The 57,155-nt window shown below is 37.6% G+C and carries 58 protein-coding genes, 5 tRNA genes and 5 pseudogenes (1 of these 68 cut by a window edge); 33 read left to right on the top strand and 35 right to left on the bottom strand.

Annotated elements, in window-relative coordinates:
- The 11 genes and pseudogenes from hrpA to DV415_RS01505 form a co-directional block, all read left to right on the top strand.
- Positions 1-1,609 carry the end of an ATP-dependent RNA helicase HrpA gene (hrpA, locus tag DV415_RS01555; protein WP_118790563.1) on the top strand. It extends 2,303 nt beyond the left edge of the window, so 1,609 of the gene's 3,912 nt are visible here — the last part of the coding sequence; the start codon falls outside the window, past its left edge; the stop codon is at positions 1,607-1,609.
- Positions 1,610-1,644: 35 nt separating this feature from the next.
- Positions 1,645-2,757 carry a pentapeptide repeat-containing protein gene (locus DV415_RS01550; RefSeq protein WP_118794386.1) on the top strand — a complete coding sequence of 371 codons (1,113 nt, stop codon included), beginning with the start codon at positions 1,645-1,647 and terminating at the stop codon, positions 2,755-2,757.
- 320 nt (positions 2,758-3,077) lie between these two features.
- Positions 3,078-3,185 (top strand): annotated as a pseudogene (locus DV415_RS10460) (DUF3418 domain-containing protein); the annotation flags it as partial.
- A gap of 256 nt (positions 3,186-3,441) precedes the next feature.
- Complete coding sequence (gene nrfA, locus DV415_RS01540) at positions 3,442-4,968, top strand: ammonia-forming nitrite reductase cytochrome c552 subunit (protein ID WP_118788733.1); 1,527 nt, start codon at positions 3,442-3,444, stop codon at positions 4,966-4,968.
- A 76-nt stretch (positions 4,969-5,044) separates the two neighbouring features.
- Positions 5,045-5,695 carry a cytochrome c nitrite reductase pentaheme subunit gene (gene nrfB / locus DV415_RS01535; RefSeq protein WP_105893758.1) on the top strand — a complete coding sequence of 217 codons (651 nt, stop codon included), beginning with the start codon at positions 5,045-5,047 and terminating at the stop codon, positions 5,693-5,695.
- Positions 5,692-6,369, top strand: coding sequence for a cytochrome c nitrite reductase Fe-S protein (gene nrfC / locus DV415_RS01530; RefSeq protein WP_105893759.1), 678 nt, complete (start codon positions 5,692-5,694; stop codon positions 6,367-6,369). The genes nrfB and nrfC overlap by 4 nt, the downstream gene beginning before the upstream one ends.
- Positions 6,366-7,331, top strand: a complete 966-nt coding sequence (gene nrfD, locus DV415_RS01525) for a cytochrome c nitrite reductase subunit NrfD (RefSeq protein WP_105893760.1) — start codon at positions 6,366-6,368, stop codon at positions 7,329-7,331. The genes nrfC and nrfD overlap by 4 nt, the downstream gene beginning before the upstream one ends.
- A 100-nt stretch (positions 7,332-7,431) precedes the next feature.
- Positions 7,432-7,820: pseudogene (locus tag DV415_RS01520) on the top strand (transposase); the annotation flags it as partial.
- 187 nt (positions 7,821-8,007) lie between these two features.
- Positions 8,008-8,478 carry a hypothetical protein gene (locus tag DV415_RS10300; protein WP_005638146.1) on the top strand — a complete coding sequence of 157 codons (471 nt, stop codon included), beginning with the start codon at positions 8,008-8,010 and terminating at the stop codon, positions 8,476-8,478.
- Complete coding sequence (locus DV415_RS01510) at positions 8,471-8,794, top strand: hypothetical protein (protein ID WP_118790559.1); 324 nt, start codon at positions 8,471-8,473, stop codon at positions 8,792-8,794. The genes DV415_RS10300 and DV415_RS01510 overlap by 8 nt, the downstream gene beginning before the upstream one ends.
- Before the next feature lie 238 nt (positions 8,795-9,032).
- Positions 9,033-9,839 carry a type III toxin-antitoxin system ToxN/AbiQ family toxin gene (locus tag DV415_RS01505; protein WP_118790558.1) on the top strand — a complete coding sequence of 269 codons (807 nt, stop codon included), beginning with the start codon at positions 9,033-9,035 and terminating at the stop codon, positions 9,837-9,839.
- A 133-nt stretch (positions 9,840-9,972) separates the two neighbouring features.
- On the opposite strand, the pseudogene DV415_RS10400 reads toward DV415_RS01505, so the two are convergent.
- Positions 9,973-10,547, bottom strand: a pseudogene (locus tag DV415_RS10400) (recombinase family protein).
- On the bottom strand, positions 10,540-10,794 hold the full coding sequence (locus DV415_RS01495; RefSeq protein ID WP_153063406.1) for a hypothetical protein: 255 nt from the start codon (positions 10,792-10,794) through the stop codon (positions 10,540-10,542). Before DV415_RS01495 ends, DV415_RS10400 begins: the two are co-directional and overlap by 8 nt.
- 161 nt (positions 10,795-10,955) lie before the next feature.
- Here DV415_RS01495 and DV415_RS01490 point away from each other — a divergent pair.
- Together DV415_RS01490 and DV415_RS01485 are read left to right on the top strand one after the other, a co-directional pair.
- Positions 10,956-11,365, top strand: a pseudogene (locus tag DV415_RS01490) (transposase).
- Positions 11,366-11,629: 264 nt separating this feature from the next.
- Positions 11,630-12,454, top strand: coding sequence for a class II glutamine amidotransferase (locus tag DV415_RS01485; RefSeq protein WP_005632906.1), 825 nt, complete (start codon positions 11,630-11,632; stop codon positions 12,452-12,454).
- Positions 12,455-12,510: 56 nt separating this feature from the next.
- Here the strand turns inward: DV415_RS01485 and DV415_RS01480 are convergent, their stop codons facing one another.
- From DV415_RS01480 to bcp, 4 genes are all read right to left on the bottom strand, one after another.
- The gene (locus DV415_RS01480) at positions 12,511-13,284 is read right to left on the bottom strand and encodes an energy transducer TonB (protein ID WP_114909532.1); all 774 of its coding nucleotides are present in this window, start codon (positions 13,282-13,284) and stop codon (positions 12,511-12,513) included.
- Between the two features lie 9 nt (positions 13,285-13,293).
- Positions 13,294-13,737, bottom strand: coding sequence for a TonB system transport protein ExbD (gene exbD, locus DV415_RS01475; RefSeq protein WP_114909533.1), 444 nt, complete (start codon positions 13,735-13,737; stop codon positions 13,294-13,296).
- Positions 13,738-13,740: 3 nt separating this feature from the next.
- Positions 13,741-14,193 carry a TonB-system energizer ExbB gene (gene exbB, locus DV415_RS01470; protein WP_005627854.1) on the bottom strand — a complete coding sequence of 151 codons (453 nt, stop codon included), beginning with the start codon at positions 14,191-14,193 and terminating at the stop codon, positions 13,741-13,743.
- 167 nt (positions 14,194-14,360) lie between these two features.
- Positions 14,361-14,828 carry a thioredoxin-dependent thiol peroxidase gene (gene bcp / locus DV415_RS01465; protein WP_005632902.1) on the bottom strand — a complete coding sequence of 156 codons (468 nt, stop codon included), beginning with the start codon at positions 14,826-14,828 and terminating at the stop codon, positions 14,361-14,363.
- Between the two features lie 101 nt (positions 14,829-14,929).
- On the opposite strand from bcp, the gene dapA reads away from it, so the two are divergent.
- On the top strand, positions 14,930-15,826 hold the full coding sequence (gene dapA, locus DV415_RS01460; RefSeq protein ID WP_005632900.1) for a 4-hydroxy-tetrahydrodipicolinate synthase: 897 nt from the start codon (positions 14,930-14,932) through the stop codon (positions 15,824-15,826).
- 98 nt (positions 15,827-15,924) lie between these two features.
- Entirely contained in the window at positions 15,925-16,929 is a 1,005-nt protein-coding gene (bamC, locus tag DV415_RS01455; protein WP_118790556.1) for an outer membrane protein assembly factor BamC, read from the top strand.
- A gap of 31 nt (positions 16,930-16,960) precedes the next feature.
- Here bamC and DV415_RS01450 read toward each other — a convergent pair whose 3' ends face one another.
- Complete coding sequence (locus DV415_RS01450) at positions 16,961-18,004, bottom strand: glycosyltransferase family 9 protein (RefSeq protein ID WP_118790555.1); 1,044 nt, start codon at positions 18,002-18,004, stop codon at positions 16,961-16,963.
- 76 nt (positions 18,005-18,080) lie between these two features.
- Here DV415_RS01450 and DV415_RS01445 point away from each other — a divergent pair, with 76 nt between their 5' ends.
- Both DV415_RS01445 and rdgB read left to right on the top strand, forming a co-directional pair.
- A complete protein-coding gene (locus DV415_RS01445) occupies positions 18,081-18,806 on the top strand; it encodes a 3-deoxy-D-manno-octulosonic acid kinase (RefSeq protein WP_118790586.1) in 726 nt (241 codons plus the stop codon).
- A gap of 11 nt (positions 18,807-18,817) precedes the next feature.
- Positions 18,818-19,405 carry an RdgB/HAM1 family non-canonical purine NTP pyrophosphatase gene (rdgB, locus tag DV415_RS01440; protein WP_118790554.1) on the top strand — a complete coding sequence of 196 codons (588 nt, stop codon included), beginning with the start codon at positions 18,818-18,820 and terminating at the stop codon, positions 19,403-19,405.
- Positions 19,406-19,493: 88 nt separating this feature from the next.
- Here rdgB and DV415_RS01435 read toward each other — a convergent pair whose 3' ends face one another.
- On the bottom strand, positions 19,494-21,338 hold the full coding sequence (locus DV415_RS01435; RefSeq protein WP_118790553.1) for an ABC transporter ATP-binding protein: 1,845 nt from the start codon (positions 21,336-21,338) through the stop codon (positions 19,494-19,496).
- A 78-nt stretch (positions 21,339-21,416) separates the two neighbouring features.
- Positions 21,417-22,313 carry a cupin domain-containing protein gene (locus DV415_RS01430; RefSeq protein ID WP_118790552.1) on the bottom strand — a complete coding sequence of 299 codons (897 nt, stop codon included), beginning with the start codon at positions 22,311-22,313 and terminating at the stop codon, positions 21,417-21,419.
- A 111-nt stretch (positions 22,314-22,424) separates the two neighbouring features.
- Here DV415_RS01430 and DV415_RS01425 point away from each other — a divergent pair, with 111 nt between their 5' ends.
- Positions 22,425-22,766: a carboxymuconolactone decarboxylase family protein gene (locus tag DV415_RS01425; protein WP_005627672.1), complete on the top strand. Its 342-nt coding sequence runs from the start codon at positions 22,425-22,427 to the stop codon at positions 22,764-22,766.
- Positions 22,767-22,878: 112 nt separating this feature from the next.
- Here DV415_RS01425 and rnhB read toward each other — a convergent pair whose 3' ends face one another.
- From rnhB to DV415_RS01395, 6 genes are all read right to left on the bottom strand, one after another.
- Entirely contained in the window at positions 22,879-23,472 is a 594-nt protein-coding gene (gene rnhB / locus DV415_RS01420) for a ribonuclease HII (RefSeq protein WP_118790551.1), read from the bottom strand.
- Positions 23,465-24,637: a lipid-A-disaccharide synthase gene (gene lpxB / locus DV415_RS01415; RefSeq protein WP_118790550.1), complete on the bottom strand. Its 1,173-nt coding sequence runs from the start codon at positions 24,635-24,637 to the stop codon at positions 23,465-23,467. The genes rnhB and lpxB overlap by 8 nt, the downstream gene beginning before the upstream one ends.
- A gap of 128 nt (positions 24,638-24,765) precedes the next feature.
- Positions 24,766-26,373 (bottom strand): SIALI-17 repeat-containing surface protein, encoded by a 1,608-nt coding sequence (locus tag DV415_RS01410; protein ID WP_118791493.1) that lies wholly within the window; start codon positions 26,371-26,373, stop codon positions 24,766-24,768.
- 44 nt (positions 26,374-26,417) lie between these two features.
- Entirely contained in the window at positions 26,418-27,206 is a 789-nt protein-coding gene (lpxA, locus tag DV415_RS01405) for an acyl-ACP--UDP-N-acetylglucosamine O-acyltransferase (RefSeq protein WP_118790548.1), read from the bottom strand.
- Between the two features lie 14 nt (positions 27,207-27,220).
- Entirely contained in the window at positions 27,221-27,625 is a 405-nt protein-coding gene (gene fabZ, locus DV415_RS01400) for a 3-hydroxyacyl-ACP dehydratase FabZ (protein ID WP_044233196.1), read from the bottom strand.
- 127 nt (positions 27,626-27,752) lie between these two features.
- Positions 27,753-29,312, bottom strand: coding sequence for a phosphoethanolamine transferase (locus DV415_RS01395; protein WP_118790547.1), 1,560 nt, complete (start codon positions 29,310-29,312; stop codon positions 27,753-27,755).
- Positions 29,313-29,442: 130 nt separating this feature from the next.
- Between DV415_RS01395 and pyrH the strand changes: the two genes are divergently transcribed.
- Positions 29,443-30,156 (top strand): UMP kinase, encoded by a 714-nt coding sequence (pyrH, locus tag DV415_RS01390; protein WP_118790546.1) that lies wholly within the window; start codon positions 29,443-29,445, stop codon positions 30,154-30,156.
- A gap of 64 nt (positions 30,157-30,220) precedes the next feature.
- Here pyrH and DV415_RS01385 read toward each other — a convergent pair whose 3' ends face one another.
- The 3 genes from DV415_RS01385 to gltX form a co-directional block, all read right to left on the bottom strand.
- Positions 30,221-31,747 carry a catalase gene (locus DV415_RS01385; RefSeq protein WP_118790545.1) on the bottom strand — a complete coding sequence of 509 codons (1,527 nt, stop codon included), beginning with the start codon at positions 31,745-31,747 and terminating at the stop codon, positions 30,221-30,223.
- Positions 31,748-32,215: 468 nt separating this feature from the next.
- Positions 32,216-32,291: transfer RNA gene (locus DV415_RS01380), tRNA-Ala, on the bottom strand.
- Between the two features lie 80 nt (positions 32,292-32,371).
- A complete protein-coding gene (gene gltX, locus DV415_RS01375; protein WP_118790544.1) occupies positions 32,372-33,814 on the bottom strand; it encodes a glutamate--tRNA ligase in 1,443 nt (480 codons plus the stop codon).
- 170 nt (positions 33,815-33,984) lie between these two features.
- On the opposite strand from gltX, the gene DV415_RS01370 reads away from it, so the two are divergent.
- The 5 genes from DV415_RS01370 to lpt6 all read left to right on the top strand — a co-directional run bounded on the left by DV415_RS01370 (position 33,985) and on the right by lpt6 (position 36,218).
- A tRNA-Val gene (locus DV415_RS01370) sits at positions 33,985-34,060 on the top strand.
- Positions 34,061-34,103: 43 nt separating this feature from the next.
- A tRNA-Val gene (locus DV415_RS01365) sits at positions 34,104-34,179 on the top strand.
- Positions 34,180-34,237: 58 nt separating this feature from the next.
- Positions 34,238-34,313, top strand: a tRNA-Val gene (locus tag DV415_RS01360).
- 52 nt (positions 34,314-34,365) lie between these two features.
- Positions 34,366-34,441, top strand: a tRNA-Val gene (locus tag DV415_RS01355).
- Positions 34,442-34,562: 121 nt separating this feature from the next.
- Positions 34,563-36,218 carry a phosphoethanolamine transferase Lpt6 gene (gene lpt6 / locus DV415_RS01350; protein ID WP_118790543.1) on the top strand — a complete coding sequence of 552 codons (1,656 nt, stop codon included), beginning with the start codon at positions 34,563-34,565 and terminating at the stop codon, positions 36,216-36,218.
- Positions 36,219-36,261: 43 nt separating this feature from the next.
- On the opposite strand, the gene DV415_RS01345 is transcribed toward lpt6, so the two are convergent.
- Genes DV415_RS01345 through DV415_RS01335 form a run of 3 tightly spaced genes read right to left on the bottom strand, consistent with a single transcriptional unit; the run spans position 36,262 to position 38,203 of the window.
- Positions 36,262-37,059, bottom strand: coding sequence for a virulence factor BrkB family protein (locus tag DV415_RS01345; protein ID WP_118790542.1), 798 nt, complete (start codon positions 37,057-37,059; stop codon positions 36,262-36,264).
- A complete protein-coding gene (locus tag DV415_RS01340) occupies positions 37,056-37,538 on the bottom strand; it encodes a YchJ family protein (protein WP_118790541.1) in 483 nt (160 codons plus the stop codon). Before DV415_RS01340 ends, DV415_RS01345 begins: the two co-directional genes overlap by 4 nt.
- Positions 37,539-37,546: 8 nt before the next feature.
- A complete protein-coding gene (locus DV415_RS01335) occupies positions 37,547-38,203 on the bottom strand; it encodes an MOSC domain-containing protein (RefSeq protein WP_118790540.1) in 657 nt (218 codons plus the stop codon).
- A 237-nt stretch (positions 38,204-38,440) separates the two neighbouring features.
- Here DV415_RS01335 and udp point away from each other — a divergent pair, with 237 nt between their 5' ends.
- Both udp and DV415_RS10285 read left to right on the top strand, forming a co-directional pair.
- Positions 38,441-39,199: a uridine phosphorylase gene (gene udp / locus DV415_RS01330; RefSeq protein WP_005635080.1), complete on the top strand. Its 759-nt coding sequence runs from the start codon at positions 38,441-38,443 to the stop codon at positions 39,197-39,199.
- A 482-nt stretch (positions 39,200-39,681) separates the two neighbouring features.
- Positions 39,682-39,935, top strand: a pseudogene (locus DV415_RS10285) (IS3 family transposase); the annotation flags it as partial.
- Between the two features lie 58 nt (positions 39,936-39,993).
- Here DV415_RS10285 and DV415_RS01320 read toward each other — a convergent pair.
- The 11 genes from DV415_RS01320 to ccmA form a co-directional block, all read right to left on the bottom strand.
- On the bottom strand, positions 39,994-40,302 hold the full coding sequence (locus DV415_RS01320) for a membrane lipoprotein lipid attachment site-containing protein (protein WP_118790539.1): 309 nt from the start codon (positions 40,300-40,302) through the stop codon (positions 39,994-39,996).
- A 1-nt stretch (position 40,303) separates the two neighbouring features.
- Positions 40,304-40,834, bottom strand: a complete 531-nt coding sequence (locus DV415_RS01315) for a DUF8095 domain-containing protein (protein WP_118788662.1) — start codon at positions 40,832-40,834, stop codon at positions 40,304-40,306.
- A gap of 107 nt (positions 40,835-40,941) precedes the next feature.
- The gene (gene ccmI, locus DV415_RS01310) at positions 40,942-41,859 is read right to left on the bottom strand and encodes a c-type cytochrome biogenesis protein CcmI (RefSeq protein WP_118790538.1); all 918 of its coding nucleotides are present in this window, start codon (positions 41,857-41,859) and stop codon (positions 40,942-40,944) included.
- The gene (locus DV415_RS01305; protein ID WP_065249940.1) at positions 41,860-42,321 is read right to left on the bottom strand and encodes a cytochrome c-type biogenesis protein; all 462 of its coding nucleotides are present in this window, start codon (positions 42,319-42,321) and stop codon (positions 41,860-41,862) included.
- Positions 42,321-42,866, bottom strand: coding sequence for a DsbE family thiol:disulfide interchange protein (locus DV415_RS01300; RefSeq protein ID WP_005631165.1), 546 nt, complete (start codon positions 42,864-42,866; stop codon positions 42,321-42,323). Before DV415_RS01300 ends, DV415_RS01305 begins: the two co-directional genes overlap by 1 nt.
- Before the next feature lie 140 nt (positions 42,867-43,006).
- Positions 43,007-44,953 (bottom strand): heme lyase CcmF/NrfE family subunit, encoded by a 1,947-nt coding sequence (locus DV415_RS01295; RefSeq protein ID WP_118790537.1) that lies wholly within the window; start codon positions 44,951-44,953, stop codon positions 43,007-43,009.
- Positions 44,950-45,471 carry a cytochrome c maturation protein CcmE gene (gene ccmE / locus DV415_RS01290; RefSeq protein WP_118790536.1) on the bottom strand — a complete coding sequence of 174 codons (522 nt, stop codon included), beginning with the start codon at positions 45,469-45,471 and terminating at the stop codon, positions 44,950-44,952. Before ccmE ends, DV415_RS01295 begins: the two co-directional genes overlap by 4 nt.
- The gene (ccmD, locus tag DV415_RS01285; RefSeq protein ID WP_005634314.1) at positions 45,468-45,671 is read right to left on the bottom strand and encodes a heme exporter protein CcmD; all 204 of its coding nucleotides are present in this window, start codon (positions 45,669-45,671) and stop codon (positions 45,468-45,470) included. The genes ccmE and ccmD overlap by 4 nt, the downstream gene beginning before the upstream one ends.
- Before the next feature lie 41 nt (positions 45,672-45,712).
- Entirely contained in the window at positions 45,713-46,453 is a 741-nt protein-coding gene (locus DV415_RS01280) for a heme ABC transporter permease (RefSeq protein ID WP_005634316.1), read from the bottom strand.
- 60 nt (positions 46,454-46,513) lie between these two features.
- Entirely contained in the window at positions 46,514-47,179 is a 666-nt protein-coding gene (ccmB, locus tag DV415_RS01275; RefSeq protein ID WP_005637214.1) for a heme exporter protein CcmB, read from the bottom strand.
- Between the two features lie 4 nt (positions 47,180-47,183).
- On the bottom strand, positions 47,184-47,822 hold the full coding sequence (gene ccmA, locus DV415_RS01270; RefSeq protein ID WP_118781788.1) for a cytochrome c biogenesis heme-transporting ATPase CcmA: 639 nt from the start codon (positions 47,820-47,822) through the stop codon (positions 47,184-47,186).
- A 261-nt stretch (positions 47,823-48,083) separates the two neighbouring features.
- On the opposite strand from ccmA, the gene sodA reads away from it, so the two are divergent.
- Entirely contained in the window at positions 48,084-48,731 is a 648-nt protein-coding gene (gene sodA, locus DV415_RS01265; protein ID WP_118781787.1) for a superoxide dismutase [Mn], read from the top strand.
- A gap of 135 nt (positions 48,732-48,866) precedes the next feature.
- Here sodA and DV415_RS01260 read toward each other — a convergent pair whose 3' ends face one another.
- Positions 48,867-49,247: a helix-turn-helix domain-containing protein gene (locus DV415_RS01260; protein WP_118790535.1), complete on the bottom strand. Its 381-nt coding sequence runs from the start codon at positions 49,245-49,247 to the stop codon at positions 48,867-48,869.
- A gap of 154 nt (positions 49,248-49,401) precedes the next feature.
- Here DV415_RS01260 and DV415_RS01255 point away from each other — a divergent pair, with 154 nt between their 5' ends.
- The 5 genes from DV415_RS01255 (at position 49,402) to DV415_RS01235 (ending at position 53,971) form a co-directional block, all read left to right on the top strand.
- Entirely contained in the window at positions 49,402-50,295 is an 894-nt protein-coding gene (locus tag DV415_RS01255; protein ID WP_118790534.1) for a helix-turn-helix transcriptional regulator, read from the top strand.
- 36 nt (positions 50,296-50,331) lie between these two features.
- Positions 50,332-51,426, top strand: a complete 1,095-nt coding sequence (locus tag DV415_RS01250; protein ID WP_118790533.1) for a hypothetical protein — start codon at positions 50,332-50,334, stop codon at positions 51,424-51,426.
- Between the two features lie 50 nt (positions 51,427-51,476).
- Positions 51,477-52,970, top strand: coding sequence for a hypothetical protein (locus tag DV415_RS01245; RefSeq protein WP_118790532.1), 1,494 nt, complete (start codon positions 51,477-51,479; stop codon positions 52,968-52,970).
- The gene (locus DV415_RS01240; RefSeq protein ID WP_230598267.1) at positions 52,951-53,214 is read left to right on the top strand and encodes a YkgJ family cysteine cluster protein; all 264 of its coding nucleotides are present in this window, start codon (positions 52,951-52,953) and stop codon (positions 53,212-53,214) included. Before DV415_RS01245 ends, DV415_RS01240 begins: the two co-directional genes overlap by 20 nt.
- A gap of 100 nt (positions 53,215-53,314) precedes the next feature.
- Positions 53,315-53,971 (top strand): HEPN domain-containing protein, encoded by a 657-nt coding sequence (locus tag DV415_RS01235; RefSeq protein ID WP_118790531.1) that lies wholly within the window; start codon positions 53,315-53,317, stop codon positions 53,969-53,971.
- Positions 53,972-54,112: 141 nt separating this feature from the next.
- On the opposite strand, the gene cysK is transcribed toward DV415_RS01235, so the two are convergent.
- Positions 54,113-55,063 carry a cysteine synthase A gene (gene cysK, locus DV415_RS01230; RefSeq protein WP_118790530.1) on the bottom strand — a complete coding sequence of 317 codons (951 nt, stop codon included), beginning with the start codon at positions 55,061-55,063 and terminating at the stop codon, positions 54,113-54,115.
- Positions 55,064-55,162: 99 nt separating this feature from the next.
- Complete coding sequence (gene cysZ / locus DV415_RS01225) at positions 55,163-55,981, bottom strand: sulfate transporter CysZ (RefSeq protein ID WP_118790529.1); 819 nt, start codon at positions 55,979-55,981, stop codon at positions 55,163-55,165.
- Between the two features lie 152 nt (positions 55,982-56,133).
- On the opposite strand from cysZ, the gene zipA reads away from it, so the two are divergent.
- Positions 56,134-57,120: a cell division protein ZipA gene (gene zipA / locus DV415_RS01220; protein WP_065249929.1), complete on the top strand. Its 987-nt coding sequence runs from the start codon at positions 56,134-56,136 to the stop codon at positions 57,118-57,120.
- Positions 57,121-57,155 lie beyond the last annotated feature (35 nt).

Genomic DNA, 57,155 nt, shown 5'->3' with positions numbered 1-57,155 from the left:
TAAATTCTTCAAAGAAAATCAACGACTCGTTCGAGAAGTGGAAGAGTTGGAACACAAAAGCCGCCGACGCGATATTTTGGTGGACGACCGTACGCTTTTTGAATTTTACGATCAGCGTATTGGCACAGAAGTCGTCTCTCAAAAACATTTTGATACCTGGTGGAAAAAGGCGCAGCAAAAAGATCCTGAATTGCTTAATTTTGAACGCTCATTCTTGATTAATGATGATGCGGAACAAGTGAGCAAGCTGGATTTCCCGAATTTCTGGCATCAAGGAAATTTAAAGCTCAAACTGACCTATCAATTTGAACCAGGCACCGATGCAGATGGGGTGACCGTGCATATTCCGTTGCCATTGCTCAACCAAGTGGAAATGACAGGTTTTGACTGGCAAATTCCAGGCTTGCGTGAAGAATTGGTGATTGCGCTGATTAAATCTCTGCCGAAATCTTATCGTCGTAATTTTGTGCCTGCACCTAATTATGCCCAAGCATTTTTAAGCCGAGCCGTGCCGTTGGAAAAACCGTTATTAGATACGCTGATTTATGAATTGCGTCGTATGACGGGCGTTACCGTAGAAGCAGAACATTGGAATTGGGAACAAATTCCAAGCCATTTGAAAATGACGTTCCGCGTGGTGGATGAAAATGGCAAGAAAATTGCCGAATCCATGAATTTGGATGAGCTGAAATTTAGCTTAAAAGATCGTGTGCAAGAAAGTATTTCTGCTGTGGCAGATGATGGCATTGAGCAAAGCGGGCTACATATTTGGAGCTTTGCAGATTTACCACAATGTTACGAACAAAAACAACGTGGTTTTAGCGTCAAAGCGTTCCCAGCCATTGTAGATGAAAAAGATGCGGTTGGTATCAAACTGTTTGAAACAGAGTTTGAGCAAGCGGTGGAGATGCAGCAAGGTTTGCGCCGCTTATTGTTGCTCAATGTACCGTCACCGATTAAATATCTGCATGAAAAATTGCCGAATAAGGCTAAATTGGGGCTGTATTTTACCCCGTTCGGTCGTGTGTTGGATTTGATCGATGACTGCATCGCTTGTGCCGTGGATAAACTGATTGCCGATTTTGGCGGTTTTGTGTGGGATGAAGCTGGCTTTGAAAAATTGCGAGATTTCGTTCGAGAGAACCTTAACGAAGTGACCGTGGATATTGCGCAGAAAGTGGAGCAAATCCTATCCCTTAACCATGCCTTAAACCAACGTTTAAAAGGCAAAATGGATTTCACTATGGCCTTCGCATTATCCGACATCAAATCACAACTTGCAGGTTTGGTATATCAAGGTTTTGTGCAAAAGAGCGGTTATGATCGCCTACCAGATTTACAACGTTATCTGCAAGCCGTTGATAAACGTATTGATAAGTTGGCTCAAGATGTAAACCGTGATCGTGCAGCGATGCTACGCGTGGAACAAGTACAACAGGCTTACCAACAATTGCTCGCTAAACTGCCGAAATCTAAACCAATTTCTGATGAAATTGCGGAAATTCGCTATATGATTGAGGAATTGCGTGTGAGTTTATTTGCGCAGCAGTTGGGCACGAAGTATCAGGTATCTGATAAGCGGGTTTTGAATATAATAAATGGCTTATAGTCTAGAAATATAATTAATGAAAAAATGGGGTATGCATGAAAGATTTTTGGAATAAAATTCCTAATTGGATTAAGGTTATCTTATCATCTTTAATTTCTATTTTTATTATTTTAAATTTTAAAAAACTCTCTTTATTATTTAGTGATGAGTCTAATAATGAAATAATTAAACAAGGAGGGTTTTGGACTTTATTCTCATTAATTGTTTCATCCCCAATAGCTTTTGTGATTTGGAGTTTTAGAGATCAAAATGCTACAGATCAAATTAATAATTCTCGCAAAGATACCAATCTTAAAGAGTATCATAAGATTGTAGAGTGGATTACTAATAAGGATAGCTCTGATGAACTAAAGATTTCAGCTATATATTATTTAAGAAGATTTTATGAAGATAAATCTCTAGGTTTTCAACAGGCAGCTTTACATCTTTTATTGTCTACTTGGGAATCTATGCAAAAAAATGAACTAGAAAAATTAGAGAAAGTTAATGATAAAGCGGAAGCTAAATCTATAATTAATTCTTTAAGAGAAAATGGTAATAGCCCGTTAGGTATTGCAATAACTAAAGTTTTATTAAGCAATGAGGGAAAATGTATACTGGCTTATCCTGAAGTATTTTCTATTATTTGTCTTGCTGGCATGAATTTTTATTTGCCTGGTTTATCAAATGATATTGTAAATAATCTTTTTAATAACAAAAAAATAAAATATTCAGGAATTCAATTACAGGGGTGTCAATTTAGGTGCATTAATTTAGAAAATCTTGACTTTTCTAATTCTAATTTTCAGGGAACAGAATTAGGGAAGAGATATGACAGTTCTGAAGTCAGTGTTTGGAATAATATTAATTTTTGTAAATGCAACTTTAGCTATTCAACATTTAATGAAATTGAGCTTAAAAACTGTGATTTTTCAGATGGTAACTTTAAGAATGTAACGTTCTATAAATGTGATATTGATGATTCAACAAGGTTTTATCGTGTAAATTTATTTGGTTCTTCACTGATATTAACCCCCTTACCTAAAAATGATAAATTTCTAGCAAGTGTAGTTGGTGAGGAAGATCTGTCAAATTGGGAATATGAAGCTAACAGAACATACACTATAGAAGAGGTTAATAAGCGCCGTATAATAGTTTATGATAAATAAAAAATAGTATTACAAGTTATGTAAATTAAAACTATTAGGAAAGAAGATGCTTATACTATTTTTTTGTCATTTTTAGTATATATGATAGGGCAAGAGGCCTGAATAATGACTAGATATAGAGATTACTGATTTATAGTGATCTATTTAAAAATAGTATAGGTACATATGTTTGCGATATAGGTCCAAGTTAACAATGAATTATCGTTCTGTTATCAAGATTTTTGGATTTTTTTCTCAAGTTTTCAACTTCAAAAACAGGTTCAAAATCTACCGCACTTTTGCTTATCGAAACTCCACATAAATCTTCTTACCCAATCCTTCTGCGATACGTTATAGAAAAATTACGAGTCAGTTTATTTGCTCAACAGCTAGGAACAAAATATCAAATATCGGATAAAAGAATAGTAAATATTATTAGTCAATATTAATGATAATAATACTCAAAATTAAGGCGGTATAAACCGCCTTAATTTATTCCAAATAATGCATACCTCTTTGTAAGTATTTTAAGAAATAATGTTGATCAATCTCACATTTTTTAATTCTGCGAGTAGAAAAACTTTTTTCTTTTGGTATCTTACGCGCGAATGAATCTATATCCACATATTCTTTGTGGGATTAAGAATAATTCTCAACTTTCTATTTAACCTAACTTTTTTTATTACAACAAATGGAGTGATTATCGTGAACGCATTCAAAAAAAGCCTCATTGTGGCAGCGTCTTTCGCGAGTTTAAGCTTATTTAACTCAGCGGTAGCTGATATGGTTTATAAGCCATTAGAACAACCTGTTGAACCAGTAAAACCAGATTTGAAAATTGAATCTGTAAATGAAAAATTTGCAGAAAAATATCCAAATCAATATAACAGCTGGCGTTCAACTGCAAACGGCAACGGCGAAAAAATTATTTATGCCGATGAAGAAAACCCACGCCTAATTGTACTTTGGGGCGGTTATGCGTTTGCAAAAGAATATAACGCACCACGTGGTCACTTTTATGCGGTAACGGATGTACGTAATATTCTACGTACTGGTGCACCAAAAACTGCAAATGATGGTCCACAACCAATGGCATGTTGGACATGTAAAGGCCCAGATGTTCCACGTTTAATCGCGGAATGGGGTGAAAAAGATTATTTCAATGCGAAATGGGCAAAAGGCGGTCCAGAAATCGTGAACTCAATCGGCTGTGCTGACTGTCACGATACGACCTCTAAAGATTTTGCAGAAGGCAAACCTGCATTACGTATTGCTCGTCCACATGTGCTACGTGCATTAGATCACTTAAATAATGCAGTTCAAGTTAAAGCAAAAGCTGAAGGCAAAACCACACCTAACTTAAGTTTTAACACAGCAGAACGTACCGAAAAACGTGCAGAAATTTGTGCAAACTGCCATGTAGAATACTACTTCGCAGGCGACATTAAACAAGTGACTTTCCCTTGGGATAATGGTCAAACTGTGGATGATATTGAAAAATATTATGATGATATTGGTTTCTCTGATTGGACTCATAGCCTTTCTAAAGCGCCAATGTTAAAAGCTCAACACCCTGACTTTGAAATTTGGTCTTTAGGTATGCACGGTAAAAACGGTGTAACTTGTGTAGACTGCCACATGCCAAAAGTACAAGGTAAAGACGGTAAAGTTTATACTGATCACCAAATTCAAAATCCATTCGATGCATTTGACCGCACTTGTGCAAACTGTCACGATCAAAGCAAAGAAAAATTACGCGATATCGTCACTTCACGTAAAAAAGAAGTGAAAGATGTAATGGGTCGTTTAGAAGAGCAAGTTGTTAAAGCTCACTTTGAAGCGAAAGCGGCTTGGGATGCAGGTGCAACTAAAGAAGAAATGGAAGCGGCATTAATGGATATTCGTCATGCTCAATGGCGTTGGGATTATGCTGCAGCAAGCCACGGTGGCCATATGCACGCACCTGAAGTCATGCTTCGTGTATTAGGTTCTGGCTTAGATAAAGCAGCGGATGCTCGTACTAAACTTGCAGCAATCTTAACTAAACACGGTGTGAAAACTCCAGTTCAAATCCCAGATATTTCAACAGCTGATAAAGCATGGAAAGTAATGGGTATTGATATTGAAAAAGAACGCAAAGCTAAAGAAGAATTCTTAAAAACTGTGGTACCACAATGGGAACAACAAGCTAAAGAAAAAGGCTTATTAGTTGATCCACCAGCACAAAAATAAATGAAAAATCCACCGCACTTTTAAGTGCAAACTGCAAAGTGCGGTGATTTTCAAGGTCAAATTTGAGGTAACCCAAATGAATTTAACTTCTTTAATCAACAAATCTGCAAAAGCGTTAGCGTTAAGTGCGGCATTTGTAGCGGCGCCATTTTTGGCTCATGCCGATGATGCACAAAAACCAGCGAATCATTTTACTTATGAACCGCAATTAGATAACCAACGCGATCCAAATCAATATTGTGCTAAATGCCATAAATTCGACAAAGTAGATAAAAACCAAACTGTAGATCAGTCTGGTGGCGAACTCCACTTTGGTAAATTCCATGGTGCACATTTAGATAAGAAAAATCCAAATAATGGTAAAGCAATTACTTGTGTAAGCTGTCACGGTAACATTTCTGAAAATCACCGTCGTGGTGCTAAAGATGTTATGCGTTTTGAAGGGGATATTTTCGGTAATAAAAAACCGATGTATTCAGTTCAAGAACAAAACCAAGTTTGTTTTGCTTGTCACCAACCTGACAAACTTCGTGAAAAACTATGGGCACATGATGTACACGCAATGAAATTGCCTTGTGCAAGTTGCCATACGCTTCACCCTAAAGAAGACGCAATGAAAGGTATTCAACCAAAACAACGCGTTAAACTTTGCGTAGATTGCCATGGTGAACAACAAAAACGTAAAGCTGAACAAGATAAACTAACCGAACAAAAGGATAAACAATGACAGCCTGCTCACGCCGAAACTTTGTTTCTGGCATGGGGGCTGTGATCCTTATGACGGGAACATCTTTACCTTCTTTTGCGAAAGAAGATAAGGCGGATAAACCTAAACGTTATGCAATGATACACGATGAAAACTCGTGTATCGGCTGTACAGCCTGTATGGATGCATGCCGTGATGTAAACCAAGTGCCAGAAGGCGTTTCTCGCTTGGAAATCTTGCGCAGTGAGCCTTACGGTGAATTTCCAAATCAGGAATATGAGTTCTTCCGTCAATCTTGCCAACATTGTACAAACGCACCTTGCGTAGCAGTTTGTCCAACTGGTGCATCTTTTATTGATAAAGAGACCGGCATTGTAGATGTACATAAAGATTTATGCGTAGGCTGCCAATACTGTATAGCAGTTTGCCCATATCGTGTACGTTTTATTCATCCAGTACATCGTACCGCAGATAAATGTAACTTCTGCCGTGATACAAATTTAGCCAATGGTAAACAACCTGCTTGTGTGGAAGCTTGTCCAACCAAAGCATTAACCTTTGGCGATATGAATGATCCAATGAGTGCAGTTTCACGTAAAGCGAAAGAAAAACCGGTTTATCGCACTAAAGTGGAACTTGGTACACAACCAAACTTGTACCACATTCCATTTCAACATGGGGAGCCTAGAAGATGACGTTAGATTATCCAGTTCCATTTCATACGCCTAATCTAGTGTGGGATTCTACCATTGCGATCTACTTGTTCTTATTGGGGATCTCATCTGGTGCGGTACAGTTAGCAATTGCGTATAAACGCAGTAATAAAATAGAAAATCCAAGCCAAAACTGGATTATTCGATCTGGGGTAATTTTAGGGTCAGTACCAACATTAATTGGTTTAACGCTATTAATTTTCCACTTGGCTCGACCTTGGACATTCTGGAAATTGATGTTTAACTATCAATTTAACTCCGTAATGTCGATGGGGGTCATGCTATTCCAAATCTATATGTTGTTTTTAGTAGTTTGGGGAGTGGTGATTTTCAAAAAAGAAATCGAAGCATTAATTAATCGCTTTATGCCAAAACTGCAATTTGTGATGAAACTCATCGGTATTGCAGAACGTATTGCAAGTCCAGTCGAAGTTATTCTTTTCGTATTGGCTGCAGTGCTTGGTGCATACACAGGGTTCTTACTTTCTGCGTTGATCAGCTATCCAATGTTGAATAACCCAGTATTACCAGCATTATTCTTAGCTTCTGGTACATCATCTGGTATTGCTGCAACCTTCTTAATTATCTTGATTGCAGGAAAATTAAAAGGTGATTCTCACGAATCGCACTTCATCCACAAATTTGAAGTGCCAATTATGGTGACAGAGCTTGGTTTGCTTGTGTGTTTCTTCGTTGGCTTACATTTTGGTGGCGGCCAAAAAACAGTTGCGTTACATAATGCATTATCTGGTTTCTGGGGTGCGGTATTCTGGATTGGGGTATTCTTTATTGGTATCTTGATCCCATTAATCGCCAATATGTTTGTTAATGACCGTTTAAAATACAACCGTAACTTTATTATCTTGGTGTCAATTTTTGACTTAATTGGGGTATTCTGTTTACGTTTCTTTGTTTTATATGCGGGACAATTGACAGTAGCATAAATCAGAATTATGTGTATAAGAAAGGCGTATTAATAAATACGCCTTTTTTCTTGTTTAAATAAGGGGCTGATGTAGATTAGCAAGTGCACTAGTCTATAAAATGAAGATAACTCATTGTAAATTAAAGAAATCTATACAAAATAAGCTACTTGAATTTTTTGTATTAAAAGTTACAGCCCGAGCAACGGCTTATTTACTAGGTCTCCACGCCAATTCAGCGATTTTGTTTTTCCAAAAAATTCCTAAAGTCATTAGCTATCATTTAGCCATTGAAGCCGATGAGGTTTTTAATGTAAGCAAATTTCACCACGAACGAATCAATCATTCCGAACTATTTGCGGTGAAACAAAACCACATAAATGGAATAGAAAATTTCTGGAGTCAGGCGAAGAAAATACTCCGAAAATATAATGAAATTGACCGAAAAAACTTTCTTTATTCTTGAAGGAATGTAAATTTCGGTTTAACTTTATAGCACCAAAAGACAAAGAAAGAGCGGAATCTTTAGAGCTGCTACAACAAGCAGGTTTAAAATCTACCGTGATAGAAGAGCCTATTTTTGATCGAAAAATTTTACGCACTTCATTTAGCGAGGGCGGCTCTTGCTTTGAGGTAAAAGCCAATAAATCAGCAGATGAAATCGCCGTTGTATTACAGAAAATTTTAGGGGTATAGTATGAAAAAAATGAGTAGAGCAAGCCAAGCAATGAGCTTTATTGCAGGGGCAACAAATGGAGAGATTGCGGACAAACAAACAGAAAAAGCGAAAAAATATAATTCAGTAGGGAGTTCAACCGTAAACTTTTCGGACGCTCAAGGGAAGCTAATTAAAAAGCTATTAGAAATCACAAAAATTTCAACAACGATGACGCTTTTTAGTGCAGCAGCTCAATATATGAAAGAGGGTATTGATAATCTTGATTATATGGACTATCTCCCTTTTTTGATTGGCGATAAAAGTAATTATCGTTTTACTATGAATAAAAATAGCACTTATCTCTATTTTCGTGAAAAATATGAAGAATATAAAGATAATTGGGTTAATCTTCGATTAAGAGGCGTTATCACACTTGCATTATTGCATTATGCAAAATGTAAGCTCAATCTAGATTTAGATGAGCTTTTAAAAGGATTAAACGATGAGTAGAGAGCTTCTCACTATTTCAATAAGAATGCTTAAACCTCGTAATGATATTGAGCATTCTTTAAGTTATGAGAATGAGCCTGTTATTTATACTATGCCGACGATATGGGCAGCAATGACATTAGAGGTTTATGAAACTCGATATAAGCAATCTGATGTAGGTTTAACAGGCTATGAATGGCGACTTATTGAGGTTGAAAAAACATCAACAGGAACGGCTAAAAAGGTCGTTAAATTTGATAGTTATGAGGGCTGTTACTCAAATGCAGCGATTGCATTAAGAGACGCTCTACTATTTTGTTCTATCAATGATTTGTAGTAGTAATTTATCTAAATCTAGCTTGAATTTCGATGTTGCTTTTGCTAGAATTTCCAAAAAGAAAACGAGGTTTTCTTTCTTGTGGTGCTTCGCTGCCTTAATGCGAACCTTAAAAGTGGTGCTTCGCTGCCTTAATGCGAACCTTAAAAGTGGTGCTTCGCTGCCTTAATGCGAACCTTAAAAGAATAGCAAAAGAGAGCATAATGCTCTCTTTTGTTGTATATGGAGAACGGAAAAAGTGAAAAATAAAGATTTAGATCTATATCATATAAACGGTGATTACGTTAAATATTTAAAGTCTTTTGATAAAAATGTTCAAAATAATTATGATAATAATAAGAACAAAAAGCCTTATGTTGGTGTAGTTTTAAATATAAATGGAAAAAATTATTTTGCTCCGCTGACTTCTCCAAAAGATAAGCATTTAAAGTTAAGGGATTCTGATCCTACAACATTTAAAATAAAACATAATGGAAAGTTTATAGGGTCTGTGTTACTTAATAATATGATTCCCATTAATAGGGAGTATGTATCTAGAGTAGATATAAATTCAGTTCAAGATAAAGTATATAAAAATTTACTAAGAAAAGATTATCAGGTTATAACTAATAACGAGGATTATATTGAGAATAAAGCAAAAGTTCTTTATAAGAATGTAATTGAACAGAATAACCCTTACTTTTCTAAGGTATCTTGTAATTTTAAAAAATTAGAAGCAGCTTGTGATAATTATGCAGAATTTAAAAAAAATTATGAAAAACAGTATAAAGTTGAATTTTCCTTTAATAAAGAGCAAACTGAAAAATTAGGTCAAAAATCTTATGATGTTTTAGTAAATGGAGTAAGAGCTGACGAACTACTAAAGAAAGATAGCCAGCTTTCAAATGCTCTTGAGGGGCTGGCAACGCATAAGGATATGCAGCAAAAAAGCATAACTGCAGAAGCCTTGAAATCTGGAATAATTCAGCCGTTAATGCTGAATAATGAATTTAAGGTAAATAGACCTGAAGCAAGAACAATTAACGCCACAGGCTCCAAAATTTAGCCTAAAAAGCAAGAGCTTCAGGCTCAAAAGGCTAAGAGCTTTTCTCTATAAATGGAAATCCCCAAAGGGCAAAAACTAGCGTAGTCTGTTTTTGTTCTTTGGGGATTCAGCAACGACCGCAGGGAGGCGGTAGCTATTTTATTTTCTTTTTGTATCGGCTTATCGTTGCTCTCGACACTTCATATTTTTTTGATAATTCATTTATTGATAATTTCTTTTTTATATCTTTTACAAGTCTTTCTTCTATCTTTTCTGATAACTTTTTAGGTCGTCCGCCGATTGCTTTTAAATCTCCTGATTCTACTTTTGCCAGCTTTCCGCCTTGTGTTCTTTCTACAATAAAATTACGCTCTAATTCGGCGAATAACCCCAATAGATGAATCATAGCCATAGCCATCGGATCCTTGCGTTCCGTGCTGTCTATTGATTGATTTAATGCAATGAAGCCGATTTTATTTTCCAATAAAAAATCTAGCATTTTTAAGCATTGGCTTAGGCTACGCCCTAGCCTATCAAGTTTTGTGACAACAAGCGTATCGCCCTCTCGAATATAATTAAGCAGCTCATTGAGCTGCTCTTCGTTTTTTTCGGCTTTGCCTGAATGCTTACCTGAAAAGATTTTTTACAGCCAAATTTCTCAAGTTCGGATATTTTCTCATTTAAGTCTTGCTTTAATGTGCTAACTCTTGCGTATCCTATTTTAACCATTTTTTTTATGTTTTTTTACATTTAAAATAAATTTGTAAAATTCACCGTGAGTAATGTTTTGAGTGCTTGTTCTACCCAAAGATAATTTAGCTTCTTCCCCCCATTTTCTCAATATTTCTCTATTCTTTTCATTCTTTATCCAGCCATATTGAGACAAGATATAATCCATTTCGTGATCTTGAGAGAAATTGATGGATTCCCAATCTGATTTTCCAACCATAGTTCCTCCTGTTATTTTTGGTTGCATATAATTATCATCGTGAATAAACTCAACTTTCGATGCTTCAAAAGTTAAAACTTTTGTGCTATCTATAATATGCCTTTTCAAAACTTATGCAATATAGTTTTGTGCTAGCCAATAAATTTATTTGGGGCTGACGTAGATTATCAAGTGCACTAGTCTATAAAATGAAGATAACTCATTGTAAATTAAATAAATCTATACAAAATAAGCTACTTGAATTTTTTGTATTAGAAGTCACAGCCCGAGCAACGGCTTATTTACTTGGTATCCACGCCAATTCAGCGATTTTGTTTTTCCGAAAAATTCCTAAAGTCATTAGCTATCATTTAGCCATTGAAGCCGATGAGGTTTTTAATGTAAGCAAATTTCACCACGAACGAATCAATCATTCCGAACTATTTGCGGTGAAACAAAACCACATAAATGGAATAGAAAATTTCTGGAGTCAGGCGAAGAAAATACTCCGAAAATATAATGAAATTGACCGAAAAAACTTTCTTTATTCTTGAAGGAATGTAAATTTCGGTTTAACTTTATAGCACCAAAAGAACAGCTTAAAATATTGCGAAAATAGTTCGGTATTTAGCGGTAATCTACGTCAGCCCCATTTCTTTTTATCAATATTTATTACTTTAATTTTCAAATCCTATTTCTTTGAATAACTCTCATTAGAAATAATCGGTAATGATTTCTGGAAAATACTGTGTTAACTAAAAGAATTATTTCGGAGAGATCTAATATCTACATGACATGAAAAATCCATAGAATCTCTCTTGATATTCCTTTCGTAATGGTGTTAAATCACTCACATATTGTGAGGTTATATCTTATTTAAATTATGTGTCAATTACTCGGAATGAATTGTAATACGCCAACGGATATTGTCTTTTCTTTTGAAGGTTTTCGTCGTCGTGCTGGTTTAACTGATTGTCATTCAGATGGCTTTGGAATCGCTTTTTTTGAAGGGCGTGGAGTACGTATTTTTCGCGACAATCAAGCTGCTAGCCTTTCCCCTATCGCTGATTGTGTGAAGCAATATAAAATCAAGTCTTTGAATGTTATTGCACATATTCGTAAGGCGACTCAGGGTGAAGTGAATATTGAAAATACTCATCCGTTTATTCGTGAAATTTGGGGGCAAAACTGGGTTTTTGCGCATAATGGTAATTTGAAAAACCTACCAGATATGACAGAACATTTTTTGCAGCCAATAGGTTCTACAGATTCTGAAGCTGCTTTTTGTTATATGGCGGAATATCTCAAAAATACTTTTCGTAAAAAACCGAGTGAAATGGAAATTTTTGAGGCTATTCAAAAAGTAACAAAAGAGCTTGCTCAACACGGCACATTTAATTTTATTCTTTCTAATGGCGAATGGATGATAGCTCATTGCTCAACGAATTTACATTATGTCATGCGACAAGCTCCTTTTGGTAAAGCACACAGAATTGATGATGATGGTGTCATTGATTTTAGTGATTATGCAAAGGAAGGCGATAAAGTGAATATCATTACGACCTTTCCATTAACCAAAGATGAAAATTGGACAAAAATGGAAAATGGTGGATTTGTATTTTTTAAGAACGGGGACAAAATTGCTGAAGTGGTAGGTACTCCGAAAGAATCGATTGATGATGGTACCTTAGGTAATCGAGTAGCGTAATTAAATCTAGCCAAAGAAAAGTGCGGTTAAACTCAAAGAGAATTAACCGCACTTTTTTATTGAAGCGTAAAACTAATTGGCACATTTAACCCTGAAGGGAATCCTGAAGGTCTTGCACCGACCGGTCTTGCGCTGTTAACTGCTTCTAATGCTGCATTATCTAGGCTTTCATCACCTGATGATTGAGTAACGCGAGCACCACTTAGTGAGCCATCAGGGCCTACATTGAAGGATACGCTGACTTTACCTTGCTTACGCATCATTTTTGCGCGAGTAGGATAACGTTTATGACGTTCAATTTCACGACGAATTGCGGAGCGATAGGCTGCCATTTCGCTCGTGTCTGTTCCACTACCCGCTACTTGTGCATTGCTATTGGTGGCGCCAGTTGTGGTCGCTTTAGCATTCACGTTTGCACTTGAATCAATATTTTTATCACCTTTTGGTAGATCTTTATTGATTGGTTTTTCTTGTGGTTTAACGTCTTTTTTCGGTTTATCCTTTGGCTTTTCTTTAGGTTTTTCTTTTGGTTTTGGCTTTTCTTTTTCTGGTTCTTTGATTTTTTGTGGTTCAGGTTTCACTGTTGGATCTTCCACAACCTCTTGTTTTTCTGGTTCTGGCTCTTTTTGTACATTTTCTGGCTCAGGAGCAGGTTCTTCCATCACCATGCCTTGCACCATTTCCATGGAAATACTTGTGGATATTTCGCCTGGTGCGCTATTGGCGCTATCACTTGGCTTATTCCAACTCCATAAGATTAACCCTACAACAATGCTGTGCACGATCAAAGAAATAAGCAAACCTAATAGCGAACGTTTTGTTTGCTGCATAATTATTCCTTAAGGCGTCGTTGGCACAGATTGAGTGGGTGCAGATTCTTGAGGATTTTTACCCGCACTTTTACCCTTATCTTTCATAGAAACAATAGCTACATTTTTGATCTCATTTTTAGAGAGCATATCTGTAATGGTAACAAAATCTTGGAAAGAGGCTTCAGCATCAATTTTTAATGTGACTTTTTGATCTTTGTTCCATTGGGCAATTTCTGCTTCTAGGGCTTCTTGCGTAATAGGTCTATCATTGAAATAGAGTTGTTTATCCGCTGTCACAGTCAATAATTTAGCAAGCTCATCAGCTTTAAATGCAACGGCTGTACTGGCTTTAGGTACGTTAACTTGAATTTTACCTTGAGAGATAAAAGACGCAGTGATAAGTACTACAGCAAGTAACACCAACATAATATCAATGAAAGGGATAATGTTGATTTCATCGAATTTTTTCACGGACTATTCCTTATCTTTTTGTTCGTTTAACACTTTCCATTTCAAACGATTAACTTCAACTTTACGACCTAAACCGTTATAAAACACCATCGATGGAATAGCCACAAGAATACCCAATGCTGTCGCTTTTAATGCTAAAGATAAGTGCATCATAATCACGCCAGTGTCAATTTCGCCACCGCCATGACCGATTTGATAGAACGTTAATAAAATCCCGATAACTGTACCAAGCAAACCAACATATGGTGCATTTGCGCCAATGGTGGAGATTACGGTCATATTGCGATTTAAATCGATATCTAATGCGTGAATGGTAGAGTAATGTGCGACGTTTACCTTTCTTAAGAAAAGATAACGTTCAATTACCATGGCTAGCATAATAATGCTCATCAGTAATAATAAACCGATGATAAAGTAGTCACTGTACTGTTGTAAAAAATCAAAAAGCTGCATCATTTTTTTCTGTCCTTATTATTTGAGAAATATCTTGGGAATATAATTGAGAATGAATTTCAATCAAGGATAAATTCTAGCAAAGGCGGAATAACGCGTAAATATTGAACTGAAAAAATAATGAATTTTTACCGCACTTTATATAGAAAAGTGCGGTAATTTTTGATGGGTTATAGGGATCGAAGATAATCAACGATAATTTGATGATGTTCTGTTGTTTTGAATTTATCAAATACGTGAATAATTTTTCCGTTTTCATCAATTAAAAAACTAATTCGGTGAATACCATCGTAAGTTTTACCCATGAATTTTTTCTCCCCCCATACACCAAATTGTTCTGCAATTTTGTGATCAGGATCGGAAAGTAGTGTGAAATTAAGGGCTTTTTTCTCAATAAATTGAGCTAATTTTTTCGGTGTATCGGGGCTAATGCCAAGTACAACTAAACCTAATTCATCTAATTCTGATTTACTATCACGCAATCCGCATGCTTGTGTTGTACAGCCAGGCGTGAGTGCCTTCGGGTAAAAATAGACTAACACTTTTTTACCGCGAAAATCATTTAAAGAAACGGGTTGTTCTTGCTGATTTAATAACGTAAAAATTGGTGCTTGGCTACCAACGGATAATGGATTCATAAAAAGCTCCTTTGATGAAAAAATATTTGCAAATTCAAGTCATTTTAGCGACTATAACGAGCTATACCAAATAATAAAATTAAAAAACCAACGGAGGTTCTATGTCAGCACAAAATCATTTATTTTCAGGTAGTATTGTTGCACTTGTTACGCCAATGAATAATTACGGCGAAGTAGATTTCGCTTGTTTAGAAAAATTGGTGGAATATCACGTTCAGGCAGGCTCTAATGCGCTTGTTTCTGTGGGAACAACAGGTGAATCAGCAACATTAAGTATTGAAGAAAATGTAAAGGTTATTGAGAAGACGGTTGAATTTGCCAAGGGGCGTATTCCTGTGATTGCTGGTGCAGGTGCAAATGCGACAAGCGAAGCAATTACAATGACAAAATTATTACGCGATAGCGGCGTTGCAGGTTGTCTATCTGTTGTACCTTACTACAACAAACCAACCCAAGAAGGAATCTTCCAGCATTTTAAAGCCATTGCTGAATGTACAGATTTACCGCAAATTCTTTATAACGTACCAGGTCGTACCGGTAGCGATATGAAGCCAGAAACTGTTGCTCGTTTAGCAAAAATCAACAACATTGTTGGTATTAAAGAAGCAACTGGAGATATTAGTCGTGTCACCAAAATTAAAGAACTCGCAGGCAAGGATTTCATCGTTTTAAGTGGTGATGATGCAACGAGTTTGGATGCGATGAAACTCGGTGCAGAAGGCGTGATTTCTGTAACGAATAACTTAGCACCAAAAGATATGGCTGATATGTGTCGCTATGCTCTTACGGGAGATTTTGCTAAAGCCGAAGAAATTAATGCTCGCTTAATGCGTTTACACCATGATCTCTTTATTGAATCAAACCCAATTCCTGTGAAATGGGCGGCTTATCGTTTAGGTTTAATTAAGTCAGCACATCTACGCTTACCATTGACGGTGTTAAGCGAAGAGGTTCAACCAAAAGTGGAAGAAGCACTAAAAATCGCAGGATTATTATAAAAATCAGGGGTAAGTCATTACCCCTAAACTTTTTGCATTATAGGCTGTCGAAGTGCGGTCAAGATTCATAAAGTTTTCAATTTAGTTAAGGTTCAAATATGAAAAAAATAATGTTGAGTTTAGCAGCGGTTATCGTATTGGCTGGCTGTTCGTCTGATCCTGAAGCATTAAAGACTGCTAATGATTCTTTCCAAAAATCAGAGGCTTCTATCCCTGGATTTTCACCGTTGGCGAGCGGGGGCGTAATGCTACCAAAAGCAGACGATACTTATGCGTTGCCTAATATTGCTGTGAAAAAGGGAGAAAATATTGATATTCGTCCTCCATCAACACCGTTAGCGATTATTGAAAATTCATTAACACAATTCGATGGTGAACGAGCATTAATCGTGTATCCAGAACAGCAAGCAAGTGTGTATAACCTCCAACAAGTTGAACGCTTATTAAAAGAAGACGGTATTTCATCAACGACGAATGGTGCGATTTTAACGACGGACTGGTCGCCAACAGGAAGAATTGGTGATAAATCGGGCACTGAGATTAAATATCAAGTAGAACAAGTTATGGCTCAAGATGCGAGTGCACTAGCAGTATCTGTTTTACAAATGCGTCGTGATGGCGTGATTTTCACTCCAAGTGTATCCGATAAGCAACGTTATACGTCTGAACGCTTAAACCGCATTGTGTCTGCATTAACTTCTGCTTACAACAAACAGCAACAAGATTTATCTAGTGCTTCTGTGGGAGCGGTAGCTTCGCAAATTATTCAGGATTTGAATGGTCAAACTGCATTAGCGATGAATGTTAATTTTGGTCAAGCATGGGAAAAATTAGGTGGAGCTTTACCTAAAGTGGGTTTTGCGATCAAATCTGAAACTGCAGGTAAAGGTTATCGTGAATTAAAATATTCAGCATTAAAAAAAGAAGATTGGTTGCGCATGGGAACTGAGCTTCCAGAACTTGAAAACGGTACTTACCAAATGCAAATATCTGATCATGGTAGACAAAGCTCCGTTGTCATTTCGGATGAAAAAGGCAAGGCATTGTCTGGCGATTCAGCCGAGAGAATTTACCAAGCAATTAGTAACTTGATTGCAAGATAAATAAAAGCTCAGCATTAGCTGAGCTTTTTCTTTAGAATAATCCCAATTTTTTCATTTGTTCAATGATGGGTTCGACTTGAATCTCTGCCATCAAATTTTTCCCTTTTAGTTTGGTTGCCCAAGGTAGTTCAGAAGACGGTTTGCCAAATTCTTTTTGGGCATTTTCTTCATATACTGATACCACGTTATCTAAATTATTATAAGGTGCAGTCCGCAAAGGATTGTGATAGGCATATAAGCCAATAACAGGTGTTCCTTGTGTTGTCGCAATATGGGCAGGGCCAGAATCTGGCGAAAGCACCAAATCAACCTTAGAAATTAAAGCGGTAAGCTGTTTTAGGTTTGTTTTTCCTGCAATATTGGTTGGCGTGAAATGGCAAAGTGCGGTAATTTTTTCGACTATTTCTAATTCACGTTTGGCTGGCGAACTGCAGAAAATTACATTGACATTATTCTGATGGGCAATATTGGCAACCTCTGCATAACGTTCGATTAGCCAATCTTTTTCTGCTTTACTAGAACAAGGGGAAATTAATAAATTTTTACGAGAGAAATCAATAAATTGATCGGCAAATTTATAATCATCTTGTGAGATAGCTAATTCCCATTTCGGTTCTGCTTTCGGTACGCCAATATATTCAGCGAAAGCCATAAATCCATCTAATACATGAGGCGATGAGGGATCGGTGATACGACGATTTACAAATAGCCATTGTCCTTCGCGAGAACGTTTTTCTCCAAATCCAATTTTGAATTTTGCTTTAATCCCTAAAGAAAGGATTGATGCACGAAATGCTGTTTGCATATTTAATAGCGCATCAAAATGTTTATTTTTTAGTTGTTTCCAGAGTGATAAAACGCCTTTCCATCCCGCCTTTTTATCGTAAGGAATGAGTGTGATATTAGGAATGCCCGAAAGCAAACCCATTTCGGTTTTACCTACAATCCACGTAATTTCTGTTTGGGGATAACATGCCTGAATGTGCTGAATTACAGCTAAGGCATGACAGACATCGCCTACAGCTGACAATCGGAGAATACAAAGGGATTTTGGAGCTTCGGTAAAAAGTGGCATTGACATTCCTTTCTCATTTAACTTGCGCCTATTTTAAAGTAGAATGAGTGCATTTTCTATTCATAACAATATTTCCATGCACCAATTCCAACAAGATAACCAATATTTTATCTTTAATTTTGACCGCACTTTTGAGCAAGCAACCGAGTTTTTCCAAGCAGAATTTTGGCAAAAACAAGAGCGAGTGATAGGAAGTGCAAAAGGTCGAGGCGCCACTTATTTCTTGCAAACGGAAGATTGGTTTGGCGTAAATTGTGCGTTGCGTCATTATTATCGCGGTGGGCTTTGGGGTAAACTGAACAGAGATCGTTATCGTTTTTCTGATCTTGAAACTGCCCGTAGTTTTTCTGAGTTTCATTTGTTGCAACGTTTGTATGAAGCGGGTTTACCTGTGCCTAAACCGATTGCCGCACGTATTCAAAAAGGCAAGTTAGGTATTTGCTATCAAGCGGATATTTTGACGGAAAAAATCGAAAATGCGCAGGATTTAACCGCCCGTTTACAAACACAAACATTGCCAAGAGAAACTTGGATGCAAATTGGTCGTTTGATTCGAAAACTACATGATTTACAGATTTGCCATACAGACTTGAATGCACACAATATTTTGCTTCAACAAACTGAACAAGGGCAAAAATGTTGGTTGATTGACTTTGATAAGTGCGGTGAAAAATCTGGAGATTTTTGGAAAGTGCAAAATCTGAACCGTTTAAAACGTTCCTTCGAAAAAGAAGTTGGACGAATGAATATTCAATTTACTGAGCAAAACTGGGCTGATTTAACAACAGCTTATCATCAATAAAAGGACTGATTATGAAACAAAAAATCGTACTTGCTACAGGCAATAAAGGCAAAGTGAAAGAAATGGCTGATGTCCTATCTGATTTTGGTTTTGAAGTGATTGCGCAAACAGATTTAGGCATTGAAAGCCCAGAAGAAACAGGCTTAACTTTTGTTGAGAATGCGTTATTAAAAGCGCGCTATGCATCAGAGAAATCAGGTTTACCTGCTATTGCGGATGATTCAGGCTTGGTGGTTTCCGCACTTAATGGCGCACCTGGTCTATATTCTGCACGTTATGCTGGTGAAGAGGGCAATGATGCTAAAAACCGTGAGAAATTATTGGCAGAGCTTGCTCATGTTGCACAAGATAAACGCCAAGCCAAATTTGTGAGTTGTATCGTGTTTTTACAGCATCCAACAGATCCATCCCCAATTATTGCCGAAGGCGAGTGTAATGGTACGATTGGTTTTGAAGAAAAAGGTGAAAATGGTTTTGGTTATGACAGTTTATTCTTTAGCCCAGAACAAGGTTGCACATTTGCTGAATTAGAAACAGCTGAGAAGAAAAAAATTTCTCATCGAGCAAGAGCATTGAAAGTATTAAAAAGTAAGTTATAAGCTTAGTTGAAAGTATGATGATAAAAGGCACGCATATTTTTATATGTGTGCCTTTTTATATGGATTTTATCTATAGCGGAAAGTAACATTATTCAGCATGTTCACTTAAAAATCCGCCACTTTGATGATTCCAAAGTTTAGCGTACAGACCATTACGCTCCAGTAATTCAGCATGGGTACCTTGTTCAACAATTTGTCCTTTATCAAGCACAATCAGGCGATCCATCGCTGCGATGGTGGATAAACGATGGGCAATGGCAATCACTGTTTTATTTTCCATCATCTTATCGAGACTTTCTTGTATCGCCACTTCCACTTCCGAATCCAATGCGCTTGTGGCTTCATCTAACAATAGAATTGGTGCATCTTTTAACATGACACGAGCAATAGCAATGCGTTGACGCTGACCACCTGAAAGTTTTACACCTCTTTCACCCACATGGGCATCGTAGCCTTTTCTGCCTTGAGCATCAGTGAGGAATGGAATGAAATCAGCGGCTTCTGCTCGTTCAGCAGCTAAAACCATTTCTTCATCTGTGGCATTAGGGCGTCCATAAATAATATTGTCACGCACCGAGCGATGTAGCAGAGAAGTGTCTTGAGTCACTAAACCGATTTGGCGGCGTAGGCTTTCTTGTTGCACATCTAGTACATCTTGCCCATCAATGGTAATCGCGCCTTGTTGTGCTTCATAGAAGCGAAGCAATAAGTTCACAATCGTAGATTTTCCTGCGCCAGAACGACCGATCAGTCCAACTTTTTCACCTGGTTTGATGATGAGATTGAAATGATTGAGCAATGGTTTTGTCGGATCATAAGCAAAGGTAATATCGTTAAACTTAATTTCCCCTTGTGTCACTTGTAACGGCGATGCTTGAGGTTTATCCACAATAGTGTGAGGTTTGGTTAAAGTATTCATTCCGTCGTTTACGGTTCCGATATTCTCAAACAAACGGGCAGATTCCCACATAATCCAACGAGACAGCCCATTTACACGTAATGCCATTGCCGTTGCCGTTGCTATTGCACCCACGCCAACTTGACCATTTTTCCATAAAATAATGCCGAGTACGGCGGTGCTTAGTGTAAGTAAAATATTAGCTGCATAGGTGAGCGTGTCCAGCGATGTGGCTAAGCGCATTTGGGCGTGCACTGTGACCATAAAATCTTCCATAGAACGTTTGGCATAAGCGGCTTCACGTGAACCATGAGAGAATAATTTTACTGTGGCAATATTGGAATAAGCATCTGTAATGCGTCCTGTCATTAAAGAACGAGCGTCCGCTTGTCGTTGGGCCGTTTTTGATAATTTAGGAATTAGGGTTCGTAGGATAAAAATAAAAATCGTAATCCAAGCAATAAATGGCAGTAAGAACCAAGAATCTAATGCTGCGAGAACTAAGCCTGATGTAATAAAATATACGATGACATATATAAACATATCCGCAAGTGTGAGCACTGTATCACGAACAGCCAGTGCGGTTTGCATGACTTTGGCAGACACTCTGCCGGCAAATTCATCTTGATAAAAACTCAAACTTTGTCCAAGCATTAAACGATGAAAATTCCAACGTAATCGCATTGGAAATACGCCTTGTAAGGTCTGTAAACGTACGGTAGAGGCCAAAAATCCCCACACGATGCTAACAAGTAATAGTGCAGCCATGCCAATTAATAAATGGCCTTTTTCTTGCCATAATGCCTCAGGCGTAAATGTCCCTAACCAATCTACAAGCATTCCCATAAATTGGAATAATACGGCTTCCATTACACCAGTACCAACGGTTAGCACTGTCAGTAAGAGAATCCAGCCTTTCATTCCTTCCATGCTAGACCAAATAAAACGCAATAAGCCTTTTTTAGGTGTTGTTGGATTACCTTCTGGATAAGGATTTAAACGGTTTTCAAACCACGAAAAAATTTTGTTAAACATATCTTTTCCTTAAAAAGAAAAGGCAACAGATGTTGCCTTTCAAAAAACTTGGTGATTATAGCGCAAAAATTCTCCAATTTATAGGCTGGCAGATTTTCTGTATTGGCTTGGCGAAAGTTGGTAGTAATTCTTGAAGGCTTTACTAAAATGCGCCTCCGATTGATACCCAACTTCTAAAGCAATAGCAAGTACGGATTGTTGGGATTGCTTTAATAAAAACGCTGCCGATTGTAACCGCACTTGAGTAATAAAACGCCCTGGCGACATACCAAGTTGTTGTTGAAAAACACGAATAAAGTTTGCACGAGACATTGCAGAAAGATCGGCTAACTGTTCAATTCGCCAATCTTCTTGAGGATGTTGTAATATCGCACCTAGCACCGCATTTAATCGCTTATCTTGCAACGCGAGTAGCACACCGCCTGTGATTAAGTTCTCTTGAATCGCATGGCGTAAAATATAAATTAAAAGCACATTCGAAAGTGCATCGACGACTGATTTCGTGCCTGCATCGTTTTTTTGTGCTTCTTGTAGAAAAAGTTGAACCAAAGGATGAATCGGTGTATCGCATAAATTGAGATGCAAGTATTCAGGCATAGACGCGGTGAGGAGTGCATCTTGCTGATAATAAAACGCCCCGCAGAACATTTTTAAATCAGGCGTGCCTTGCCCTACTTGATATAATTCAAATGCACCTTGCCAGCTTTTTTTCAATGACACGTCCTTTGTTTTATCAGACGAATGATGCATAAAGTGCGGTTGATTTTGGGGAAGGAAAAAGATATCACCTTCCTTTAAATGAAATTGCTTTTGTCCGAGTGTAAGCCAGCATTCGCCTTGTTCAATAAGATGGAATACGCCTTTTCCTGCATCTTTTTCTTGGTGGGCAACTTGCCATTCACCTTGAAATTCACAGCGAATATTAATTTCCCCACGCACTTGTGCTAAATGGGAGAGTTTATCTAAATAATCCATAATGAGATATTAGCGATAAAAATTGAGATAAATAAGCAAGTATCATAATCCAATCTGCCTATAATTTGCCACACCAGTTCGTTATTAATTCAATATATTTAGGAGAACATTATGTTTGCAGATTGGAAAGAAGAAACATCACACGTTAAAAAATCATTTGGTGCGTTAGGTAAACAATATCCAAAAATGTTACAAGCTTACCAAGCATTAGGCGCTGCAGCGGCAGAAGGCAATGTGCTTGACGCTAAAACTCGTGAACTTATCGCATTAGCGGTTGCTGTAACAACTCGTTGTGAAAGCTGCATTAGCGTACACGCAGAAGAAGCGGTAAAAGCTGGCGCAAGCGAAGCTGAAGTAGCTGCAGCATTAGCAATGTCTATCGCATTAAATGCAGGCGCTGCTTATACTTATTCTTTACGTGCATTGGAAGCATATAACGTACAGAAAGGTTAATTACCCGTTATTCCATAGAGTTAAGTTGATTAAAGGAAAGGGAGTATTTTTAATACTCCCTTTGTTTTATCAATATTTCACTGCCTAATAAAAGCATTTTACGATTAAAATTCTAACAATTTTCTAGCGCTTTTTTCACTGGGGCAAAGCTACGACGATGTTGCGGTAATGCGCCAAGTTTAGCTAATTTTTCCAAATGTAATTTGGTTGGATAGCCTTTATGCTGGGCAAAAGCATATTCTGGATATTGCTTGTCTAATTCTTCCATTTCTTGGTCTCGTGCCACTTTCGCCAAAATAGAGGCTGCACTGATTTCCGCCACAAGGCTATCGCCTTTTACGACGGCTTGCGCTGGAATATCTAAATCTTTTGGGATCTTATTGCCATCAACCAACACAAAGTGCGGTTGAATTTTTAAAGATTTTACTGCTCGAGTCATTGCCAGCAAGGAGGCTTGCAGGATATTTATCTCGTCAATTTCGTTAGCTTCAGCTCGACCTAATGCCCAAGCAAGGGCTTTTTCTTTGATTTCTTCAGCAAGGGCTAAACGTTTTTTCTCAGAAAGTTTTTTAGAATCAGCGAGGCCTTCAATTGGGTTATTCGGATCTAAAATGACGGCTGCCGTTACAACAGCCCCAACTAGAGGGCCTCGCCCAACTTCATCAACGCCAGCGATCAATTCATAGCCTTGTGGATATTCAAACATTTTCTGTTCCCTCTAATAAATCAATAACCGCTTGAGCTGCTTGCTTATCCGCATTGCATTGAATTTTTTGGTGTAAATCCGTGAAGTGCTGAATTAAAACATGGCGATTTTTTACCGCACTTTCATCATCAGAAAGATAAGCAGATAGTTTTTCAGCGAGCAATTCTGGCGTGCATTCTTCTTGAATCATTTCAGGAACGAGCATTTCATTCGCAAGCAAGTTTGGTAAAGAAATATAATCAGTTTTCACTAAACGTTTTGCTAAGAAATAGGTCAGTGGTTTCATTCGATAGCCAACCACCATAGGGGATTTACAAAGCATTGCTTCAAGCGCAGCTGTTCCTGAAGCAAGAAGCGTTGCATCAGCTGCGATCATTGCTTGTCGTGCATTGCCATCAATTAAATGCAGGTCTAGATTTGGCGCAATTTTAGCTTTAATGGCTTCAAATTGAATTCGTCGTTTCTCGTTCACCAAAGGAACTAGGAATTGTAAATCAGGGAATTGTTCTTTTAACAATAAAGCTGTTTTCAAGAAAGGCTCAGCCAGAAATTCCACTTCTGATCCACGACTTCCAACTAAGATAGCTAAATAGCGTTGTGTAGGATCAAGCTGTAGCATTTGGCAGGCTTCGGCACGATTTGGTTTGAGCGGAATAGCATCTGCCATTGTGTGTCCAATAAAACGGCAAGGGACCTTAAATTTATCGTAAAAGGCTTTCTCAAAAGGCAAAAAGGCAAGAACTTGATGAGTCGCTTTGGCAATTTTGTGAATGCGATTTTGACGCCATGCCCATACAGAGGGGCTCACGTAATGAATAGTTTTAATTCCGTTTGCTTTGAGCTTGAGTTCTACATCCAAATTAAAATCAGGCGCATCAATGCCGATGTAAACATCAGGTTTTTCTTGCAATATGGTTTGAATGACATTTTTGCGAATTTTCAATAGACGAGGAAGATGTTTCAAAATTTCAGCCAAGCCCATGACTGAAAGCTCTTCCATATCGACAAGCGTCTCACAGCCTTCAGCTAACATTCTTGGGCCTGCAATGCCAATAAAGCGAGCGTTAGGATAATGAGCTTTGAGCTGACGAATTAAACCAGCACCGAGAATATCACCAGATACTTCTCCTGCAACAAGAGCAATGGTTGGGCTTATCCTATTCATAAACGTTATCCTTGAATAAAATTAAAACAATAAAATTAAAACAATAAAATTACAAAGGGCGTTTGTATAAGTACGCCCTAATGTGATTTTTAATTTAACATGATATAAAACATCCTAGAACTACCATTCTAGAATTTACCTTCTAATGACAGATAGGTTCCCCATTGTTTACTACTAATCAGTCCATTTTTTATATAAGGTGTAAGGGATACACTAAATTTTGGAGAAAAATAGTAATTCAATCCTGAGCTAATACTCCACTGGGTTTTGTGAATATTAAGATGATAGTCATGTTTGAGGTTTCCTATTTGTACAGCTCCAGTCACATTGCTTTTAATTTGATGTTCAATTTCTATATTATTTAGCAATGTTAATTTAGTAGTTATTGAATAATTCCATTTTATACCTGATGCAAGTGAATGATCTGTCCATTTTATATTATTGTATTTCATTAAAAACTGAGAAGTAGGTGCATCATATCCATTTTGTTTAATCTGTGTATTTCGGTAAGATAAATACCAACCTAAAGAGTTTTTATTTGATAGTGTTAAGTCCTGACCCAATGTTAAATTCCATGAAACTCCCTTTACATCTGGTAACGCTGTTGTTAAAACAGGGGATGTCTTTCGATAAGAATTACTATCTTTTCCAATACTCGCTGCAATATATAAATTAGATGGTAATTTGTAATGTACAAAAGCCCCTATTCCAACATTATTATGAAGTGTACGATAGTTGTTTGATAGATTATTTCCTAATGAACGCTCTATGTTTCCCCCTAAAGTTAACCTATTTGTTATACCGTACCCTAAACGCAAACCAAGTAAATTATCATGTATATCATTTTTAGCCATATAATGATGTCGAATGCCATAACAAAACTCATTTTTATTAGCTATACAATAGGTTTGTAAGGAACGTAATTTATTAAATTGATGCTTCAATAATATACTATTGTTTTCTTCTAATTTTAGTTTCGATAGTGATTGGCGAGGCTCAACATATTCAGGTTTATCCATTATTGGCGCATTAGATGGCACAGCTGTAATTGAAACATATGTAACTACTGGTAGTCTATCTTGAAAATCAGCTTCACCATCCTTATCTCCATTAACCCCACCATTAAACTCTGGATATTCGGCTTCTTCAGGAATACCATTAACTGGACCTGTAAATTCACTTTTTGAATGTATCTCAGGTGAGCCTTTCTCATATAGAATTTTAGGGGCATCAGCTTCTTTATCAACAGCTACTTTCACTTTATCAACTTCAACAGATACTTTCTCTTCAGCAGATACTTTCTCTTCAGCAGATACTTTCACTTTATCAGCATCAGCGTAAACAGTGCCGTGGTCAATTTTGTCGTAAATCTTATAAGGTGTACTTACCTCTGCACGATGCACATCACTACAATTAGTAATACAACCTGTATATTCTGGTATTTCATGAATTGGTGGATCCATATCATTTACCCCTCCAGTAAACTCTGGAGATTCGGCTGCGACTTCTGGAATACCATTAACGGCACCATTAAACTCTGGGGGAAGCTCTGTTCTCATTACTCTGAAAGGAACGGCACCAATAGAAATAACATCTTTAATTATTAATGATTCATAAATGGGAGATTCTTTATCATCAATCGAAACTGATAGATGTAGTGCTAATGTATCAGGAGAAGAAAATAAAAAGGTTGTAGTAAGAAAAAATTTAAACTTACTGTTGAGATTTAATAACATAAATTTTTCTTATAATTATTATGAATAGTGAATGAAAAATATTATTAACGAATAATACCGCGAGTTGAACGTTTGAAAAATTCAACAAAGAAACTGATCGCTGAATCGGTTTCCGCGATTTGCTCAATTTCTGGTAACACTTCTTCGAGCGTTTTACCACTACGATAGATCATTTTATAAACGTTACGGATTGCATGCATGGTTGGTTTATCAAAACCACGACGTTTTAAACCTTCTAAGTTTACGCCAAATGGACGGGCGTGGTTGCCTTGAGCCATAACGTAAGGAGGTACATCTTGGCTTACCATAGAACCGCCGCCTAACATGACGTGTGCACCAACGATTACAAATTGGTGAATTGCTGACATGCCACCAACAATCACGAAATCATCTAATTCTACGTGACCTGCAAGTGTTGCATTGTTTGCCAAAATACAGTTGTTTTTAATTTGGCAATCATGTGCAACGTGAACATTCACCATTAATAAATTGTTATTGCCAATAGCGGTTACGCCACCGCCTTGGATAGTGCCACGATGGATTGTCACGTGTTCACGGATTCGGTTGCTATTACCAATAATCGTTTTGGTTGCTTCGCCGTTATATTTTAAATCTTGGTTTACTTCACCAATGCTGGCGAATTGATAGATTTCGTTATCTTCGCCAATAACCGTATCGCCACGTACGACAACGTGAGATTTCAATACAGTGCGAGCCTTAATTTCAACAGTGCCTTCAACAATACAGAAAGGTCCGATAACAACACCTTCACCAATAACTGCGCCTTCTTCAACTAAGGCCGTTGGATGGATTTTTGCATTTGGGTGGATCATATTTACCCCCTTAATTAACGACGAGCGCACATTAGTTTTGCTTCACAAGCAATTTCACCATTTACGGTTGCTACGCCAGTAAATGCAGTGATGCCACGGCGTTCTTTAATCACTTGAACGTTTAATTCCATTTGATCTCCAGGTAACACTGGGCGTTTAAAGCGCGCTTCATCAATACCTGCGAAATAGAATAATTCACCGCCTTTTAATTCGTGAGTTTTAAAGGCTAAAATGCCCATTGCCTGTGCCAAAGCTTCTAAAATTAAAACGCCCGGTAAAATTGGTTCGCCAGGGAAGTGACCTGTGAAACAAGGCTCATTGACGCTAATATTTTTAATCGCTTTTAACCATTCGCCTTCTTTAAAATCCAATACGCGATCCACTAATAAAAATGGATAGCGATGTGGTAATAAAGTCATAATTTCTTTTGATTCGATCACTCTTGGTTGTTGTTCTGACACGTTGACACCTTACAAAAAATAAACAAATAAAATCTCTCGGATTATACGATATTTACGGCTAAAAATAAAACGCACTCAATATAGCCTAGTGTTTAGGACGAATATCAATGGCAGGATCGTCATCTTTACGATATTTTTCATCAATTCGTTTTTGCAATCCAAAGTCATTTTTATCCGATTCGTTAGAAAATAAATCTTCTGTTTGCGTTAATTGAGGATTTTTAATTCCCATCCAATTTGCGATTCCTTCTAAGAAGTTCAACCCAGATTTAAACACCTTATATTCTTTGCGTTCGGTATCATCCGACGAAATTTTGAATAACGGAATATTATGATGTTCTCGACTGAAACAGTTTTGATTGAACAAAAGTATATTGTTTTTTTCATCCTGTTGGTGGCACAAACCGTGATCTGAGAAATAAATCATTGAGAAAGTGCGGTGATTTTTATTCGCGTTTTCTGCAAGCTGATCATATACACGTTTTAAAAATTCATCAGTTTTCTTAATAGACGACACATAGCAATTTAAGTAACCATATCTCGGATTAAGATCTTTATCGTTAAAGATTTTTGGATAATCTTCGACACGGTCGCAAGCCATTGGATGTGAGCCATAAATATGCAACATAATAAAACGTTTTCCTTGAATAGGATCTTCTAGTACTTGGGCGAATTTTGGTAATAAATCAAAATCACTAAAGTTAGTAGAATTAAAGCTCCCGCCTTTTTTCAAGAAAAAGGTTTCATCAGATTTTGAGGCAAGGGATGAAACCGGCGTATCGAATTCACCGAGCATACCTTGATTAGAAAGCCAATAAGTTTTCACGCCTGCAGATTTGATGAGATCGACTAAACTCAAACTGTAATTGGGTTCCCATTTTTCTTTGTTAGGGAGGGTTAACATAAGTCGAAGTGAGGCAACAGTATTTGTTCCCGCTGAACGAAAACCATCAATCAGCGTGCCTTTAGCGCTAGACATAAATGGCGTGTTTTCAATCGGATAGCCGTAGGCATGGTGATAATCTTTCCGCGCACTTTCACCAAGAACAATCACATAATCATCATAGCGTGAATTTTCTAATGTTGATTTTCCCCAGTTATCAGATTGGGACATTTGTTTGAGTTTTTGCACTTCATCTACAATTTTTAATGTGGAACTTACCGTTTCTTTAATCGGTTCAGCAAGTGGCATGTTGTAAGCAAAGAGCAGTGTTGCTAAGGCAATAAATGTTTTATTACGATAAAATTTTATGCCAAATTTCACCGCACTTTTGTACTGAAGAAAAATCAAAATAGGAATGGCGAAAGCAATTAAGTAACTACTCACTGGGATTTGCAATAGAAATTCCTTTGTTTCCAGCATATCTGTCGCGAAAAGCGAGGCGATATATTGGTAGCTTGGAGGGCCAAAATTTAGCCCCGTAGGCGTATAAAAAGCATGTAGTAATGCAAGCGGTAGCAAAATAAAATAGAAGGATTTTTTACTGCTGCTTAATAAGAGAATAGTTATTGTTGCAAGCAGAATAAGAGCCACATTTGGTTCTGTAAACATTCCAGAACCGATTAAAATAAAATAACCAGCTAATGCGGCACAAATCACTGCAAAAAGTGCGGGCAAAATTTGGCTTGTTTTTTTCGTGTTCATAATTGTCTTCCCTGAAAAGAAAATGTCTCTATTATCCACCTTTCACTCAGAATTTCCATATTTAACTTCTTCACTCTTGAGCGGTTATTTTATAGAATAAGCCAATTTTTTAAGCCAGAGGGAAAAAACAATGAGCCAACCAATTTATAAACGTATTTTATTGAAATTAAGCGGTGAAGCATTACAAGGAGAAGATGGTTTTGGTATCGATCCTGCTATTCTCGATCGTATGGCTGTTGAAATTAAAGAATTAGTGGAAATGGGCGTGGAAGTCGGTGTCGTTCTTGGTGGTGGCAACTTATTCCGTGGCGCAAAACTAGCAAAAGCGGGGATGAATCGCGTGGTGGGCGACCATATGGGAATGCTTGCTACGGTGATGAATGGTTTGGCAATGCGTGATTCTTTATTCCGTGCTGATGTGAATGCAAAATTAATGTCCGCTTTCCAATTAAATGGTATTTGCGATACTTATAACTGGTCTGAGGCAATCAAAATGTTACGCGAAAAACGCGTAGTCATTTTCTCCGCAGGAACAGGAAGTCCATTCTTTACCACTGATTCTGCCGCTTGTTTGCGTGGTATTGAAATTGAAGCTGATGTTGTGTTGAAAGCGACTAAAGTTGATGGCGTATATAATTGTGATCCTGCGAAAAATCCAGATGCAAAACTTTATAAAAATTTAAGTTATGCAGAAGTGATCGATAAAGAATTACAAGTGATGGACTTAGCTGCATTTACTTTAGCTCGCGATCATGGCATGCCGATCAGAGTGTTCAATATGGGTAAACCTGGTGCATTACTTCAAGTAGTGACTGGTACTGAAGAAGGCACCACTATTTGTTAGTGAATGTTGAAACGTAAAACGGTAGGAAAATTCCTACCGTTTTTGTTTGGCTCTAGCCTAGAGATTATAACAATCCGCCTTGACCTAATGCTGGGTCAGTTTCACGTGCTTTTAATGCATCTTCAACTGTTAAGCCCAATGCTTTTGCAACGCCTTCACCATATGCAGGATCACACCAGTGACAGTTACGGATATGACGATATTTAATGAAATCAGGTGCATCGCCCATTGCAGCCGCAGTATTGTTGAACAATGCTTGTTTTTGCTCTGGATTCATTAAGTTAAATAATGCACGCGGTTGGCTGAAGTAATCATTATCATCATTACGGAAATCCCAGTGTGCTGCATCTCCGTTAATACGAAGTGGTGGTTCAGCAAAGTCTGGTTGTTGTTGCCATTGGCTGAAGCTGTTTGGTTCATAGTGTGGTAAGCTTCCGTAGTTGCCATCTACACGGCCTTGGCCATCACGTTGGTTGCTATGAACAGGGCAATGTGGACGGTTTACTGGAATTTGACGGTAGTTCACACCTAAACGGTAACGTTGTGCATCCGCATAGTTGAATAAACGAGCTTGTAACATTTTATCTGGGCTTGCGCCGATACCTGGAACTAAATTACTTGGTGCAAATGCAGATTGTTCTACATCAGCAAAGAAGTTTTCTGGGTTACGGTTAAGTTCAAATTCACCCACTTCAATCAATGGATAATCTTTTTTCGGCCACACTTTGGTTAAGTCGAATGGATGATAAGGCACTTTTTCCGCATCTGCTTCAGGCATAATTTGTACGAATAGCGTCCATTTCGGGAAGTCGCCACGTTCGATTGCTTCATATAAATCGCGTTGATGGCTTTCACGATCATTTGCGATCACTTCAGCTGCTTCTGCATCAGTTAAATTTTTAATACCTTGTTGAGTATGGAAATGGAATTTTACCCAGAAACGTTCGCCAGCTTCATTCCAGAAACTGTAAGTATGCGAACCATAACCATGCATATGACGATAGCTTGCAGGAATACCACGATCACTCATTACAACGGTTACTTGGTGTAATGCTTCTGGTAATAATGTCCAGAAATCCCAGTTGTTCGTTGCTGAACGCATATTAGTACGTGGATCACGTTTTACCGCTTTGTTTAAATCTGGGAATTTACGTGGATCACGTAAGAAGAATACTGGGGTGTTGTTACCCACTAAGTCCCAGTTACCTTCTTCAGTATAGAATTTTAATGCAAAACCACGAATATCACGCTCTGCATCAGCCGCACCACGTTCACCTGCAACAGTGGTAAAGCGTGCGAACATTTCTGTTTTTTTGCCCACTTCACTGAAAATTTTTGCGCGAGTATATTTAGTAATATCGTGTGTGACAGTAAAGGTACCAAATGCACCAGAACCTTTCGCGTGCATACGACGCTCTGGAATAACTTCGCGTACGAAATCAGCTAATTTTTCGTTAAGCCATAAATCTTGTGAAAGTAATGGACCGCGCGGACCTGCAGTTAGACTGTTTTGATTGTCCGCAACAGGGGCGCCATTTCCCATAGTTAGGTTAGTAGACGATAAATGCGAAAAAGGGCATTGAGAACTCATTATTAACTCCTTGTATGTATGAAATAAGTAGGGTTGAAATAAATTTCGTGAACATCATACAAAAAGGTTTTAACGATTGAAATCTATCAAATCAATCAAAAAAAACTATGCAAGGTGACGGAGTTTTGAGATTAGATGTATTTTTATTGGTTTTATAATGCAACAAAAAAGCCTTAAAATTTAAAATTCCAAGGCTTTCTTATAAACTGGTGGGTTGTTCTTCTTGCCATTAGATACCTCCAAAATGAAGTAACACTAAAATATTAGAAATTTATTTTATAAATCATTGAGTTATAAGTGATTTAGTAACACTATATGAGTCTATCATACCATGGTGTTACTATTAGTGTTACTAAAATTTGTGGATTTGGTCAGTTTCTATCGGACTTATTAGAACAACAAAAAAGCCTTGATACATTATATATCAAGGCTTTATCGGACTATATCATACTATATAGAATTAGAATTTGGTGGAGATAATCGGGATCGAACCGACGACCTCTTGAATGCCATTCAAGCGCTCTCCCAACTGAGCTATATCCCCATAAAAGACAGCAACATGATAAAATTTGACTATGTGGCTGTCAATACGATTTTATTATGCGTTTGTTATCCGATTAAATATTAAGCGTTTTGTGCATGAATAAAATCAATAGCACGCTGAATACGCGCAAGTACGCGATCTCTACCGATACCGACTAGGGTAACATCCATTGATGGAGATTGACCAGAACCTGTCACAGCGACACGTAATGGCATGCCAACTTTACCCATGCCCACTTCTAGTTCAGCAGCCGTTTGCTCAATCGCTTCGTGAGTAGAATGTAAATCCCAGCTAGAAAGTGCGGTTAATTTTTCTTTCACTTTTGCAAGCGCTTCAGCAGCATTGCCTTTGAAATGTTTTTTCGCTGCGGCTTCATCAAAGGTTTCAAACTCTTCAAAGAAGTAGCGACTTGAACTTGCCATTTCTTTTAAGGTTTTGCAACGTTCCGCAAGCATGGAGACTATTTCAGTTAATGCAGGACCATTGGTTGTATCAATGCCTTGATCTCTGTAATGCCATTCAAGATGTTTAGCCACATATTCTGGCGGTAATTCACGGATATAATGTTGATTCAACCATTGTAATTTTTCAGTATTGAATGCGCTAGCTGATTTGCTAACGTGATCTAATTCAAAATAATTGATCATTTCTTCGCGACTGAAAATTTCTTGGTCGCCATGTCCCCAGCCTAAACGCACAAGATAGTTGATTAAAGCTTCCGGTAAGTAACCATCATCACGATATTGCATTACGCTCACTGCACCATGTCGTTTAGAGAGTTTTTGGCCATCATCTCCATTAATCATGGAAACGTGCGCATAGGTTGGAATTGGGGCTCCAATGGCTTTTAAAATGTTAATTTGACGTGGCGTGTTGTTGATATGATCTTCGCCACGTACCACATGAGTGATGCCCATGTCCCAGTCATCCACGACTACGCAGAAGTTATAAGTTGGTGAACCGTCAGTGCGACGAATAATAAGATCATCAAGCTCACTGTTGCTGATTTCAATACGGCCACGTACGGCATCATCAAATACTACTGAGCCTTCAGTTGGATTTTTAAAACGTACAACGTGGGGTTCATCAGGTGAATGGTTGTGATCGTGTAAGCAGTGACGGTCATAACGTGGTTTTTCTTTATTTTGTTCTTGAGTATGACGAAGTTCTTCTAAGCGTTCTTTAGTACAATAACAACGATATGCTAAGCCTTGTTCAATCATTTCATCGATCACTTGGTTATAACGATCAAAGCGTTTAGTTTGATAATAAGGGCCATGTTCCCACGGAAGATTTAACCATTCCATACCTTCAATAATTACAGCTGTTGCTTCAGGTGTTGAACGCTCTAAATCAGTGTCTTCAATTCGTAATACAAATTCGCCGTTATTATGTTTTGCGTATAACCAAGAATAAAGTGCGGTACGTGCGCCACCTACATGCAAATAACCCGTAGGACTAGGAGCAAAACGAGTACGCACTTTTACATTTGGATCTAAATTAAAAGGGGCATCTAGTTTCATTTTTATAACCTATCTTCAATAAAATATTAGTCGTTATTCTACTACGACTTGTTTTACTTCTAAATAAAAAAGCGGATTTTATGCTTATTTTTACGACAATTAAACAAAATTTAATAAAAAGGTATTGACTGAAAATGCATTCTCCCTATAATGCCAACCCACAACATTAAGGGCGATTAGCTCAGTTGGGAGAGCACCTCCCTTACAAGGAGGGGGTCACTGGTTCGAGACCGGTATCGCCCACCACTTCTCTAAAAAGTGTTCTTAATGTTACTAAGTTTGACCTAGCGGGCGATTAGCTCAGTTGGGAGAGCACCTCCCTTACAAGGAGGGGGTCACTGGTTCGAGACCGGTATCGCCCACCACTTTTCTAAAGTGTCCTTTCCGCTCAAACTTTCCCTTTATATTTAAACGCTTTCTAGTGGGCGATTAGCTCAGTTGGGAGAGCACCTCCCTTACAAGGAGGGGGTCACTGGTTCGAGACCGGTATCGCCCACCACTTAAAAGTGTTTAAATAAACCGAAAATTTAGGGTTTTGCCTTAATATTATCGGGCGATTAGCTCAGTTGGGAGAGCACCTCCCTTACAAGGAGGGGGTCACTGGTTCGAGACCGGTATCGCCCACCACTTTATTTCCAAATTATCCAAATAATTTTCTTTTCCCGTTCAATCTATTACGTTTACATGATAAAGTGCGCAGATATTCTCACGTCTCATTTTAGTCTGTTATGCATCATAGGGAAAATTCATGATCGCTTATATTTTCTTAGCTTTATTCACGATTGCGGCAGTAATTTTTATCGTAAACTCCCATTATCGTTGGACTTATTTCTTTGCTATTACGCTTTTTACTTTTTTATTTGGTGGCATGCTTATGGTTTCCGGCCAATGGCAACGTGCTTTAAATTTTTCATCTGTGCTTTTTGTTGTGCTGATGTTATTTCACCGTTTAAAAATTCATTATTACAAACAGCCTTTGTTAATTTCAGATTTCTTTCTTGTGGTGGATTGGCGAAATTGGGAAACCTTAATTCATTATAAAGGTGCATTGTTTGGCGTTATTGGGCTAATTGCGTTATTAGGTTATGCGATTTTTGGTTTTAATGATGTCGAGTCTTTAGGGATATTAGGTAATAGTATTGGGGCGTTATTGTTTATCGTTAGCTTTAGCTTGATGTGGCATTATTCTAAAAAGCCAAGTGCGGTGCAAGTTTGGTTAGATTCTTTGCCTGATGACGGGCGTGATGTATTTTTGAATTTACCAATGTCTTGCCGCGGTATTTTTTTCAAAGTGCCAAATTTTGATGGCAATAGCCAAAATTTTATTGAAAAAATGACCGCACTTTCATCTGATACAAACAAGGTATCTGAAACAAAACCCGATATTGTTGTAACATTAATGGAATCCACGCTAAACCCTCATCAATTTGCTTTTAGTCAGCAATCTATTCCACCACTTTCTATGTTTGAGCCTCAAAGTGATACAGTATTTGCTTCGCCGTTGCGTGTACATACTTTTGCTGGCGCAACGTGGAAATCAGAATTTGCTTTTTTAGCCGGTGTGCCTTCGACCGATTTTGGCGCGTTAGCAAGTGGCGTTTTTTATTCTGTTGTACCGCACTTGCAATCAGGCTTAGTGAAAAATCTAAAAGCCCAAGGATATTTTTGTGTTGCTTTGTCGCCTTTTACAAAAGGTAACTACAATGCGAAATCCGCTTATGATCATTTCGGTTTTGATTTGATGTTACAGCCGCAAGATCTTGGTTATCCTGCGCCTATCAGTAAAAATCTTTGGGATATTAGTAGTGAAGAAATGATGACGTACACCCGAATGATTTTGGAAAAGCAGCATCCGGTGTTAGAAAATGTAGATCAGCCAATGTTTGTTTATGTATTGACTATGCGAGAACATGGTCCATATGAATTGGGCATGGAAAATACATTTAATCTTCAAATGCCTAATTTAGGGGCTAAAAGTATTTCTGCATTGAATGATTATACTCAACGTATTGTCGCCTTGAATGATGCGATTGAAGGAATGAATAACTATTTACATGAACGTAAAAAGCCTTTTGTTCTAGGGTATTTCGGTGATCACCAAGTAGCATTTGATAATGTTATCCCTCCGAAGAAAGGAGATTATGCACAGCCCGATTATGTGACGCAATTCGTTGTAAGAAGTAATTGTGCGAGCCAATTTAAGCAAGAACAACATTTTTTAGATCTTGCTTTTGCCGGAAGTGTCTTGATGAATGTAGCTGGATTATCAGCAGAAGATGAATTTATGAAAGCGAATATGGCAATGTGTAAACTAAGTAACGGAAAATTGGAAGATTCTTCTAATCCTGCATTTGTGAATGACTATCGTCATTACCTCTATCAAACCTTAAAAATTGCAAAATAGCTAAATAAAAAAGACCGATGTTGATAAATCGGTCTTTCCATTTTTATTCTTTTAACTCACCTAATACTTCAGATAATTGAGCCCCGACCAACACAACTAGCCAGCTAATCTGAATCCACAATAGCATAATCGGTAATGTTGCCATTGCGCCATAGATTAGTTGATAAGAAGGGAATGTGGTAATGTACCAAGTAAAGGCTTGTTTACCGAGTGTAAAGAAGATCGCGGCAATAAGCGCACCACAAGCGGAATATCTGATATCCACTTTCTTATTTGGCACGATGGTATAAATCAATGTGAAAATAAACCATGTGAAAAAGAACGGGAGTAAACTTAGCAATTTCACGCCGAGTGAAAGTGTTTCTGATTGTTCAAACATCACTTTTATATAAGAGCTAATCCCTATACTTGTACCTATAACGAGAGGTCCAAAAGTCAGAATCATCCAGTAAATCGCGAAAGAGGTAAAAATAGGGCGAACACTTGTATCATGCCAAATGCTGTTGAGGGTTCGGTCGATGTTATTAATTAGCATCAAGGCAACGGCAATTAAACTCACAATTCCCACCGCACTCATTTTCTTTGAGTTTGATACGAATTGATCGATATATTCGCCCACCATATCACTTGCCGATGGCGCAAAATTGGTGAAAATCATTTCTTTCAGTTCTCCTGTCACTTCATTGAATACAGGAAATGCAGAGAATATAGAAAAAATCACCATCACCATTGGTACGATAGCAAGCATCGTGCTGTAAGTTAGTGCGCCAGCAGCTTGGTTGAGTTTATTTTCTGAAAAACGTTTCCAAAAGAGCTGGCTAAATTGTTTCAATAAAATCATAAAAATTCCCCACAGCAATGTTTAAATTTTTTACCAGAACCACATACACAAGGTTGTTTCATTGTAGGCAAGGATACGGTCGGATCCACAAAATACCAACGGTTTTCAATTTTCACAAAAATTGACCGTTCTTCATGAGCTAGTACTCTCTCTTCGCCTTGAAAAATAGCTTTAAATTCCACCGCACTTTGAGTTTTTGTGAGATTTTCTGTTTTTAGGATTTCTAACCCTAGCCATGTAGTATTGTCAGCCCATTCTTGCAATAGATGAGTCTCTAATAAAGTTTGTTGGCTTGGCACAGTTGTTGCAACAATATAAGGTATATTTTTTAAAACATAAGCGGTATAACGTGAACGCATGAGTTGTTCTGCCGTCTCGGGAAACGATTGTCTCAAATGAAATTTGCCACAACAATCTGCGTACTGATGACCAGATTGGCATGGACAGTCTTCTGAAAGTGCGGTTGAAATTTCTGACATATTTATCCCTATTGTTTGAATTTTGATACTTGCGATCGAATTGAGCGTTTAAAGGCTTCAGCTAATACTTCAATATCTAATGCCGCTTCTAGTTCTGCTTCATTTTCGGGTGCAGATAACAAGCGATTTAAATGGCGAATTGTTACTTGCGGATAAGGGCGCGCGAGCAATTTCAATTCATCACCTTGTCTAATTTCTCCCGTTTCAATGACGCGAACATACCAGCCACTGAGCCCGGTTTGATAAACAATATCGCGAGTCTCTTCGTTTTCCGTATTTTTGGATAAACGCTCACAAGGTTTACGTGGCTGAGATACTTCTAAAATGGTTGAGCCGATTTGATAGCGATCGCCAATGCAGACATTGTCTTCATTCAAGCCTGACACGACAAAATTCTCTCCGTATGTAGCAGTATCCATATAAGAAAAATCTTTATTTAATAAAGCATTTAATTTATTAAAAGAATCGACCGACATAAAAAAGAGAGATTTATCTACACCACCATGATGTTTTTTCAAACCAACATCGTTTCCTTCCGCACCAAGAGAATGAATTTTTACTGATGGCACAACTTTTTTACGAATCGCGCTTTCATACTGGCTTCCATCGGAAAAGGTTAGGGTTTCAACTTGTCCCACTTTTATAACTAAAATTTTTGCATTCATTTTATTTTTCGCTTGTTCTAGAAAAAATTTACGTGGAATTATAACCGAAAACGTTTAACTTTTTGACCGCACTTCTTTTTTTACTTATTATTCGTTATCAGAAAAATGAAAAGGAAATAATGAAAATGTTTGAAAGAGAAAACAGAATTTTCTAAAAATGTTTTATTTCTTTTCTTTAAAACAAGATTTTTCCTAAGGGCGAAATCATCACGTTCAATGATAATAAGGAGATTTATTATGTCAGACGTATTCCACCTAAACCTAACAAAATCCCAATTAAAAGGGGCAACACTAGCTATTGTTCCTGGCGATCCTGCCCGCAGTGAGCGTATTGCGAAACAACTTGATAATCCAGAGTTTCTTGCTAGCACGCGTGAATTTACTTCATGGTTAGGTTATCTTAATGGACAACCTGTTGTGGTATGTTCTACAGGTATTGGTGGGCCATCAACATCAATTTGTGTGGAAGAACTTGCTCAACTTGGTGTTCGCACTTTCTTACGTATTGGCACAACGGGTGCGATTCAACCGCACATTAATGTAGGCGATGTTCTTATCACAACCGCTTCTGTTCGCTTAGATGGCGCAAGCCGTCATTTCGCACCATTAGAATATCCAGCTGTAGCAAACTTTGAATGTACAACCGCACTTTATAATGCAGCAAAAGCAAAAGGTATCGAGCCTTATGTAGGCGTAACTGCATCATCTGATACATTCTATCCAGGTCAAGAGCGTTATGATACCTATAGTGGTAAAGTATATCGTGATTACCAAGGTCTACTTAAACAATGGCAAGATTTGAATGTGATGAACTACGAAATGGAATCATCAACATTGTTTACCATGTGTAGTGCATTAGGTTTACGTGCAGGGATGGTTGCGGGCGTGATTGTAAACCGCACTCAGCAAGAAATTCCAAATGAAGCAACAATGAAACAAACGGAAGAAAAAGCTGTGTCTGTTGTGATCGCAGCTGCTCAGGCGTTGTTAAGTTAATGTCTTTTAATTGAAAGAATAAAGCCTTGTAATCTGCACCTAAAAGTTGGACGAAACACCCAACTGATTAAAGGTGCAGATTTTTTTATGATTAAATATACCCAATCCGTCAAACAACAAGTGATTGATTTTTATCTTCAACACAGTAAAAATCGTTTTCTCACAAAGAAATATTTTCATTTTACTGACATAATCTTGAGAGACCGGATTAAACAATTTCGGGCTATCCTAGATAACTAACTTAAATTCCTCTTAACTAATTGTTTTAAAGTGAGTTTAAAACTGCTCTAAACTGAATAACTCATAGAGTTTTGATAGTGAGAATTTAACTAAATCATCGACCATATACTCAATAAATCGTACAAATTCTGACTAAGTTGAACTAATGAAAGGTGGGGAATAGGTCTAAGTGAATTTAAATATGTAGAAAATGGTAGCAAGGCTTGAGGGGCAAAACCTATTTTACAGTTTTCCTAAGGGGGCAATATCAAATGAAAAGTTATCAAGAAATCCTGTTAAAAAATAATATTTGAAAAGTATGTCAAGAAAAGGAAATTGTCTAGATAATACGGTGATAAATAGCTTATTTGGATGGTAAAAACGGGGTTTACGATAGAAAATAATTTGATACTTTTGAGCAACTCGAAAAACGATTCATGAGTACATTCATTATTACAATCATGAGCGTATTCAATTTAAACTAAGAGAACTAAGCCCTATGGTTCACATAACTTAGCCTTGATTTAATAGTCCAGCCTTTTGGAGGTTGCTGAGTTATCAAGGCTTTAGTTTTTCTATCTAAAATGATGGTAATTATAATGATACCCGACACTTGGGACTACAGGAATAACGGGTATCGAACTTCTCACTCGAGTCTTCACCTTATTATCACTCGCATTCAATTTTAAGTTAGTATCAACTTGGCTTGCCACTTTATCTTTCTGTGCCTGAGTAACCGTATTACCACTTGTTACACGAGCATTATACTCTTGCACAGCCTTCATATCATAAACACCGTCACCAGTTTGTTCTGGTTGAGATGAACATGCTGCTAAACCTAAAATTGCACAAGTTACAAAAACTATTTTTCTCATTAAATACATCCTATTTACAAATTACGTCAGTTAATACAGCCCTGCCTTCTGATACATAATTAGCTGCTTTTTCCTTTAGTTTTTTATTTTCTTGTGATTGAATACGCTTAGACACATCTTTATCTGTAATTGAATAAACTGGCACATAACTTAAATTTTGAGGATCTTTTTGATTATAAATCGTCGCCCCCGTTACACTACCGTAATATTCACTTTTATCATTTGGCGAAAGATAATTGTGGGTTGAATTTGTATAATCCACACCTCTTTTAACTTTAAATCCTTGACAAATACCAGCTGGAGACTCAAAAACACTCTCCGATGAACTCATCTCATCAATTTTATAAACTTTCAACTCAATGCTTTGACCCAATTTCTGAGTATCATTACTTGATATATCAGAGCTAAAGGCTTTCTTATCTTTTTCATCAACATAAGTTACTGAACTAGATGTATCTTCAGCAATAGATAAATGCGGTATAAACAAACTAACCAGCATGCTACAAAATAAAGAAAAAGAAGTACAATTTTTGTAATTCATCTCCAGTTCTCCTTAACGTTCTTTAAAGTAATTTCTAATATTAAAATAGCTATTTGCCAATTAATAGTATTACTGAACTATACCAAAAAGACTTATGTGATACTAGGTTATTTTTCAGGAGTTATACTTTTGGATTTTTCTTCGTTTTGAGCTTCTAGCGCATCACGCGCTGCACGGATACTTTTTTCAATTAATGGTACACGCTCATCATCTTTCGGCATTAAGCGTAGCATCATCGCCCAAGTCACTGCCGCCATTTTATAATCTTCCGTTTCAAAATAACGGAATGCGAGCAGACTTAATGCTTCAATGTTAGTGTGATCTTGACGAATCACTTCTCTCAATAAATTGCCACCTTTAAGCTTATCTGTTGCGTCTTCAGAAAACATCAATATGCGAGCATAGCCTAATTTATATTGCACATTATCTGGTTCCAGTTTGTTAGCCTTTTGATAGCTATCAAATGCCAAACGCGCATCACCTAAATTCATCCCAATTTGACCGAGCATCCACCATTTTTTTGCATCAGTTGGATTTTTCTGCAAATCGATTCGAAGTGCGGTAGAAAATTGCTGCATTTCTGCATCAGAAAATGGATTTTTATCTTCATCTTTCATTCGATCAAAGAAATAGGGCAATTTCGCATAAGTTTGCTCTAACATAGACTCTGCTTGCCAAGATCCAACCATAAAATAAGAAGAACCTGCGATAATTCCTAGCGCCAACACGCCAGAGACAAACCAAATTTTTCCATAAGATTTGCCAGAATAATCCACATTCTCTTGAACCTTGCTCGGAACATCATCAAGCAAGGTTTTCTGTAATTCTTGTTTGAGTTGCTCAACATTTTCAACTAAACCTTGGGAATTATCTTGCTCAATTTCTTCCAAGCGTGAGAAATATAACGCCTTATTTAAATCATCACGTTTTTGCCCATGTTTCGCTTTGAATTGACGTAATAAAGGATAAAAACAAATTAACGCCACAACTAAAGTGGTTAATATAAAAATTAATGCAAAATTCATCTATTTATCCTTGTTTAATAATTCTGCCAAACGAGCATTATCTTCATCAGTTAAAACATCTTGGGATTTCACCGCACTTTGAGCTTTAGGTTTACGTCTTAATAAAAATACCACGCCTAACAACACAAGCAATAATGGCGCAATCCATAGCACTAATGTACTCGCTGTCATAGGTGGATCGTAAGTTACAAAATTGCCGTAGCGAGCCACCATATAATCCACTACGTCATTTTTCGATTTACCTTCTTGTAAAAGCTCAAATACTTTGCCACGCATATCCACAGCGATAGTTGCGTTGGAATCCGCAATATTGTTATTTTGACATTGAGGACAACGCAAAGATTGTGTTAATTGATGGTAATCACTCTCTTGCTGTGGAGAACTAAAATTTAATGCATCAATGGATGAAAACGCCACTGAGCTAAACAAAAGTGCGGTCAAAAATAGCCATGTTTTTTTCATTATTGTTGCTCCGAAAGTTTGTCATAAATTGGTTTTAAAGTCTGAGTCCAAACTTTCTCATTTACATCACCGGCATAACGATAATGAATCACACCTTTTCCATCTACAATGAAAGTTTCTGGTGCACCATATACCCCTAAATCCAAACCGAAAGAACCTTTTTCATCTTTTAAAACAACTTGATAAGGATTGCCAAGATCTTTTAACCACTTCATTGCTTTAGGTGATTCATCTTTATAATCTAAACCGATAATTCGCACACCGTCTTTAGCAAGTTTGTTTAAATATTGATGTTCGGCATAACAAGTCGGACACCAAGTCGCCCACACATTAAGCAAAACTGGCTTACCTTGTTGAAACAATTCATTTGTGTAAGCTTTATTTTCAAAAAGCTCCGTTAAATTTTTTGCTGGCACAGGCTTTCCAACCAAAGCTGACTCTAATGCTTTAATATCTTCACCTTGCGCATTACGTTTTAATTGCACTAAAAAGGCAATTGTTATCGATAAAAAGAGAATAAGAGGAACGAGTAATTTTTTTTTCATTTTTTACCGCACTTTTTCATTAACTTTGCTCCCCCCATTTATGGGGGGAGCTGTCGCGAAGTGACTGAGGGGGGATATCGTAATCCCCCTTCCGCCCTTCGGGCACCTTCCCCCGCAAGCAGGGGAAGGCAAGAATAAAACTATTTCTTCAACAACACATTAAACCGATAGCGTCGATCGAACATACACAACAATCCACCTAACGCCATAAACAAGCCGCCAATCCAAATCCAGCGAATAAACGGCTTGTAATATAAGCGTAAAGCCCAAGAATTATCATCAATCTTTTCACCGAGAGCCACATAAAGATCACGAGTTAAACCACCAGCAATAGCGGCTTCCGTCATAGACATACGACTTACTGTGTAAAAACGTTTTTCCGCGAATAAACTTGCCTCTGGTTGCCCATCTTTCGAAATATCAATTTGTGCTTTTCCACCAATATAATTTGGGCCATTAACATCCGTTACTCCAGCGAATTTAAAATCGTAACGGCCAATTTGCGCGCTCTCGCCGACTTTCATTCGAACATCCCGTTCTACGCTAAAGTTTTGGCTAAACGCGATCCCCCAAACTGTCATTGCTACGCCTAAGTGAGCTAACATCATTCCCCAATGAGAACGAGATAGTTTGCGTACGCCAACAAAGAATGATTCACGATGCGCCGCACGTTGTTGCAATTCATAAAGCGCAAGTAATGCGATAATCACGGTCATCATTGAGCCAAGCACCGAACTCACGGTAATTTTATCTTGCAAGAAGTAAGGTAACGCAAAACCTGCAATCATCATAACAAATACGCTGATAACAACAGGTGTACGAATTGCAGAAAATTGGTCTCTACGCCATTTCACCAAAGGTCCAATACCAAGCAATAATGCAAATGGTGTCATAATAATTAAGAACATTTGATCAAAGAATGGCGCACCAATGGAAATAGAGCCTAAACCAAGTTGTTTGTGAACAAGTGGTAACAACGTTCCTAAGAATACAACGCAAAGTGCGGTCATTAATAAGATATTATTTAATAACAACATGCTTTCACGTGAATAACGTTCTGCATTATCACGAGAGCGAATTTGACTGCCTTTATACGCATAGAGCGCAAGCGAACCGCCAATCACCACAACGAGGTAAGCCAAAATATACAAACCACGAGTTGGATCCGATGCAAATGCGTGAACTGAAACTAAGATTCCAGAACGAACTAAGAACGTGCCGAGCAGACAAAGTGAAAAGGCTAAAATCGCAAGTAATACCGTCCAAGCTTTGAAAGAACCGCGTTTTTCTGTGACAGAAAGAGAGTGAATCAATGCTGTACCAGCAAGCCAAGGCATAAACGATGAGTTTTCTACTGGATCCCAGAACCACCAGCCGCCCCAGCCAAGCTCATAATAAGCCCACCAAGAACCGAGTACGATACCTAAAGTTAAAAATACCCAGGCAGCAAGCGTCCAAGGACGTGACCAACGCGCCCAAGCTGAATCTAATTTTCCCGTCATTAAGGATGCTATCGCAAACGCAAATGCCACCGAAAAACCAACATAGCCCATATAAAGTAATGGAGGGTGAAAAATCAAGCCCACATCTTGCAACATTGGATTGAGCTCTTTTCCGTCCACTGGGAAATCAGGGAAAGTACGCGTAAAAGGATTTGAGGTGAACAAGACGAACAACACAAAACCGACGCTAATAATCCCCATAATACCAAGCACGCGAGCAACCGCTTCTTGAGGTAAATGTTTACTCAATAAAGCAACGGCAGATGACCAAACGGCCAGTAGCCAAATCCACAGCAATAAAGAACCTTCATGAGAACCCCATACGGCAGACAAACGATAATAAATAGGTAAAGCCGTATTAGAGTTATTCACCACATACTGCACACTAAAATCATTTACTGCGAATAAATAAAATAACGCAGCAAAAGCGATGCTTAAACTTGCAAATAAACCATAAGTCATTGGGCGAGCTAATGCCATTAATTGTGCATTGCCCTTTTCTGCCCCCCACAAAGGGAAAATCGCCAACATAAGCGATACGGCTAAACTTAAAGCCAGCGCATAATTTCCTAATTCAGCAATCATTTTGCGCCTTCTTTTTCTTGACGATCACGTGTGCTTTCGCCTTTTAAATCTGCATCACCAATCCCCATTGGTTTATGCACTTTTTGCATTTTTTCACCTAATTCTGGTGGCACATAATTTTCATCATGTTTAGCCAATACTTCTGTTGCGGTTAAAACGGTTGGCTGAGTTAATACCCCTTGAGCCACAATACCCTGTCCTTCACGGAAAAGATCTGGCAAAATGCCTTCATATTCAACAGTGATCGCAGGGCCAATATCATTTAAATCAAACCGCACTTTTAAGCTTTTTGGATCACGCACTACCGTGCCTTCAACCACCATACCGCCAACGCGAATACGCTGCCCCACTTCAGGTTTTTGATTCGGGTTATTATCCTTACCTTGAATCACTTCAGATGGCGTATAAAACAAGTCGATATTTTGACGTAATGCATACAGCATCAATCCACTTGCAATAGCAATGCCGAGCACAATAAAAATGACTAATTTAAATCTGGATTTACGTCTTGGATTCATAGTGTGTTCCCCTTATTGGCTTGTTGTAAACGTTCTTCGCGTTGTTGCTCACGCAATACATTTTGTAACACTGTCTTGCGTTGTTTTACACTTTGAACAATTAAGGCAATCACTGCCACTAAACTTACTGCATAGGATAACCATACGTAAAAACCGTAGCCACCCATATTAAAAAAATCACTCCAAGTTTGGAAAAACATAAAATATTCCTTATAAAAAATCGCTAAAAACTAACCGCACTTTATTTCAGTGTTTGAGCTAATGCTTTAACCCAAGGACGTTTCGCATCTTCTTTCAATAATTCCACGCGATAACGAACTAAGGTAAGCCAAATATACAAGGTTAAAAAACCGAAGATACACAAAATTAATGGAACCAACATTGGAATTGCAATGGATGGTTTTTCCAGTTTAGTGATACTCGCACCTTGATGTAACGTGTTCCACCATTCAACAGAAAAATGAATAATCGGTAAAATCACGACCGTTGTAATACATAAAATCCCAGCCGCTTTTGCCCCTACGTTACGATCTGAAAAAGCAGAATAAAGCGCTAAGATACCAAGATAAAGAAAGAATAAAATCAATTCTGCAGTTAAGCGAGCATCCCACACCCACCAGGTGCCCCACATTGGTTTACCCCAAATGGCGCCAGTCACAAGCGATAAAAAAGTAAACAATGCACCAATTGGCGCCATTGCAATCATTGCGAGATGAGCTTGCTTAATTTGCCACACAAGGGCAACCACTGCCGCAATCGCCATTGAACCGTACACACCCATTGACCAAATCGCTGTCGGTACATGCACGTACATAATTCGGAAACTATTACCTTGTTGATAATCTGCTGGGGCGAATGCTAAGCCCCATACAATGCCAACTCCGAGTAAAATAAGCGTTAAAAATGCAAATAACGGACTCAATTTACCGCAGATACGATATTGAGTTTCGGGTTTTGCATAAGGATGTAGCCACTTCCACATAAAAAAGATCCTTAAAAATTAAAGAGAAAAACCACCGCACTTTTATACGGTGGAATAAAATTAATTATCTAAACTAATTCGCAATGCCGCTGCGATGGCAAAAGGCGAAAGCGTTACAGCACCAACCATCATGGCACCTAAAATCGCCAGTTGTCCCCCATAAGGCACATTTAATCCTGCAGCCTCTAATACTGATGACGCAAAAATTAAAACAGGAATAAACAACGGAACAACAAGCAAACTCAACAACACGCCCCCTTTTCGCAATCCCACCGTTAAAGCCACGCCAATAGCACCAATACAACTCAATACAGGAGTGCCCAGTAACAATGTCAAAACCAGTGCCCACCAAATATTGACCTCAAGAGAAAGCAACAAAGCGGCAATAGGTGATAGCAAAATAAGTGGTAAACCGGTGAGCAACCAATGTGCAACAACTTTAGCCAGCGCCGTCATCGGCAAAGGCTGGGCGGTTAACATTAATTGTTCAAGAGAACCATCAATAAAATCATCACGAAACAAACGTTCAAAAGAAAGCAATGCTGAAAGTAATGCGGCTACCCATGCGATACCCGGTGCGATACGGGAAAGTAATTTAGGATCCGGCCCAATAACAAGCGGAAACAAAGTAATCACAAGCAAAAAGAACCATAGCGGATTTAAAATTTCCGCATTTTTGCGCATCGCAATTTGAAGTTCTCGTTTAATTATCTCTAAAAAAATCATTAAGTTATTCCGCTTTATAAGCCACTAAATTCAATTTTTGCAGATGAGAACTTGGCACTTCTTGGTGGCTGGTCAACAACACTATACCGCCTCGTTGAGCATGCTCATCAAAAAGTGCGGTTAAAATTTCCACGCCTTTTTTATCAATCGCAGTAAAGGGCTCATCTAAAATCCATAAGGGCGCTTGAGACAGCCATAAGCGACCTAATGCAATACGTTTTTGTTGCCCTGCAGAAAGTTGTGCGGCGGGCAAATCTTCACGACCTAACAACCCTACCTTCTCAAGCAAATCCCACAAAATCTCAGTATTTTGTTCCGCTTGACTAATTCGTTGATAAAACTGCAAATTTTCCCACGCGGTTAATTCTGGTTTAACGCCAGAAAGATGACCTAAATAAAGCAAATTTTGATGATACTGTTCACGTTGTTTAGAAATTGCTTCAGAATCCCACCGCACTTCGCCTTCTAAAGGTTGGGCTAAACCCGCAAGAATACGCAATAAACTGGTTTTACCTATACCATTATGCCCTTCAATTTGCACAAAATCACCGCTATTAAAATCGCAAGTCAAAGCACGAAAAAGTACGCGCTCACCACGTTGGCAGGATAAATTTTGCAGAGATAACTTGTGTGGTTCAAACATAATTGCAAAGGGAAAATAAAAAGTGGCGGTATTCTATCACAAGAGAAATATTTGACGAGATTTTAGCCCCTAAAACAAATAACTCTTTAGTAGTAGATTGATAGGTTTGTTGATTTAAAACAAGGTTTAATAAATTCGTCTATTAATGCAAAAGGAAAAACATTTAATGATCTAAATCAAAATTTTTGCTACTATTTGCCCACTTTTGGTTATAGACCAAAACCCCCAACGAAATTTGTTTTTACATAGAAGGAATAAATTATGGCTTACACTCTACCTGAATTAGGCTACGCCTATGATGCATTAGAACCACATTTCGATGCGCAAACAATGGAAATCCACCACAGCAAACACCACCAAGCTTATGTAAATAATGCAAATGCTGCATTAGAAGGTTTACCGGCTGAATTAGTGGAAATGTGCCCAGGTCAATTAGTTTCTAACCTTGACAAAATTCCTGCAGAAAAACGTGGCATATTACGCAATAACGCAGGCGGTCATGCAAACCACAGCTTATTCTGGAAAGGTTTGAAAAAAGGCACCACCTTACAGGGTGCATTAAAAGATGCTATCGAACGTGATTTCGGTTCTGTAGATGCATTTAAAGCAGAATTTGAAAAAGCAGCTGCAACTCGTTTCGGTTCAGGTTGGGCATGGTTAGTATTAACTACTGAAGGTAAATTAGCCGTGGTATCAACAGCAAACCAAGATAACCCATTAATGGGTAAAGAAGTAGCAGGTTGTGAAGGTTTCCCACTTTTAGGTTTAGACGTTTGGGAACACGCTTACTACTTAAAATTCCAAAACCGCCGTCCAGACTACATTAAAGAATTCTGGAACGTGGTAAACTGGGATTTCGTCGCAGAACGTTTTGAACAAAAAACAGCACACTGCAACTGCGCAAAATAATCAATATTGAAGAAGCCTAGCAAACGCTAGGCTTTTCTTCTTTCCCTGTACTCAATATAGAAAAGTGCGGTGAAAACGACTAGCCGCAAAAGTTAGAATGTTATCAACAGGATAATCAAACCTAATTTTCTGTAGCTAATTTTTCCATTCGATCATTTGTTCAATCAATAAAATTAATTTTCTTCTTTCCATATCATCTAATTGATTTAATAATCGATCAAGTTGATAAATTTGATCCGATGGTTGCAAACTACTATCTGTGATCAAATCGGACACACGGCATTGAAACAGTGTTGCAAATTCACATAAACGCTCTACATTTAATCCAATCTTACCGCGCTCCATTCTAGAAATAGCATCATTGCTTAATCCCAAAATTTCTGCCACTTTTGCCTGTGATAAACCTGAGGCTTTCCGATATTTTGCAATAGAAGCTCCCACTTGTTTATTTATCTCAACTTTATCTTTCACGCCATTTTCTTTATTCCATTTTTTGAATGGAACGAGTATAGACATTCACCACCCAATAAAAAGAGAATTAAAATCTTGCAATAAAGAGTTAAATTCTTACAATAAGCGAGATTTTATACAAAATATTTTTCTCGCCCGAATCAACCGTGCAAATACTTTACATAAAATACGCACATATATTGAAATCAAGAGAATAACTATGTCGAACAAACACGAAAAACTAGCGGAACGTTTAGCTTCTATTTTGGTGGAATTGAATACCACAGGGCAAATTGATATTAATGAACTAGCAGAACGCTTTTCTATCGGCATTCGCACCTTACAAAAAGATCTAAATGAACGTCTTGTTTTCTTAAATTGGGAACAAAATGGACCGCGCTTTTATCGTTTAAACCGCGCCCAACTCGGTGTGTTCACTAAGGAAGATATTGAACGATTTGCCCATTTCGCTAGTGTGCAAGATCTTTTCCCTAAAATAGATCGTGAATTTTTTCAACATAGTTTAAATGAAAGTATTGCTGTTAAGGGATTACATTACGAAGCAATTCAGCATCGCCAACAAGAATTTAAACTACTTCAAAATGCTATTGAAAAACATTGCGTGGTGCAATTTACCTATCAAAAACTAGGCACTCAAAATGCCTCAAATCGTGAAATTGAGCCCTATGTATTGTTAAATAAAAATGGGGTTTGGTATCTCATTGGCCTTGAAAATGGAAAACAAAAAACCTTTTGTTTCACTCAAATCTATTTTTTAAAAATAACAGATAAAACATTCAAACCTGATGAACAATTTCTCTCAGAAATTCAAAAAAGTGACAGCATTTCACACGGCAATCAAATTAGTGAAGTTGTAATCAAAGTAGATGCTTCCGTTGCCCATTATTTCACTCGACGTAATTTGCTACCGAACCAAGAAACTATCCGAAAATTAGAAAATGGCGAGCTTCTGCTCTCTTGCAAAAATATTCACGAGTTAGAAATTATTCCATTGGTGCAATATTGGATTCCATTTTTAACTATCGTCAGCCCGAATGATTTGCAAGAAAGGATGAATGAGAAATTAAAATTATACCTATCTAAAATTAATTAATGATTTTATTAACACTAACCTATATAGGAGAAAATTATGGCTTTACCATTTATTATTGCGGGAGCTGCTATTGCAGCAGGGGCATTTGGCGTTAAAAAAGGCGTAGATGCGAAGAATGATTTAGATGATGCAGAGCGTTATCAGCGTTGGGCTAAGCAAGAGGCTGAAGAGGCTAATGATAAGCTAGAAAATCAAAAATCAGATACCCAATCTAGCTTAGAAAACTATGGGAAAACTAAAAAATTAGGAATTGAACATATCAATTTGTTTGATTCTTTAATTTGTTATCCTGGTGGTGAACGCAAAGGTTCTCAATTAGCTATTGGTCGAAATACAGCTGAAAAATTAGGACGTATTGTGATTACTAAGGAAGAAGAAATCCAAATTCTTAAAAAACTTCATCTTATAGATCAAAATATGAGCGTTAAAGATGCTGAAAAGAAAATTAAAGCTGAACGTGTTGACATGGAGAAAATGACAAATGCTTTAACGTCTGCTGTAACAGGTTCTTTAGCTGGTTTAGCCGCGAGTGGTGGTGCATATTTAGGAGTGGGAGCATTAGCAACAGCATCTACAGGTACTGCAATTAGTGGCTTATCTGGTGCGGCTGCAACTAATGCTACATTAGCGTGGCTTGGTGGTGGTTCTTTAGCTTCTGGAGGCTTGGGTATGGCTGGCGGAATGGCAGTAATGGGAGGTTTAGTCGCTGGCCCTTTACTTGCGATTGGTGGTTCAATCTTTGCTTCTAAAGCCGCAGAGAAAAAAGAAGAAGCCTATGAAAACTGGAAGAAAGTAGAAGCAGCTGCGGAAAAATTAAAAGTTGTCGTAAGTAAATTAAATGCGATTGCTAAATATACCAGAGAATGTAATTCTACTTTCAAAAAAGTAGATGAAATCTGGGCAGATAAATTATTAGTTGCATTACAGCATATTGCTTCCCATGATGTTCGCTTCAAAGATTTATCTAATGATGATAGAGAAATTGTTTATGCTAACTATGAATGTCGCTATGTGCTAAATGGTTTCGTTTATGAACCAACGATGAACGACTCTGGTGATGATGTATTACCAACATCAAAACGCAAGGCTCTTAGTCAAGCTAGAAATATGCAATATATAGCAGTATCTTAGTATATTTATTAGGCACAATAGATATACCTATTGTGCCTATTGGAGTAAAAATGACTAATTTATCACAATTTAACAAAATTCCATTAGCTAATTTACTTAAAGATGAAAATAAAGATTTAAGTCGATTAGAAGATATTATCAAAAAAGAACAATACTCTTCATTTAATGAGATATTGTTAGCTCACAACGTTACCTTAGATAAAATTTCCCAAAGAGAGAAAGAGCTTAATCAGCGTTTAGCTCAAATTGAAGCAGATCTAAAAATTAATAACGAGTGTGATAAATGGGATTATATCTTTGCAACATCGGCGGGCGTGATTGCTGGGCTTATTGATTCTTTTTGTGTAGGCTCACCAACTGATTCTAAATGGCTGAAAATGTCGGATAATGCGACTAATTCATTAGTAGAAAGATTTGCAAAATTAAATGGTTGGAATGGTCCAAAAGGTAACTCTGATCCGACTAAAAGTGCGATTGGATTTTTGGAAAGAAATTTCAAAGTTAATTATGATCATCAGCATGGAAGTTTAGTAAATGATTTTATGTCGATGTCAGCAAGTAACCATCATTTAAAATCATTAGCCCATTCGCCTAGTCCATTAGGATTGATTTTCTCTTTATTAGATCAATTCAGAGGAACGGCAACTTTTATTGATAATGGTCAGTTAATTACCGTTACTGCAGAAAGTCAGTTACAAGGTTCAAACTTTGTAAGTAAATTGTTCTGTGGATTTACCAACTGGATTGGGCATTTAATGTCTGATATTGCTGGCTCTTCGGGAGCAAGTGGGCGTGGCAGTGGTATTCCTATTCCATTTTATGAATTATTACAAACATTAAATGTAGGTAGCTTTGATTATAATGGTGAGAAAAAGCACTTTGCAGATATTGCCGTTAAGGTATTTGAAAGAGGTTATGACTTACGGTTTGGTGCAGTACAAAGTATTCCTGTCTTATTAGTTGAGTTATTTATCCGTATTTTCTGTATTCTTCGCCATCGTTATCAATATAATCGAGAATGGAAAGATTGTTTACAATTCTTAAATTTCGATAAAAATGCCCGTTTACGTAAAATGCTATTAGTGGGACAAGGAACATTATGTTTGGTTGATGCCGGTGATGCTTTTATTCGTAGTGGATTTGCAGCAAATTGGGTTGAGTTTTTTAGTCGAATGAATTTTGTGGCATGGATGCGTTTTTCTTATTTAGGGCTAATACATTTATGTTCTATTTTGCGAAATGATATAGAAATTCAACGTTATAAACTACGAGCAAAAGAATTTGATTTGTATGTTAATGATGTCAGAAATATAGTTGATACATTCTTAATTGAGCATAATAGAAAAATGACTAAGTTCTTTCTTGAACGAAGAAAAGAATTAGACTCGTTGATGAACTCAATAGAAATGGCATCTAAAAGCAATGATTACCTTAAAGTTGCAGAATCAGTTAGAAAAATTGGAGAGATGTATAACATTAAAGGCAGTGGGTTATCTTTTGAAGAGTTTGCAGCATTAGATGGTGATGATGACGACTATTACTAAATCCTTTCCTTGTACCGCTTGTGGGAAATGTTGTCAAAACGTAGGTAAAAGTGAAGAAACTGCTTTTTTAGATCGTGGCGATGGTACTTGTCGCCATTTTGATGAATGTACTAAATTATGTTTAATCTATGAAAATAGACCACTTGTTTGTCAGGTTGAGCAGTATTATCAAACCTATTTAAAAGAAATTTATGAATGGGATGAATTTGTTAAACTTAATTTAGAAATTTGTCAGAAATTATAAAACACTATAAAACCGACCTAATAGGTCGTTTTCTTCTGAAATTTACAATAATACAAATCTATACCATAATGGCTCAATATTGATTATATTCGAGCCTATTATGTTACTTGCAGAACAATTAGAAAATTTAAACGATTACTACAAAGAAAATCGTGATACCTTTAACGATAACTTTCGCCTAAAAATGCATCGCACATTAAGCTGGTTAAAAAAAGCCAATGAAGAGGATAACTTAGACTTCAAATTTATCGCACTTTGGATTGCCTTCAATGCAGCTTATGCTGATGAGTTAAGTAAAGAAGAAATTGAACGTAAGGTATTTCATCAATTTATTATTCGCCTTTGTGAATTGGATTCTGAACATCTACTTTATGGAATTATTTGGGATGAATTTCCTGGTACAGTGAAAGCGCTACTAGATACGCCTTATACATTCCAACCATTTTGGGATGCTCATAATGGTCTATTAGCAGGGAAAGAATGGAAAGCAATGTTTTCTGCAGCGAAGAAAAAAGCCCATTTTGCTTTTGAAGAACAGAAAACAGCAGAAGTATTGAAAGTGGTATTTGGGCATTTATACACATTGAGAAATCAGCTTATACATGGCGGAGCTACTTATGAAAGTAGTACCAACCGCAAACAGCTAGAGGAAGCCTGTGCATTACTATCATTATTCGTACCTGCAATGGTAAAAATTATGTTGCGTAATGATTCTGAGCCAAGTTGGGGAAAACCTTTTTATCCTGTTGTAAAATAAATTTATTTCTTAATGTAATTTGCGAATCAACCTTGCAATCTAGTTCTCTATAATTCTCACCAATCTGATGTCATTCAGATTGAACTCCTTTGGTCTAGGTAAAAGTGCGGTGAAAATTCACCGCACTTTATTCTTTTTTATTTATCCCTCAACCCCTTCAAACAGAGCAGTGCTTAAATAGCGCTCTGAAGCTGAAGGCAAAATAACAACAATGAGTTTATCAGCAAATTCTGGTAATTTAGCTAGGCGATCTGCAGCCGCGACAGCTGCACCAGATGAAATACCTGCAAGAATACCTTCTTCCGCCATTAAGCGACGAGCTGTGGCAAGTGCAGTATCACTATCAACAGTTTCTACGCGATCAATAATAGATAAATCTAAATTTTTTGGAATAAAACCTGCACCGATTCCTTGAATTTTGTGTGGGCCTGGTTTTGCTTCTTCGCCCGCTAAAGTTTGAGTAATGACAGGAGACTCCACTGGTTCAACGGCAACAGAAGTGATTTGTTTACCAAAATCTAATTTAATCGCGCGAGAAATACCCGTAATCGTTCCGCCTGTTCCTACACCTGCAACCACAACATCGACTTTACCATCCGTATCTTTCCAAATTTCAGGGCCTGTTGTTTCTCGATGAATTTGTGGGTTAGCTGGATTTTCAAATTGTTTGAGCATGACATAGCGGTTTGGATCAGAAGCAACAATTTCTTCTGCTTTCGCAATCGCGCCTTTCATTCCTTTTGCGCCTTCGGTAAGCACTAAATTAACACCCAATCCGCGCAATAAACGTTTTCTTTCTAGACTCATTATTTCTGGCATAGTGAGCGTGATTTTATAACCTCTAGCGGCTGCGACATAGGCCAAAGCAATACCGGTATTACCACTCGTTGCATCTACAATTTCTTTCCCTTTTGTGAGCGTGCCATCTTTTTCTGCTTGCCACACCATATTCGCCCCAATGCGGCATTTTACGCTGTAGCTTGGGTTACGACCTTCAATTTTCACGACCACATTGCCGTTATGACCAAAATGTTTTAAACGCACAAGTGGCGTATTTCCGATAGAATAAGAATTGTCTGCATAAATTGTCATAATATTTCCCTTTCGTTGGACTTCGTTAATGTTGGTTTATTTATAGCACCGCACTTTTGATTAAAAAAATAGTTATTTGATCTATTTTATAACCGCAAGCTATTTAACAATCCCTGTATTTTGTGAACGAACTTCAAGCCCCGTTTGAGATGAAGAATGGTTATTCATATTAAAACGTAAGCCATTACGATAATTTTCCACCCACATTACGGTCGCACCACATACTGCAACAGGCATAATTAATAAATTAATCACAGGCACAAATGTGCAACAAGTTACTAATCCACCAAAAGTTAAACTTTGAGTTCGTTGATTGCCAAGCACATTTTTCATGATATCAAAAGAGACTTTATGATTATCAAAAGGATAATCACAATATTGAATTGCCATCATCCAACAAGTGAACAAGAAAGTAAGTACAGGCACGATGGTTTGCCCAACCAAAGGAATAAAACTTAGTAAAAACAAGGCGATAATTTTAGGCAGGCTGTAACGTAATTTTTGCCACTCTCGAGCAAGCATACGAGGCACATCTTTCATTACATCCACAAGACTATCATCATTAATATTTTCACCTGTCAGCATTTTTTCTACTTTTTCCGCTAGCAAGCCATTAAAAGGTGCGGCAATAAAGCCAGAAAGTGTGGTGAAGGTAAAATAAAATAGCAATAAAATCGTTAAAATCGAAAGTGTCAGTAAAATTACACTGAGAAAACTAAGCCAGTCTGGAATAAAATTCATTACCCAATCAATCGCACTCGTGATTTGGCTAATAAAAAGCCAAAATAAACCACAAAGCAAAACGGTATTGAGCAAAATTGGAATAATAACAAACCGACGCAAACCTTTTTGTGTGATGTAATGCCAGCCCATTACAAAATAATGGAAGCCAGATTTTAATTCATTGGGATTCAACATTTTTCTTTCCTTTCAATAAAAATACGCCTAAAACAGACCGCTCTTTTCCCTTAAAATTCCACGCATTGAAGTATTTTTTCACCTACTGAAATATGGTAGGATTAGCGCCATTAATAGTATTCTCGCAGGACTAGCACGCGTAAGGAATAAAGATGGATTTAAATACAATTTTGATTATTGTGGGCATTTTGGCACTTGTTGCCTTAATCGTGCACGGATTATGGTCAAATCGTCGTGAGAAATCAAAATATTTTGATAAAGCCAATAAATTTGACCGCACTTCTCATGTGCAAAGATCCCATACGCAAGAAGATACGCAACCAACAAATGCTAATTTGTCTCGTGCAACTACAGTGCAAGCAAATGCACCAATTCGTCATCAAGTCATGCCTAATGCTGCAGTGGCTCAAGAACCTGTTGATTATAGACAAAGTGAAAAAAGTGTCGATGACATTAAGATTTCAATTCCAAATGTTCAACCTGTTTATGATATGGGAAATCATCGTTCTGAGCCGTTAAAGCCGACTCAACCACAATATGATATGCCTACATCAAATAGCGTTGCGAATATGACATTGGAACAAATTGAAGAACAAAGCCAAAATGCTAGTTTCGATGGAATTAATTCGTCATCACCAGAATTAAGAGCGCAACTTGCAGAATTAGCTCACGAAGAACGTCAAGTGGACTACAACGTATCTTTTAATGAACCAAAATCAGAAAAGACAGCTAAACCTAAACAAACAAGTGGTTATATTCAACTTTATCTTATTCCAAAATCTAGTGACCAATTCAATGGTGCGAAATTAGTACAAGCACTTGAAAACTTAGGCTTTATCTTGGGTGAGGATGAAATGTATCACCGCCACTTAGATTTAAGTGTGGCAAGTCCAGTTCTCTTTAGCGTGGCAAATTTAGAGCAACCAGGAACATTCGATGCTTATAACTTAGTGGATTTTAGCACGATGGGAATTGTATTCTTTATGCAACTGCCATCACCAGGTAATAATCTCGCTAATTTACGAATGATGATCCGCGCAGCACATACATTAGCCGAAGATTTACAAGGCATCGTGCTTACTGAAGAACAAGAAATCTTTGATGAAAATGCAGAGCAAACATATCTTGCTCGCGTGTAAATTCATATCTTAAATTTACCGCACTTTTATCTTTA

Source organism: Haemophilus haemolyticus (genome assembly GCF_003490595.1).
Lineage (GTDB): Bacteria > Pseudomonadota > Gammaproteobacteria > Enterobacterales > Pasteurellaceae > Haemophilus > Haemophilus haemolyticus_L.
Note: the sequence above shows the minus strand (reverse complement) of the source record. Positions and strands in the feature narration are given on the sequence as shown.

Coding starts and splice junctions, on each gene's coding strand:
- DV415_RS01550 (WP_118794386.1), top strand. CDS start 1,645: ATGAAAGATTTTTGGAATAAAATTCCTAATTGGATTAAGGTTATCTTA.
- nrfB (WP_105893758.1), top strand. CDS start 5,045: ATGAATTTAACTTCTTTAATCAACAAATCTGCAAAAGCGTTAGCGTTA.
- nrfC (WP_105893759.1), top strand. CDS start 5,692: ATGACAGCCTGCTCACGCCGAAACTTTGTTTCTGGCATGGGGGCTGTG.
- nrfD (WP_105893760.1), top strand. CDS start 6,366: ATGACGTTAGATTATCCAGTTCCATTTCATACGCCTAATCTAGTGTGG.
- DV415_RS10300 (WP_005638146.1), top strand. CDS start 8,008: ATGAAAAAAATGAGTAGAGCAAGCCAAGCAATGAGCTTTATTGCAGGG.
- DV415_RS01510 (WP_118790559.1), top strand. CDS start 8,471: ATGAGTAGAGAGCTTCTCACTATTTCAATAAGAATGCTTAAACCTCGT.
- DV415_RS01495 (WP_153063406.1), bottom strand. CDS start 10,794: ATGCAACCAAAAATAACAGGAGGAACTATGGTTGGAAAATCAGATTGG.
- DV415_RS01485 (WP_005632906.1), top strand. CDS start 11,630: ATGTGTCAATTACTCGGAATGAATTGTAATACGCCAACGGATATTGTC.
- DV415_RS01480 (WP_114909532.1), bottom strand. CDS start 13,284: ATGCAGCAAACAAAACGTTCGCTATTAGGTTTGCTTATTTCTTTGATC.
- exbB (WP_005627854.1), bottom strand. CDS start 14,193: ATGATGCAGCTTTTTGATTTTTTACAACAGTACAGTGACTACTTTATC.
- bcp (WP_005632902.1), bottom strand. CDS start 14,828: ATGAATCCATTATCCGTTGGTAGCCAAGCACCAATTTTTACGTTATTA.
- dapA (WP_005632900.1), top strand. CDS start 14,930: ATGTCAGCACAAAATCATTTATTTTCAGGTAGTATTGTTGCACTTGTT.
- bamC (WP_118790556.1), top strand. CDS start 15,925: ATGAAAAAAATAATGTTGAGTTTAGCAGCGGTTATCGTATTGGCTGGC.
- DV415_RS01450 (WP_118790555.1), bottom strand. CDS start 18,004: ATGCCACTTTTTACCGAAGCTCCAAAATCCCTTTGTATTCTCCGATTG.
- DV415_RS01445 (WP_118790586.1), top strand. CDS start 18,081: ATGCACCAATTCCAACAAGATAACCAATATTTTATCTTTAATTTTGAC.
- rdgB (WP_118790554.1), top strand. CDS start 18,818: ATGAAACAAAAAATCGTACTTGCTACAGGCAATAAAGGCAAAGTGAAA.
- DV415_RS01435 (WP_118790553.1), bottom strand. CDS start 21,338: ATGTTTAACAAAATTTTTTCGTGGTTTGAAAACCGTTTAAATCCTTAT.
- DV415_RS01430 (WP_118790552.1), bottom strand. CDS start 22,313: ATGGATTATTTAGATAAACTCTCCCATTTAGCACAAGTGCGTGGGGAA.
- DV415_RS01425 (WP_005627672.1), top strand. CDS start 22,425: ATGTTTGCAGATTGGAAAGAAGAAACATCACACGTTAAAAAATCATTT.
- rnhB (WP_118790551.1), bottom strand. CDS start 23,472: ATGTTTGAATATCCACAAGGCTATGAATTGATCGCTGGCGTTGATGAA.
- lpxB (WP_118790550.1), bottom strand. CDS start 24,637: ATGAATAGGATAAGCCCAACCATTGCTCTTGTTGCAGGAGAAGTATCT.
- DV415_RS01410 (WP_118791493.1), bottom strand. CDS start 26,373: ATGTTATTAAATCTCAACAGTAAGTTTAAATTTTTTCTTACTACAACC.
- lpxA (WP_118790548.1), bottom strand. CDS start 27,206: ATGATCCACCCAAATGCAAAAATCCATCCAACGGCCTTAGTTGAAGAA.
- fabZ (WP_044233196.1), bottom strand. CDS start 27,625: ATGACTTTATTACCACATCGCTATCCATTTTTATTAGTGGATCGCGTA.
- DV415_RS01395 (WP_118790547.1), bottom strand. CDS start 29,312: ATGAACACGAAAAAAACAAGCCAAATTTTGCCCGCACTTTTTGCAGTG.
- pyrH (WP_118790546.1), top strand. CDS start 29,443: ATGAGCCAACCAATTTATAAACGTATTTTATTGAAATTAAGCGGTGAA.
- DV415_RS01385 (WP_118790545.1), bottom strand. CDS start 31,747: ATGAGTTCTCAATGCCCTTTTTCGCATTTATCGTCTACTAACCTAACT.
- gltX (WP_118790544.1), bottom strand. CDS start 33,814: ATGAAACTAGATGCCCCTTTTAATTTAGATCCAAATGTAAAAGTGCGT.
- lpt6 (WP_118790543.1), top strand. CDS start 34,563: ATGATCGCTTATATTTTCTTAGCTTTATTCACGATTGCGGCAGTAATT.
- DV415_RS01345 (WP_118790542.1), bottom strand. CDS start 37,059: ATGATTTTATTGAAACAATTTAGCCAGCTCTTTTGGAAACGTTTTTCA.
- DV415_RS01340 (WP_118790541.1), bottom strand. CDS start 37,538: ATGTCAGAAATTTCAACCGCACTTTCAGAAGACTGTCCATGCCAATCT.
- DV415_RS01335 (WP_118790540.1), bottom strand. CDS start 38,203: ATGAATGCAAAAATTTTAGTTATAAAAGTGGGACAAGTTGAAACCCTA.
- udp (WP_005635080.1), top strand. CDS start 38,441: ATGTCAGACGTATTCCACCTAAACCTAACAAAATCCCAATTAAAAGGG.
- DV415_RS01320 (WP_118790539.1), bottom strand. CDS start 40,302: ATGTATTTAATGAGAAAAATAGTTTTTGTAACTTGTGCAATTTTAGGT.
- DV415_RS01315 (WP_118788662.1), bottom strand. CDS start 40,834: ATGAATTACAAAAATTGTACTTCTTTTTCTTTATTTTGTAGCATGCTG.
- ccmI (WP_118790538.1), bottom strand. CDS start 41,859: ATGAATTTTGCATTAATTTTTATATTAACCACTTTAGTTGTGGCGTTA.
- DV415_RS01305 (WP_065249940.1), bottom strand. CDS start 42,321: ATGAAAAAAACATGGCTATTTTTGACCGCACTTTTGTTTAGCTCAGTG.
- DV415_RS01300 (WP_005631165.1), bottom strand. CDS start 42,866: ATGAAAAAAAAATTACTCGTTCCTCTTATTCTCTTTTTATCGATAACA.
- DV415_RS01295 (WP_118790537.1), bottom strand. CDS start 44,953: ATGATTGCTGAATTAGGAAATTATGCGCTGGCTTTAAGTTTAGCCGTA.
- ccmE (WP_118790536.1), bottom strand. CDS start 45,471: ATGAATCCAAGACGTAAATCCAGATTTAAATTAGTCATTTTTATTGTG.
- ccmD (WP_005634314.1), bottom strand. CDS start 45,671: ATGTTTTTCCAAACTTGGAGTGATTTTTTTAATATGGGTGGCTACGGT.
- DV415_RS01280 (WP_005634316.1), bottom strand. CDS start 46,453: ATGTGGAAGTGGCTACATCCTTATGCAAAACCCGAAACTCAATATCGT.
- ccmB (WP_005637214.1), bottom strand. CDS start 47,179: ATGATTTTTTTAGAGATAATTAAACGAGAACTTCAAATTGCGATGCGC.
- ccmA (WP_118781788.1), bottom strand. CDS start 47,822: ATGTTTGAACCACACAAGTTATCTCTGCAAAATTTATCCTGCCAACGT.
- sodA (WP_118781787.1), top strand. CDS start 48,084: ATGGCTTACACTCTACCTGAATTAGGCTACGCCTATGATGCATTAGAA.
- DV415_RS01260 (WP_118790535.1), bottom strand. CDS start 49,247: ATGTCTATACTCGTTCCATTCAAAAAATGGAATAAAGAAAATGGCGTG.
- DV415_RS01255 (WP_118790534.1), top strand. CDS start 49,402: ATGTCGAACAAACACGAAAAACTAGCGGAACGTTTAGCTTCTATTTTG.
- DV415_RS01250 (WP_118790533.1), top strand. CDS start 50,332: ATGGCTTTACCATTTATTATTGCGGGAGCTGCTATTGCAGCAGGGGCA.
- DV415_RS01245 (WP_118790532.1), top strand. CDS start 51,477: ATGACTAATTTATCACAATTTAACAAAATTCCATTAGCTAATTTACTT.
- DV415_RS01240 (WP_230598267.1), top strand. CDS start 52,951: ATGATGACGACTATTACTAAATCCTTTCCTTGTACCGCTTGTGGGAAA.
- DV415_RS01235 (WP_118790531.1), top strand. CDS start 53,315: ATGTTACTTGCAGAACAATTAGAAAATTTAAACGATTACTACAAAGAA.
- cysK (WP_118790530.1), bottom strand. CDS start 55,063: ATGACAATTTATGCAGACAATTCTTATTCTATCGGAAATACGCCACTT.
- cysZ (WP_118790529.1), bottom strand. CDS start 55,981: ATGTTGAATCCCAATGAATTAAAATCTGGCTTCCATTATTTTGTAATG.
- zipA (WP_065249929.1), top strand. CDS start 56,134: ATGGATTTAAATACAATTTTGATTATTGTGGGCATTTTGGCACTTGTT.